Here is a 57,671-nt window from a genome sequence, read left to right as displayed (position 1 = left end):
CTTTACGTTTGAAATAATAATAAATATTCGTTTTGGACACTTTGCTCACTGCAACGATTTCGTCCATGCTGGTTGCTAAGTAGCCTTTTGTCAGGAACAAGTCCGTTGCTACTTGAATCACAAGATCACGATTGGTTAATTTCTTTTGCTTTTTCATAAATAGTACTATACGGTACTAAAAATCGATTGTCAAATCCGAAATGTATATCTTACATTCGAAAGAAGATAATAGCATTATTGGAAACTGATTCATAAGGATGCTGCACATGAGAAGCAAGTCACGCCGTCAAATTGCTTTTGTCGGTTTATTAGGGATTACCCAATTGCATTTACGCAATCCACTCATTATTGTATGGTGGGCTGCAGCCTTTCCGGGCTTTGGTCATTTACTGCTATCCAAGTACTTTCGCGGCTTTATCCTCATTGGATGGGAAATGTTGATTAATACCCAGATGCATTTGAACGAAGCGATCGTTTACACCTTCACAGGTCAATTCGACCGGGCTAATGAGGTGCTGGATATTCGGTGGATGTCACTTTATGCGCCTGTTTATTTATTTGCGATCTACGACAGCTATCGAACCTCCGTGGATTTGAATCATCAATTTATTTTAGCTAAAAGGGAGAACGCCCCGATTGATTGTTTTAAAATGTCCGGTATGGAAATTAACTACCTAGATAAACGCTCGCCATGGCTAGCGATGGTCTGGTCGCTGTTAATGCCGGGAATGGGCCAGCTTTACTCCCATCGGATTATCAATGCTTTTTTTATACTTGTGACCTGGATTTCGCTTTCCTATTTGTCTCATTTACTCGAAGGAATTCACTATTTACTCATGTGGGACTTAACACAGTCGGCTCGTGTAGTGGATATGCATTGGCTTATATTTTTACCTTCTATTTATGGTTTTTCCGTCTACGATGCTTATGTCAATACAGTAGAATATAACAAGCTGTTTGATCACGAGCAGGTTTGCATGCTCCAAGAGGACTATCAGAATCCCCAATTTCCATTTCCTAAATCTTCGCTTCGAGAATGAGGGTTACACCATGCATGTAATAGCATCATTTGAACATTCGATCTATTTGGAGCTGGCGATTACTGCTCTTGAAGAAGCGGGTATTCCCAAGGAACACATTTATGCTGTTTCTTTGCAGGCGAGACCCAACAAACCGAAGATGTTCGATACGATCCATCGCTCCGATGGCGTTAGTTTATTTGATGCTGGGACCGCCCTGGCAACAGCGCTCACGGTAGTTGGCTCAACCTATGGCTTTATTTTAAAAGGAGGGGCCATTCTTTGGGGCCTTATTGGCGCAACTGTGGGTTTTACCATTGGAGTCTTAATTGATATTGCTCATAAAAAAAAGAAGAAAGCCAATCTGCCATCCCGAGATAAAATAACGGAAGTTATTCTGCTGGTCGCTTGCGTTAAAGAGGAAACTAAGCAAATTCAGGCTATCTTCTGGGAGCATCACGCCTTCGGTGTAGCCATATGTGAATGATTTTTACTGCGCAAAAACCACGATAGACCGGTGCCGAGATAACGCCTTCTCAACGCGCGCGGTATAGCACTGCCGCATGTCGGTGGTCAACCCCGAACGGGTTATTTTTGAAATAGTTGGATCAGAGGAGAGGCGATAGCTTACCTCTATTTAGCATGTTTAGTTATGCATTTTTGCTGAGTTAATTGAGATTGTGGAGATATGATAATCATTCGTGAAGTGGCTATGCGTTCTGGGGTGCTAGTAGTGTGTTTGGTTGTCTTGTCTCGTTTGTTTATTTTTTCTGGTTTGATTGGTTTTTCCTCTTGTTTGGTTTTCTTTGTTTATTGTTTGTGTTTGTTAATGGAATGTGGGATTTAAGAAGGCGAGTTGCACAACGTACAACAATTTCCTTGATTTCTTCTGTAAAAGCTAAAGATGTTGTAGGTTTTACAACAATTTTGCCGATTCACAGGCATTTGAGCTACTTTTGGTTGAAATTGCTGTATTTTCTGCAACATTAGCGTGGAAAATGTGAATTAACTTGCAAAATGTTGTACGGCGTACAACACTACCCCTACGAAACAAATTAATACTTAAACAAATAGGCCTTAAGCGGCATAATGTGTTTAACATCAACCTTTGCAGCACTCGCTTTCTCAACGCGCGAGAGTCCTGGGCACCGTTGTAGCACCTCCACATTAGTATGCTAAAGCACTTGGGTACTATTGGTAAATAGTACTATCTGGGAGGGGAGTTATCTCCTATACTAAAAAACAAGAGCAAGACACTAAAGCGTTGCAGCAGCAACCACAGGGGGCTTTTTGAGATGATGGATAATCGGAGACGGAATACGACAGCATTTACTTTTATGGCATGGGCATCATTCATTGGGGCATTCCTGGCGATGTTCATCGGGATTTATACATTGGAAGAATCACTGAGTGTTAAAGGTTACTTCGCCGTATGCGCGTTATTCCTCACGATGTCGGCTTTTGTCTTACAGAAGGTCATTCGTGATAATTTGGAGGATGGCTACGGTTCACGCAAACGAAATACAGCGGCTTTCACCTTCTTGGCATGGAGTTCTTTCGCTCTTGCGCTTCTGGGTATGTTTATTGGCATTATTAATCTAGAGCAGCTGCTTTCTGTCAAAGGTTATTACGCTGTTACGGCCTTGTTCCTGACGATGTCTTCCTTTGTTCTCCAAAAAACGGTGCGTGACAACAATGATGATGAGCTCCTACAACCAGTTGAAAATAAAATCGAAAATAAATTCGAAGAGCTATAGAACACAGCACTTTACCAAGAAGTTTAGTTCATAATTGATGAACTAAACTTTTTTCAATTTTTGCCTATAAGACTAAAAGGATGGCAGGAACACGCATGATGTTGCTATAATGTCGTCAAGGGATTGGTCAATATTAAGATATAGGGGTAAATGAGATGAGATCATGGAGTCGACTTTTACTAAGCATTAACCGCAGCTTCAGGGTAAAACTGATTCTCAGCCTATCCGTCATCATTTTGCTGACCTTTGGCGTTACGGGCTATTTAACTTATCGCTATAACTTGTCACTGTTTGAAGAAGAAATCAGTAAGCAGTTTTCGAGTACGAACGAAGAGGCACTGGCGAAGATGGACCTGAAAGTACAGGAGGTTGTACGGATCTCACAAACGGTCGTATTTAATCCTGAAATCGAAAAGGTCATAACATGGATTAATTCGAGCGAAGATTCCGATCCATATAATCTGTATTACAATAAAAAGCAAATCGAAGAACAGATTTTCCAGATAAAATCGGATGCGCCTTACATTACGGGTATGTACTTATATGACCTCAAAGGGAATCCTTCTTATTTCAGCTATACCACTTCTTCGATTAATATGCCGAATGAGAACGTATTCAGCACAATTCGTTCCAAAATCATCGACACCTATGGGGACCTCGTATGGATTAACATGCCATTGTCATCCTCCGTGGAACCAAGCGGGTTCCGAAACACAATCATTGTGGCTCGATGGATGAAAAATAGCGCTTTGAACACATATGGCGTGCTTGTGATGGCTTTTGACGAATCGTTCTTCTCGGGTTCTCTCAAGGAACTGACGAAGAATGGAGAAGGCGAAGTCTATTTGTTCAACAAGAATAATGAGCTGTTATTTAGCAATTCGCCGGAGAGCTCGATAGATAAACGGGAACGCCTGAAAAATTTGAATCAAACACAGGTTATGGATCAGCATTTGTTCGTTCAAGGACAGTCGAAAGTGACTTCCTTCAAGCTGGTCAGCGGAACTTCGCTTACGGCTATCCAAAGCAAGAATCGAGATTTATTTCAGAAAATCGTATACTCTGGCCTGATCAGCATTCTTCTCACCAGTGTGTTGATCGTACTCTCCACGGGCAATCTGCTGCGGCCGCTCAAGGATTTGCTGCAGGGTCTGCGCAAAGTAAGATCTGGCGATTTCGATACGCGCATTGAGATTCGAACCAAAGATGAGCTGGCTTATATCGGAGAGAGCTTCAACGCAATGGCCGAACAAGTCGGAAGGCTGATCAAGGAAGTGTATTTGACTCAGTTAAGTGAGAAGGAAGCAGAGCTTAAAGCACTGCAGGCCCAATTGAATCCACATTTTCTGCATAATATGTTTAACGAAATTTATTGGAAGCTTTACCTGCAAGACGAGATCGAAACGGCGGCCTTGATCGCGGCCATATCGGAGATGCTCAAGTATTCGTTGATGCCTGTACGGACCCTAACCACTGTGAGGGAAGAACTACAGCAGATCCGTAACTATTTGAAGGTACAGAAGGAGCTCTTTGAAACGGATTTGGAGACGATTATTCAAGCGGATGATGACGTCCTGGACGGTCAGGTTATGCGTTCTCTTCTCCAGCCATTAGTAGAAAATGTGTTTATGCATGCCTTTCGCAACAAAGTGTCGCATAAAGTGCTGTTGATTAAAGCGAGCAGTCGCGATGGCTTTCTTGAGATTGAAGTTACGGATAATGGCTGCGGTATGGACGAAGTGGCCATTTCGCAAATACTGGGCTACCAGGGCTCCTCTTTGCCGCAGCGATCAGATGGGCGAGAGAGTCTCGGGGTTCGCAGTGTTGTAAGGAGAATTGAGCTGGTCTATGGTACGCCTTATCGTTTGGAAATCAATAGTGTGATTGAAAGCGGTACCACCATGCGTCTTGTTTTGCCTTTTGTAAACAACGTCGAGACAGGAGGTTCTGTAGCATGAGAATCGGGAGAGTATTGATTGTGGAAGATCAGCCGAATTTTCGAAAAGGGCTGATGAAGATGTTAGAAGGCAGAGAACTGGGCTGGGAAGTGGTTGGTGAAGCTGGCAATGGGCAGGATGCATTAGCGCTTCTGGATGAACTTAAACCTGATTTAGTGTTGACTGATATCCGAATGCCCATCATGGACGGGATCGAATTTGTAGGGCATTTGCGACAGAACCATCCTGAGATGCTTGTCATTATTTTGACGGGATACAAAAATTTTGAGTATGCACAAGCGGCCGTTCGACATGGTGCGTTAGATTTTCTGACCAAACCATGCACGGAGCAGGATGTTCGTCAGGTGATGAATAAGGCATCCGAGAGGTTCTACGTTAAATATGCACAGCAGCAGAAGCAGCAAATGCAGCTGCGGCTCCAGCAAGATCAGGAGCTTCGAGCGGCTTTATTGGACTTGCCTTATGAGAAGAGTACAGCAGCAAGGCTAACCGTTGGTCTGGCTGGTAGGGAGCTGTGGCTTCTGCAAATGAACAGCGAGGATTTGGCAAATAAAGCGTATGGGAAAAGCGACATGAGCCTGCTGCAGTTCGCGTTCTCCAATATCGTCGAGGAGCTTCTAAGTGTAGCGGGGGTGGAGGCGCAGCTTCTATTGGTGGAGCATGACAGCTTTGTACTGGTTTCGGCACAACATGGTGTCGATGAGAGCTTGCAAGATGCCATTCAAAGCGCTTCTTTCGAGTATTTGAAGATTCGCTTGCATATGATTTCAATGGGGATTGGTCCTTCTGCTAATGAGTTAGCGGATTTGTATAACTTGACCAAAGGGATTGTCTACGTACCTGTTAACAGCCTTCCTGAGAGTGGTAGTGAGACAGGATCCGGGATCATGTTGTCGCTGAACCAAGCGAGGGTTAGAGAAATGGAAGTTCAACTGATGTCTGCCATTCTGGTCGGTCAGGAGGACAGTCTTCAGCTTCTTTTGGATCGGGTGCTGGCAGAGCTGCCTCTTTCGTCGCCAGAGGAGATGCGAATTGGGGCGTTATCACTCTCCATTGCTTTGCTTGGAACGATACAGAAGCAATTTGATCCTGAGGATAATAATGCACTAGCCAGAATCCCTAACGAAATGCCGCAGACGCATTGGACCTCGGAGGATGTCCTTCAATGGACTGCCGAGCAAGTGAAGAACTTCTTGCAGCAATTTAACAACTGGCAGGCGGCCAAAAGTGACAATTTGATCGAAAGAGCCGTCAAGTACATTGAGGAGCACTACAATGAAGAATGCCGATTAACGGATGTGGCGTCGCATATTCATTTAAATCCAAGCTATTTCAGCGTCGTATTTAAGAAAGCTACAGGGGAAAGCTTTACACGCTTCGTTACCCGATTCCGTATGGATAAAGCGGCTTTGCTGCTCCGAAATACCGATATGAAAATATTCGAGATCGCTTCTGCCATCGGGTTTGACGAGCCGAATTATTTTACGAATGTCTTCAAACAGCAGTTCCAAATGTCACCCAAGGAATACAGGAATGGCAGAGCGACATCATAAGTTTAAGAGCTATAGGATGCCACTGTGCCATTGCCATTTCTTCGTCTATGAGTTTTTTTTGTAAAAGGCATTGCGGTCGAAATAAATATGTTGTACTATCGGATTAAGCGCTTAACCTCGACAGATTAAGCGCTTAACCTTTATCGTGAAAGGAAGATGGTCATGAGTACGATTCGACTAACGATGGCACAAGCGCTGCTGCGTTTTCTGGACCAACAGTACGTGTCTGTGGATGGACAAGAGACCAAGTTTGTACGTGGTGTCATGGGGATTTTCGGTCATGGCAATGTGACAGGACTTGGAGAAGCCTTGGAACGGAGCGCAGGCGACCTTACTTATATACAAGGCAAGAATGAACAAGGGATGGTACATGCCGCTGCGGCTTACGCCAAGCAGCAAAACCGTCGGCAAATATATGCCTGCACCACATCGATTGGACCAGGTGCTCTGAATATGGTGACCGCCGCGGCAACAGCGACAGTCAACCGGATTCCGGTGCTGCTGCTGCCAGGAGACAATTTTGCATCAAGACAGCCGGATCCAGTGCTCCAGCAGCTAGAGGTTGTTGGTGATTATACCGTGTCGGCCACCGATCCTTTCAAATCAGTCAGTAAATATTGGGACCGGATTGTTCGCCCAGAGCAGTTGATGAGCGCGGCTATTCAGGCGATGCGAGTCTTAACAGACCCAGCAGAAACGGGAGCGGTTACCCTAGCTTTACCCCAAGATGTGCAAGCAGAGGCGTACGATTATCCGGAAGCCTTTTTCGATAAGAAAGTCCACTATCTAGATAGACGTCCGCCAGCAAGAGAAGCAGTGAATCGCGCTGTAGCCTGCCTGGTAGGTAAACAGCGTCCGTTGATTATTGCAGGCGGCGGAGTCCTTTATGCAGATGCGACGAAGGAATTAATGGAATTTGCAGCTGCTTTTGGGATTCCTGTAGCAGAAACGCAGGCAGGTAAAAGCTCGTTGCCTTGGAACCATCCGCTGAATGTTGGCGCTATTGGTGTTACAGGCGCACTCGCAGCGAATGTGCTGGCGAAGCAAGCGGACCTGATTATCGGCGTAGGGACGCGGTATTCCGACTTTACAACGGCATCTAAATCGGCTTTTGCGAATCCGAAGGTGCAGTTTATTAATATAAATGTCAGTGGATTTGATTCTTCGAAAATGAGCGGGATCAACATTACGGCTGATGCGAAGGAAGCGTTAAGTGCACTGAAAGATGCTTTGACGGCGCAGCACTATGTTAGCGGTTACGAGAACGGTTACATAGGTTCTTTGAAAGCGGAGTGGGATGGCGAGGTTGACCGTTTGTACAATGCGGAATGTGAAGAGGGCTTCGCCCAAACTCGCGCGCTTGGGGTCATTAATCAAACGATTGATCCTTCAGCTGTCATTGTTTGCGCAGCGGGGAGCCTGCCGGGGGATTTACACCGCTTATGGCGATCGTCGGAGCCTAAAACCTATCATATGGAATATGGCTTCTCCTGCATGGGTTATGAAGTTAGCGGTGCTTTCGGGGCTGCTTTGGCTGAGCCGAATCGTGAGGTCTATGCCGTGGTCGGTGATGGAAGCTACCTGATGCTGCACTCCGAGATGATTACAAGCCTCCAAGAGGGCCAGAAATTCACTGTGCTGCTGTTCGATAATCATGGCTTCCAATGCATCCATAATCTGCAAAGGGGTCACGGCAGCGACGGGTTCGGGAATGAGTTTCGATATCGTGAAGCCGCTACGGGCAAGTTGACAGGCGAATATATGCCTATCGATTTCGCAGCGCATGCTCGCAGCTTAGGTGTGAAGACGTACAAAGCAAACACGCCTGAAGAACTAAAGGAAGCGCTGCTGAAAGCGAAGGAAGAAACAGTCACGACGCTGATCGAGATTCCTGTTGTTCCGGGAACGAACACACAGGGTTATGAATCCTGGTGGCAGGTAGGTGTTCCTGAAGTTTCCGAGAGTGAGAAAGTGATTGCAGCGCACGAAGAAATGAAGAAAAACATACAAGCGGCGAAACCCATTTAACGATAAAGGGGAGGGAACATATCCATGAAAGACCTGCCATTTAAGCTAGGTGTTCATCCAATTAATTGGGTGGGAGAAGACGTCAAAGAACATGGCGCGGATACCACATATGAACAAATTTTAGATGATATTCAGGCGTTGGGGCTGAAAGGTACCGAGATGGGCCGCAAATATCCGACGGATATTGAGGTGCTGAAGCAGGAGCTGGATAAGCGAGGGATAAGCCTCGTGTCACAATGGAAATCCGTGCTATTCTCTGATCCTGCTTACAGGGAAGAGGAACTGAAAGCCTACAGGGAGCATGTCCAGTTTCTCAAGGAAATGGGAAGTACGGTCATCAGCACAGCGGAAGTTGGGGGCTCACTCCACTTCGACCCGCGTCGCTCCCCGAACGAGAAGGAAGTGCTGCGTCTAGACGAAGCCGGCTGGCAAAGCTTAGCCGAAGGACTGAACCTTGCGGGAGCAATCGCGCAGGAGTACGGTCTGAAGCTGACGTATCACCACCATGGTGGAACGGTTGTTGAAAGTCCGGAGGAAATCGATAAGCTGATGGAGCTTACGGATCCATCGCTCGTATACCTGCTCTTCGATACTGGTCATGCCTATTATGGCGGGGCGGACCCTCTCACTGTGCTGCGCAAGCACGAGAAGCGGATTGCTTATATCCACTTGAAGGATATTCGGCAAGCCGTGTTAGATGAAGCGCGCGCCGAGAAGGTCGACTTCGTGACTTGTATCCGCAAAGGGGTGTTCACCGTTCCTGGTGACGGCTGTATCGACTTTGCTCCTATATTTGAGGAGCTGCTATCTCAAGGATATGCGGGATGGGCGATGCTTGAAGGCGAGCAGGATCCGGCTGCACACAACCCTTATGAATACGCTAAGCAAGCACTTCAACATATAGAATCCCTCATTCCACAAGAAAGAAGGTAATGATCCTATGACCTATGTTTCCTTTCCACAGTCGAAGCCGCTGGATTTTGTAGCGATTGGTAGACTATGTATAGATTTGAATGCGAATGAAATTAATCGTCCCATGGAAGAGACTATGACCTTTACCAAATATGTAGGGGGTTCTCCCGCTAACATTACGATTGGCATGGCCAGATTGGGCATGAAAACAGCCTTTATTGGCAAAATTGCCAACGATCAAATGGGACGTTTCATCGCTGATTATTTAGAGCGGAACAACATCGAAACAACGAATGTCGTGACTGACAATACCGGCGCGGTTACGGGACTAGCCTTTACAGAAATCAAAAGCCCAACGGAATGCAGCATCCTTATGTATCGTGACAATGTGGCGGACTTGCTGCTGACACCAGCCGAAGTACAAGAATCACTGATTGCAGAATCGAAGGTACTTCTTATCTCTGGTACAGCACTTGCGCAAAGTCCGTCCCGCGAAGCCGTCTTTCAGGCATTGGATTACGCGAAGAAGCATGGGGTCGTCATCATTTTTGATCTAGATTACCGTCCATACACATGGAAAACATCAGAAGAGACAGCCGTTTACTACAATCTGGCGGCCGAGAAATGTGACATTATTCTGGGTACCCGCGAAGAATTCGATATGATGGAACGCTTTGAGAACAATCCTGAGAAAAATGATCAGATCACAGCTGCTAAATGGTTCGACTATTCGGCGAAGATTGTCATTATCAAGCATGGCAAGGAAGGTTCTATCGCTTATACCCCAGATGGTATTGGTCATCGTGCCAAGAGCTTCCCGGCTAAGGTGGTTAAGACGTTTGGTGCCGGCGATTCCTATGCAGCTGGCTTTATTTATGGCATCATGCAAGGTTGGACGATTGAGAAAAGTATGGAATACGGCAGTGCCGCAGCTTGTATCGTGATCTCCAGTCACAGCTGTTCTGATGCGATGCCGACAACTGACCAAGTAAATGACTATATCGAGCGCTGCAACCGCGGTGAAATTACAGCATCTTAACTTATTCGAACCATTAGAGGAGAGTCCACATATGACAACAACTTTGAAAAACTGGATCGGCGGCGAATGGGTCGCTTCAACATCCACACAAACAGAACCGGTTTATAACCCTGCAACAGAAGAAGTTCTAGCTAATATTCCAATTTCGACGAAGGCAGATGTGGATCACGCTGTTCGTACGGCTCAAGAAGCATTCCAGACCTGGAGCCGCACACCTGTACCACGTAGAGCACGTGTATTATTCAAATACCAACAGCTTCTGGTGGAGCATTGGGAAGAGCTGGCTCGGATCGTTACGCAAGAAAATGGCAAAAGCTACAACGAAGCTTACGGAGAAGTGCTTCGGGGCATCGAGTGTGTAGAATTCGCAGCTGGGGCGCCATCGCTAATGATGGGCAAACAGCTTCCAGACATCGCGTCCAATCTTGAATCCGGTATGTACCGTTATCCAATCGGTGTTATCGGTGGTATCACACCATTTAACTTCCCGATGATGGTGCCTTGCTGGATGTTCCCGCTTGCGATTGCTTGCGGAAATACCTTCGTGCTGAAGCCGTCTGAACGCACACCTCATCTTGCAAACCGCTTGGCTGAGTTGTTCCATGAAGCGGGCTTACCAGCTGGCGTTCTCAATATCGTTCATGGCGCGCATGACGTGGTCAATGGGCTTTTGGAACACAAGGAAGTTAAAGCCATTTCGTTCGTTGGCTCCCAACCAGTTGCCGAATATATTTACAAAACAGCCTCTGCAAATGGGAAACGCGTTCAAGCGCTTGCAGGCGCTAAAAACCACTCGATCGTTATGCCGGATGCCGATTTGGACATTGCCGTGAAGGAAATCGTCAATGCAGCCTTCGGTTCTGCTGGCGAGCGCTGTATGGCTTGTTCCGTCGTGGTGGCGGTTGGAGAAGTGGGCGATACGCTTGTGGGCAAGCTGCTTGAAGCCGCTGATCGGATTACGATTGGTAATGGATTGGAAGAAGGCATTTTCTTAGGGCCTGTTATCCGCGGTCAGCATAAAGAAAGAACGTTAAAATACATCGAAATCGGCGAAACCGAAGGAGCTCTTCTTGTCCGCGACGGACGTAAGGACGCTGCTTCTGAGCAACAAGGCTATTTCGTGGGTCCTACGATTTTTGACCAAGTTGAGTGTGGTATGAAAATTTGGGAGGACGAGATTTTTGCTCCAGTTCTCTCCATCGTTAGAGTGGCTACTCTTGAGGAAGCGATCGAGCTTTCCAATCGTTCTGATTTTGCCAATGGCGCATGCCTCTTTACTAAGGATGGCAGCAATGTACGTCAATTCCGTGAAAATATCGATGCTGGTATGCTCGGTATTAACCTAGGCGTTCCCGCACCGATGGCTTTCTTCCCTTTCTCTGGCTGGAAAAAATCGTTCTACGGCGATTTGCATGCGAATGGGACGGACGGCGTGGAGTTCTATACGCGTAAGAAAATGGTCACAGCTCGCTGGTAACAGCGGGTTAGATCTTATCGACAGGAGAGGTGAACTTCATGACGCTCGTTTCAATGAAAGAGATGCTGCAGCAGGCTTTGGAAGGGAAATATGCTGTCGGGCAGTTTAATTTGAATAACTTAGAGTTTACACAAGCGATCTTACAAGCTGCTCAGCAGGAACAAGCGCCTGTTATTCTAGGCGTTAGTGAAGCTTATATCCCTTATATGGGCGGACTGCCCTGTATTGTAGGAATGGTGAAATCACTGATTGAGCACTATGGGGTAACGGTCCCAGTAGCTCTTCATCTAGACCACGGAACCAGCTATGACCTATGTATCCGTGCGATCCATGCCGGTTTTACCTCTGTTATGATCGATGCTTCTCATCATTCGTTAGAGCATAATATCGAGGTCACTCGTCAGGTGACACAGGCTGCGCATGTGCTGGGTGTATCGGTGGAGTCCGAGCTGGGCCGGATTACCGGACGCGAGGATGACTTAGTCGTAGACGAAGCTGAAGGCATGTACGCTGTTGCCGAGGACTGCGTTCGTTTAGTGAGGGAAACGGGAATCGATTGTTTAGCTCCTGCTCTTGGATCGGTTCACGGTCCTTATCGGGGACAGCCAAAGCTCGGTTTCGATCGAATGGCGGAAATTAGAACGCTGACTGGATTGCCGCTTGTACTTCATGGCGGAAGCGGTCTGCCAGATGAAGAGATCCGTCAAGCGATCGCTTGCGGTACAGCCAAAATCAATGTGAATACAGATAATCAAATTGCTTGTACAGCCGCTATTCGTTCGTTCTTGAATGAGCATCCGGAAGCTTACGATCCAAGGAACTATTTAGTGCCTGCACGGGAAGCGATTATCGCCTCCGTTAGAGCAAAAATTCAATTGTTCGGTTCTACAGGTAAAGCGGGAGGGAACGCATGATGAATAAAATTAAAATCGGTATTATTGGTGCTGGCAGAATTGGTAAAATCCACGCAGACAATTTGCTTCGAATACCTCAAGTTGAAATCATTGCTGTGAGTGATTTATTTGCAGGTCCTGAGTTAGAAGCATGGGCTGCTTCACGTCAAATTCAGACGGTTACAAAAGACAGCCATGAGCTTATTGATAACCCTGACATCGACGCCATCTTTATTTGCTCATCCACGGATACGCATGTCCCGCTCATTCAACTGGCTGCACTAGCTGGTAAACATATTTTCTGCGAGAAGCCAATCAGCATGGATATCACCCAAACCGAAGCGGCTATTGCAACGGTTAATCAGGCTGGTGTGAAGTTGCAAATCGGCTTCAATCGCAGATTTGACCACAACTTCAAGCGCGTTCGCGAGGTTGTTCAAGGAGGAACAATTGGCGATCCGCATATCGTGAAAATCACCTCCCGTGATCCGAATCCACCTCACGCTGATTACATCAAGGTGTCGGGCGGCATTTTCATGGATATGATGATCCATGACTTCGACATGGCTCGCTATGTAGCGGGGAGCGAGGTTGAGGAAGTATACGCGCAGGGCAATGTGCTCATTAACCCGGTTTTCGCCGAGCACGGCGATGTCGATACCGCAATTGTAACGCTGAAGTTCCAGAACGGTGCTCTCGGTGTCATCGATAACAGCCGTCAAGCGGTATACGGCTATGACCAACGAGTTGAAGTGTTTGGCTCCAAAGGCAGTGTAGCGGTAGCCAACGATCACCCTAATACAGCCGTAGTTAGTACGGCGGATGCTATTATTAGCGAAAAGCCGCTGCATTTCTTCCTAGAACGCTATCAAGCTGCCTATATGGAAGAAACACAAATTTTCATCGATTGTCTATTGAATGATAAGCCTGTACCTGTGAGTGGCTATGACGGTATGCAGGCGGAGCGGATCGCTTTAGCTGCTAAGCTGTCATCCCGTTTGGGCCGGCCAGTGAAAGTAAGTGAGGCGTTAGATTTGCTTAAACAGACCTCGGTATCTCAATAAGGGAGGGAGACGTTAACATGAACAGGTCCAAACTGATCGTAACGCCTGCCTCCTCCCCGAACGAGGAAGGCAGCCTTTTAACAGTGACTCCGGAATCAGCGGGATGGAAATATGTGGGTTTTGAAGTTGTGCGGCTTGCGGAGGGGCAATCCTTGAGCCGCGAGACAGCTGGGCTGGAAGTTTGTCTTGTCCTGCTCACTGGTAAAGCCGATGTGGTTACTAAGCAAGCGGAGTGGAAAAATATTGGGCAGCGGATGAGCGTGTTTGAGAAAATACCGCCATATTCCGTCTATGTGCCTAACGATGATCGCTACGAGGTTATTGCACTGACAGCGGTTGAGCTTGCTATTTGCTCCGCTCCTGGTGCTGGCAACCATAAGGCACGTCTGATTGCACCTGATCAGGTAGGGGTAGAAACGCGTGGTTATGGCAATATAGAGCGCCAAATTCATAACATTTTGCCAGAGCAGGAGCCAGCGGATAGCTTACTTGTGGTTGAAGTCTTTACACCGAATGGGCACTGGTCGAGCTATCCGCCTCATAAGCACGATCGCGATGCGCTTCCAGACGAATCGTTTCTGGAAGAAACGTATTATTATCGCGTCGATCCGGGGCATGGCTTTGCGGTCCAACGTGTGTACACGGACGACCGATCGCTTGATGAGACGCTGATTGTTAAGAATGGCGAAACCGTGCTCGTTCCGCGTGGCTATCACCCTGTTTCGGCGCCTCCAGGCTATGATGTGTACTACCTGAATGTTATGGCGGGACCTACCCGAACATGGAAGTTTCATAATGATCCGGAACATGCCTGGATCATGACGAAGCCGCGCGAAGCGTAAACCGGTTTGCAAGTTCCCGTCAGCCCCTTCATAATGGAAGAAAAAAAGTATCCTTCAAGAAAAATGGGGTAGTAGGATGAAGGCAACCATCTATGATGTGGCTAGAGAGGCCGGTGTGTCCATTGCGGCGGTCTCGCAGGTCATGAACGGCAAAGGAAAAATAAGCGAAGAACGACGCGGTGAAATCATAAAAATTATGGAGCGGCTCAATTATCAGCCTAGCGTTATCGCGTCAGCGCTGACTGGGAAAAAGACCTATACATTAGGTCTGCTTGTGCCCGATATTTCCAATCCCTTTTTTGCGGAAATTGCTCGAGCTGTAGAGGACCAAGGCCATCATATGGGCTATAGTCTGGTCATTTGCAGCAGCGACAATAAAGATGAACGGGTGGAGCGATATTTGAATTTGCTCCAGCAAAAAAGTGTGGATGCCATGATCATTGGTACGGGGATGGACAATAAAGACATGCTGACTCCATTGATGGAGAGAGCGATCCCTATTGCTATGATTGCTAGGGAAATGCCTGATATCGACGTTCATACTGTCGTGGTGGATGACTTTGTCGGAGGTGCGTTGTCCGCAACGCATCTACTCGATTTGGGTCATCTGCGCATGGCCATCCTGGCTGAGCACTCGAAAGTAAGCAGCAGCCGTGAAAGGGTGCGTGGCTTCAAGAGCAAGCTGGAAGAAGCAGGGGTTCATCTGCCGGAAAACAGCGTACGCAACTGCCACTACGTTGTAGCGGATGGAAAGCGTGAAGCGCTGGAACTGTTGGAACAATCGAACCCTGATCGGCCGACCGCGCTGTTTTGTTGTAACGATTTGCTCGCAATCGGTGCGCTTCAGGCCGCTAAACAGCTTGGCCTGCGCGTGCCAGAGGATCTATCTGTGATCGGTTTCGATAACACAATTCTGGCTTCAGTGACAGATCCGCCGCTTACGACTGTCGCTCAGCCGATCGAGCCGATGGGGAAAATGGTCGTTGATTTGTTGATTCAGGAATTGAAGAAAGAATCGAAAGCCAAGCAACGTGTTGTGATGCGTCCTGAGCTGATTGTTAGGCAATCAACTGCGGCTCCAACGGCATGTGATTAGTATATTTGTAACTTTTTAGGCTGCTTCCCTTTGCGGAGGCAGCTTTTTTTGTATTTTAAGTTGGGCTAGGGGGAGGCTTAAGCTTCGTCCTATTTTGGCATGCATGGTTAGTTGTGGATATTGCTGAGATGAGTGAGATTGTGGGAACATGCCTAATCGATTAGATAAGTGATTATGTTTTCTTGGTGTTATTTGTTGTTTGAGTGAGAATGTGGTTGTATGCATAAGCATTTGTTTCGTTAGGTGGCAATATTATGCTGATGTTTTGCTTCCTGATGTTTAGTTTTTGATGTTTAGTTTTCTAGTGTTTTTGTTTCAGATGATTTGTTTTCTAGTGTTTAGTTTGCTGGTTTCTGGATGAAATGGAGAATTAGCAAGTCAGTCGAGCCCAAGATTCGCGAAGTTGTATAACGTACAACAATTTCCTCGATTTCTTCTGTGAAGGCTTGAGATGTTGTATGCTGTACAACAATTTAGCCTATTTTCGTGCCATAGAGCTACTTTTGGCTAGAGATGTTGTATTTTTTACAACAATCGAGAGGAAAATGCGGATTAGCTTGCTTATTGTTGTACGAAATACAACATTACACAGATCAGCACGCGAATGCGTCTTGCGAGCAGCCTCCGCGAATCTTGGGCACTCGTTGTCTCATCTCATGGCAATGGTCAAACCCAAACGCGCAAAGTCGGCGTAAGTCATTTATTCCGTGTTATCAGATATCCAGATATATCTACTTTGCTACCACTCCCGCCAATAACCACGTTCGAGCTGACAGTGACACAGATCTCATCAGAAGTTCTCTAATAAACTTCGGAATGAGTTATAAAAAAATATATTTAAATTAGATATACTATATTGTAATATATATTTCAAAAGATATATCATTCTGTATGTGGCACTTATAAAATGACTAAGGGAGTGGGCACAACGATGACGAATGTATTTTCGTTAGATAGCACTGCAATCACGAGAATCGAAGAAAAAATGCGATTCAAACGAGGGGTGGCACAAGCCAGGGAGAAAGAGCTTTTTGACATTTTTGAGAAGCCGATGAGTGAAGAAGAAGCATGGGCTCTTAAATTTTTATATGCTTACATGCCGCTGAATGATTTGGCGGATTATGAGGGATGTCTCTTTTTAAACCATGTGCGAACTACTCTTGAAATCCGTGAAGACGTGCGATGGGGAAGACGTGTGCCCGATCACGAGTTTCTGCATTTTGTGCTTCCATACCGAGTAAACAATGAAAACATCGAAGACAGCAGGGGATGGTTCTTCGGACAATTAGTTGATCGGGTCAAGAACCTTTCAATGGAACAGGCCATATTGGAAATCAATCACTGGTGTCATGAGAAAGCGACCTATGTCGGATGCGACCCGCGAACGGTTTCCCCGCTGACGATGGTCCGTAATACGCTGGGAAGGTGTGGAGAACAGTCGACTCTATTGGTGGCAGCACTAAGGAGTTTGTGTATTCCTGCCCGCCAGTGCTATACACCGCGATGGGCGCATTGCGATTCCAATCATGCTTGGGTGGAAGCGTGGGCCGACGGGAAATGGTATTTCCTTGGCGCGTGCGAGCCGGAGCCTCGGCTGAATGAGGGGTGGTTTCGGGGGCCGGCTAAGCGGGCGATGCTCGTCAATACTCGCGTTGCAGCCAACTATCCAGGTCCGGAGGAACTTACATTAGCACATCCTTGGTACTCTGAAATCAATTTATTGAGCCCTTACGCTCCAAGCAAAAAGATTACGATCAGGGTCAAAGACGAGAAGGGAAACCCGGTGCCTGGGGCCACTGTCATTTTCCAAGTGTACAACTATGCTGATTTTTCTCCTATTGCTACTATACCAGCAGACGAGCGAGGGGAAGCTTTCTTAACCGCAGGCCTTGGTGATTTGTTGATTCATTCAGTCTCGGGAAATTTTTGGGGGACGAAAAAGATTAGTGTGAAGGATGCCGATGTGTTCGACATTCAATTGTCCGATAAACTGCCGCAGAATGGGATCAGCGTCTTCGACATGGTTCCTCCACAGGAACTGGCAGATGCAACGGAAGACGCTATCACCGAAGCCGAAAAACAAGAGAACAACCGTCGTATTCAAGAGGGCGCTAGCATCAGGAAGAAATATGAAGCTTCCTTCGTGGATACCCTTCAGGCAGAGGAATTGGCGAAAAAGTTATCTTTGCCCGCGAGCAGGGTCAGGGACATATTGGAGAAAGCGCGTGGTAACAGTCACGAAATCGCTGCTTTTTTACAAGAATATACGCCGAGATACGGCGAATGGACTTTGAGGCTGCTAGAGAGTTTGAACGTTAAGGATTTGACGGATACCTTTGGTTTAACGCTTGCCGACCATCTTATCCAGTCCGCTGTGTTTAAAGAAATGTTTGATGAAGAAACGTTTATGCGTTACGTCCTTTGTCCAAGAGTTCATTTTGAAATGATAAGGCCTTATAGGAAATTCTTTCTGGAAATATTTACGGATTCGGAGCAACGAAGTTTCCGGGATGATCCAGTCAAGCTGGTTGGTTGGCTTTCGGAGCACTTTGAGATTGTGGAAGATTTGAATTATTATCAGGGAATGGCTACACCTATAGGGAGCTTCCGATTGCAAAAAGGTGACCGTTTGAGCCGAGATATTCTTTTCGTAGCGTTGGCACGAAGCTTAGGGATCCCAGCACGTCTTGAACCGAGCGAACGGAGTCCTCAATTTCGGTTTGGCGAGTCTTGGAATGACGTTGTATTTTTACAGCAGGGCGACCCAGAACGGACGGACTTGTCAGATAACAAGGAAATAGGCAGCATCAGGTTCATTGCAAATGCTGCAGCCGATAATGACTTGGAGTATTTCCGTAATTTTTCATTAGCGCGCTTTGAAAATGGCCAGTACAAGACGCTTCAATTTACCGCTGGCAAAAAGGACTTCTATGAGGAGTCGCTTGTTGTGAAGACCGGCAGTTACCGGTTAACGACAGGTACGCGATTGCCGGATGGGACAGCTAGGGTGCAATTCGCGACGTTTACTGTATTACCAGATAGAACTACGGAAATTATACCTGCTCTTACCAAGGAATCCGTTCAAGCGCCTGTACTGGGATCGGTCGATCCAGATTTGTCTTTCTCATTTTTCAATGGTAAAAGAAGTGCGCTAGGCGAATTGGCCGAACGTCGCGGTCTACTCATGGCGTGGATCGATCCGGATAGGGAACCTACAAAGCATCTGATCCGGGAACTCCGAGAGCTTTCTAAGGAGTATGATGATTGGGGTGGCTCCATTTGCCTAGTTGTTGAGGATGATAAAGTGACTGCTGCATTTCAGCCGAACGCTTACGAAGGCTTACCTGCCGAAACAGATTTTGCTAAAGACGTCTCTAGCAAAGGCCTGCAATCCGTGTTGACTGGTATCCAGTCGGAGCTTCAATACAATCTCCCGCTTGTTTTTGTGGTGGACCGAGAGTGCCGCATCCGGTATCTGTCTGCCGGCTATAAGCTGGGTATTGGTAAAGAGGCGCTGCAAGTTGTAAGGCAGTTGGATGAAGAGTCTGTTTGGGCCCGATAAGCACGCTTGATAATTTGGTATATTTAATTTACAATGTTGGTATAGATTTTTATATCAAATTGTCTAAGAGATGCCTGGACAACTGGAAGTGATGTGTTGGAATTGGATAGTAAACCGCTTTATATGAAGATTTTGAGTGATTTGAAAGAAAAGATTAGATCCGGGGAGTATGTGCCTGAGCAGCAGCTTCCGACCGAAGTAGAGCTTGCGACGCAGTACGGCGTCAGCCGGATTACTTCCAAACGCGCCCTGATCGAGTTGGAGCGGGAAGGCATGATCTACCGCAAACGCGGCAGCGGAAGCTACGTGAAATATCCAGAAGATGCCGTTGATACGGGTATTCCAAACGCAACGCACCCCATCATCGCCATGATTTTGCCTTATATGGCTACAAGTGAGCTTGATTATATCAAAGGAGCCCACGATTACTTGGACTCCAAAGGCTATTATTTGAGCATACACAATAGCAACTGGAAAAAAGAAAAAGAAAAAGAGATACTGGCCAAGGTGCCGAAAAGCGGCCTGAGCGGTATCATCGTGTATCCAATTAGCACGATCAGCAACATCGATGTGATCAATGCACTCTATTGGAACGATTATCCGATTGTGACGATCGATCAATATTTCGATAGCTTGCCTATCAGCAGTGTCGTATCCGACAACTTTGAAGGTGGGTATATGACTGCCAAAAGATTGATTGAACTTGGGCACGAACGGATCGCTTTTGTTTCCAGCGTCAGCATTGAATACCGTAGTTCTGTAAGAGACAGGTACCTCGGTTATTGCAAAGCGCTAAAAGACCATAAGATGTCAATCGATTCGGATCTCGTGATAACGGATTTCTATCGTGAGTTGAGTGGGGCAAACGCAAAAGCATTTTACAAATCGTTGATTGCGAAATTGAGGCATATGAAGGTTACCGCTCTTCAGGTTGAGCATGATCATATTGCAGTCGAACTGCTCAAAACGGCTTTGGAAATGGGGATTGGAGTTCCCGAACAGCTATCCATAGCGGGCTTTGACGACCATGAAATAGCCAGGCATGTCGAAGTGCCATTATCTTCGGTCGGCCAAGATTATTACTCCATTGGGCGCCAAGCGGCGGAAATCATCATTCGAAGGATTGAGAACGCCGATACCGAACAATACAAAATTAAGACTCTGGTACGATGGGTTGAACGCGAATCCACGGGGCCACGCCCGAATCCGTATACGACTGATCTGCCAGCCGTACAATTATAAACAGCGAACCTTCCCAGGTGTCATGCCTACCTTCGGGAAGGTTTTATATTTACAGGCCTGAATTTTTAGGGGTTAGGGAGTAAGGTGATGAAGCTTACCTTATTTAGGATTGTTGGCTGCGGACTTTGCAGCGCAAAAGGCAAGCATGCTCAACACCCGGACGGTTATCGTCCAAGCGCTTCTGGAGCATCATGGAGCATAATTGTGATTGTGGATATGCATAATCATTCGGTAAGTGAATATGGTTTCCTGGTATTATGTTTGTTTTTGTTGGGGAAATGGTGAAATAGCAAGGCAAGCGCGCCCTGGATTCGCAAAGTTGTACTTCGTACAACAATTTCCTTCATTTCTCTTGGGGAAGCTAAGGATTGTTGTATGTTGCACAACAATTTGTCCGTTTTAGAGGCTAAAGAGCTACTTTTGGCTAGAATTGTTGTATTTATTGCAACAATCGCGTGGAAAACGCGGAGTAGCTTGCTAAAATTTGCACAAAGTACAACTTCACACGTTCAAGTAAGCAGTACGCCACTTAGGCGAAACTGCTTTGCATCAACCTATATAAACACGCTCAACCAAGGACGGCGTAAGCCCTTGATTGTGCAACGGACAAATTGAGTATAACCAAATTTATATATTTTAACAAAAGATATATTAACTATTTACAAAGATAGGTCATTTCGCTATAATCTTAATAAAGAACGAGGTTAAAGGTATATCTAATTGTGTCGATTCTCCTGAATTAGGAGAATTAAACATTCGTGGAACTATTTTAGTTGGCATACATAACTCGGATGTGCACATTGAGATTCAACTTGTTCTTGTAAAGAGATTGTTTTGTAAGCGTTTTAATTTTTTCAAATCCAAAGGATAGTGAGGGGTTCGAATGAAAGCGTTTAAATTACTTGCAATTCCAGTAGCTCTTACGATGGTCGCGGGTGTAGTTGGTTGTTCTCAGGGTACAGCTAGCAAGACCTCGCCGACACCACAGCCAACTGCACAAACAACAGCGGCGCCGCAAAGTGCGAAACCGGATGAAAAGAAAGCCGATTTGAAAGGTCAGAGCATTAAAATTGGTGCCTGGTATGACGGAGCCGACCCAAGAACAGCGAAAGAAAAAGGCCCAGCAGAAGAAGCACAAATCAAATTAATTGAAGCTGCTGAGAAGAAATATAACTGTAAAATCGAGTTTGTTAAATTCGGGGATTACGACAAATACGTGGAGAATTTCACGACAACTTCGCTTTCTGGACAGCCGTTCGCGGATATCGTGCGTATGGAATTATTCTGGTCGTTCCCACAGCTTGTGAACAAGGGATTTGTTCAGCCGATCGACCAATGGATTAAAGCATCCGACCCGAAATATATCGATTGGATGAGAGTAGGCGGCAGCTACAATGGTCATCAATATGGCTTGGTTGATTCTTCTCCGTCCCCGTATGGCATTTTCTATAATAAAACACTGATTCAGAAGCTGGGTCTGGAAGATCCGTACGAACTACAACAAAAAGGTCAATGGACGTGGGAAAAATTCCGCGAGTTCTCCAAAAAAGCGACGCAGGATACGAATGGTGACGGTAAAACCGATGTATGGGGCATCACTGGCGCTTATGGCAAAGTGAAAGCTTTCGCGGAGCAATTAGTTTACACGAACAAAGGGGCTGTGGATAAAGATGCGAGTGGAGCAATCAAGTTCTCTTTGAACAGTGAAAACGCCATTCAAGCACTGCAATACGCGTCTGATTTGTTCAACGTGGACAAATCAATCGAACAGCCGATTCCAGAAGATGCAAGCAAAGAGTTCGTAGCGGGTAAAGGTGTCATGTACGCGGGCTTCAGCTGGGAACTCGGTGGTTTGAAGGATAATATGAAGGGCCAAGAACTAGGTTACGTTTTCTTCCCGAAAGGTCCGAAAGCCGACAAATATGTGTCCTACACGCCATTCGGCAACATGTGGATGGTATCCAAGTATTCGAAGAATGCGGAAGTTGCTTTACATATTATGGACGAAATCAGCTTGAACGAAGAAGGCAGAAAGCTTTCAGAGCAATCTTGGCAGCAGTCCTACCCGAACAAAGAGTCCATGGATACTCGTAAGCAAATGAGTAATAACATTAATTACATATCTTACTATGGAATTCCTGATGGAGAGAAACTGTTCGAGGGTATTGTGAAGGACATCACCGAAGGTAAAGTATCTCCTGCAACGGCGGTAGACAAAGTGAAGCCGCAATTCGAAGCAAAGATCAGTAAACTGCTCGAGGATAGCAAATAAACACGCATGATGCCATGCCCCTAATTCCATGCAAGCAGGGATTAGGGGCAAGCTTAAAAAAAGGGGGAAAACCCATGCGCCGAGCATTCGCCAAAGTGTTCCTCATATTCGTTTTGTTTTTTGCAACCGGGTTCGTACCGTATCAATGGCTCGGCGGCGGTTCCCGCCAAATCGCTTCAGCGGAAGAGCGTCCAATAAGCGGCACAGCGCTATCGGCTTTGGCAGATACATATAAAAAAGGCAGCTATGCGGAATATTTGGCCAGGTATAAACAATCGACACGCCCGAGCGCTGAAACCGTCATCCCCACCGAACAATTCCGTTCAGCCCAAGGCATGAATGTTTCTGTTCTAGACAATTATCAAGGGGAAAACGGGAAGTCCATTCTGACTTCGGATACGGGGTCTATTGAATGGCAATTTACAGTCGAGCAAGAGGGCATGTACAACATTGGCATCCAGTACTACACAGTAAGCGGGAAAGATTCGGATATAGAAAGAGAATTGCGCATTGACGGTTCGGTCCCTTTTGCCGAGGCCAAAAGCATAACGTTTCAACGAATATGGAAAAACGATAAAAATGAGTTCGAGCGTGACGAGCAGGGCAACGATTTGGTTCCTTCTCAAGTGGAAGAGCCGATGTGGCAGGCATCGTTATTAAAAGATGCGACCGGATTTAATGAAGATCCTTATCTGTTTTATTTTTCAAAAGGCAAGCACTCCATCATGTTTACTTCGGTACGAGAACCGCTCATTATTCATTCACTTAATCTCACAAACTCGGCAACAACGCCCTCGTATGATACGTTGGCGAGCACATATACGCAAAAAGGTTACCAGCTTGCGAAAGATGTGATGCTGCAAGTTCAAGGCGAACGCGCCTTATATAAATCTTCTCCAACACTTTTACCTTATAATGATCGTTCCAGTCCCGCGATAGAGCCGTATCACGTATCTAAATTACGGAACAATGCAATGGGCGGGTGGGCATGGCGGCTTCCTGGTCAATGGATCGAATGGGAAGTGGATGTGCCAGGCGACGGATTGTATCAGATAGCGGTGAAAAATCATCAAAACTATTTGCGCGGGATGGCTTCGCTTCGGACGATGTACATCGACGGCAAAATGCCCTTTCAGGAGCTTCAGCATGTCGGCTTTCCTTTCAATAGTGAATGGCAGACGACGGTGATCGGCCAAGATGCTGAGCATCCATACTTGTTTTATTTCACGAAGGGCAAACACAAAGTCCGGCTCGAGGTAACATTGGGGGATTTGGCCCCGATTCTGAATGCGGTGGAAACGAGCATTTTGGACTTAAATGCGCTGTATCGTAAAATTATTAGCTTTACGGGGACGGTGCCCGACTCGTTCCGGGATTATCAGCTGGAACAAAGAATTCCCGAGATGGCTGGGGAGTTTCGAAAACAAAGCGACTTGTTACATAAAATTACGAAGTTGATTCAAGGACAGAATGGAAAGAACGACGAGCGTACCGCGATGTTGAATACGCTGGCTTATCAGCTCAGTGATATGGCAGACAGACCGGATACGGTGCCATCCCGGATTGATCAGTTCAAAACCAATGTAGGGGGACTCGGGGCGTGGCTGCTTTCGGTGAATGAACAACCGCTGGCCGTTGATTACTTGACGCTAAGCTCGCCGCAAGCCAAACTGCCGAATCCGGAAGCCACAGCGTGGCAGAAATTCAAAAGCAGCTCAGCAGCGTTCTTTGCTTCCTTCTTTGAAAATTACGATCAGTTATCGAATACGAAAGAAGGAGCCGATTCGGTTTCAGTATGGGTAACCTCAGCACGTGACCAAGCGCAGACCATCAAGAAATTGATTGACGAATCCTTTACACCAAAGACAGGAATAAAAATTAATTTGAAGTTGGTATCAGCAGACATTTTGCTGCCTTCTACGGTAGCAGGTAAAGGGCCGGACGTAGCGCTGCAAGCTCCCAACGATTTGCCTGTCAATTATGCAAGCCGCAACGCGATGCAGGATCTATCGGTGTTTCCAGATTTCAACAGCGTGAAATCACGATTTAGCGAAAGCTCGATGGTTCCGTATGAGTTTTCAGGAAGTTATTACGCGCTTCCGGAAACGCAAACCTTCCCAGTCCTCTTCTATAGGAAAGATATTTTGGAGGATGAGCTGAAGATGAAGCCTCCGCAAACGTGGGAGGACGTATACGATTTGCTGCCTACCCTGCAGAAACATAACTTGCAGTTCGGACTTCCGCAAAAACCGCTCAACACCTTCGGTAATGACTTGGAAACCAGGGATATCATCACACTCCCACCGAATCCGGCTTTAGCCATGTTTTTATACCAGCATGATGGACAGTTTTATAAAAACGATGGAGCCTCCAGCGGTCTTGATTCGGAAACGGGGATCAAGGAGTTCAAGCAGTGGACTGATTTTTATGTGAATTATAAAATTCCGATCGCAGCTGATTTCGCCAACCGTTTCCGTACAGGCGAAATGCCTATTGGCATCGCCGACTACACGATGTACAACAAGTTGTCCGTTTTTGCCCCGGAAATTAAAGGATTGTGGGAATTTGCACCCGTTCCTGGTACGAAAAAGCCAGACGGATCCCTTCGTCGCGATGTCGGCAGCGGGGGATCGGGCGTGGTCATGTTCAAACGCACGAAAAATAAAGACGCTGCGTGGAAATTCATGGAATGGTGGACGAGCAAAGAGACGCAAATCGCGTTTGGACGTCAAATGGAAATTCGCATGGGATCTTCGGCTAGGTATCCGACGGCCAACATGGAAGCTTTAGCCGCTCTGCCTTGGCCTTCCAGAGATTTCGACAGGCTGAAGGAGCAGATGAAGTGGGTGAAAGGGATACCCGAGGTTCCGGGCGGTTATTTGACGGGACGTAACATTGATAATGCATTTCGTAGAGTCGTCGTTCAAGGTGACGATCCACGCGAAACGATGGATTATTACGTCCGTTATATCAACGACGAAATTGCTTTAAAACGGAAAGAGTTTAATCTTCCCTACGAGAAATGAGGGGGCGCCATGAAACAACAGCCTGCAGTGAACCCTAGCCTGCCACGTGATACTGGAACATCCGTGATGAAATCCAATTCGGCGTTCCGAGGTAAATTCGGCCGACTGGGTATTGAATTCAAAAAGCATAAGCATGCTTATATTTTAATAGCGCCATATTTTCTTATTTTCCTTACATTTACGGTATTTCCCGTATTAATGTCCGTTTGTTTAAGCTTCACGAGCTTCAATATGCTTGAACCGCCCAAATGGGTGGGCTGGCAAAATTACGCCAGATTGTTCGTACAGGATGACATCTTTTTGATCGCACTCAAAAATACGCTGCTGTTTGCGTTAATTACCGGGCCGATCAGCTATATGGCTTGCTTCCTGTTCGCTTGGCTGATTAACGAGCTGCGGCCTAAGCTGCGCGCTGTTCTCACGCTAATTCTGTACGCTCCTTCGATATCGGGTAATACGTATCTGATCTGGCAAACCTTGTTTGCCAGCGATTCTTACGGATATGCCAATTCATTCCTGATCAAATGGGGGATGATCCTGGAGCCGATCCAGTGGCTGCAGGATCCGAGGTTCGTTCTCGCGATTCTAATCCTCGTACAGCTGTGGCTCAGTTTGGGAACATCCTTTCTAGCCTTTATCGCTGGTCTGCAAAATGTAGATCGCACACTGTATGAAGCCGGTGCCATCGATGGCGTGCGCAACCGTTGGCAGGAGCTATGGTTTATCACACTGCCGGCCATGCGGCCACAGCTGCTGTTCGGTGCTGTTATTCAAATCACGCTCGCCTTCTCCGTGGCCGAAATTTCTATCTACATGATTGGTTTCCCGAGTGTAGATTACGCAGCACATACAATTGTGACCCACTTAGTCGACTATGGTTCGATCCGTTTCGAGATGGGGTACGCCTCCGCGATCGCGACTGTCTTGTTTACTATCATGTTTGCAACAAACTTCTTAACGCGTAAGCTGCTAGGAAAAGTGGGTGAGTGACCAGAATGAAGCTGACATTAAAGATGCCAAAGCGTTTAAACCGTTCTTGGGCGGTTGATATTTTACTGTTCCTGCTGCTTGGCGGCATAGCCTTCTTTATGGCACTGCCGCTGGTTTTTACCATTAGCAATGCGTTTAAACCGATCGATGAAATATTCGTATTTCCACCAAAGCTATTAGTGCGTAATCCTACGTTCAAAAACTTTACAGATCTGGTGAACATTTTTTCCGATTCATGGGTGCCGTTCTCTCGTTATGTGTTCAATACGTTCTTTATTGCCATCGTAGGCACCGTGGGTCATGTCATCATCGCATCCGCTGCTGCTTATCCGTTGGCCAAAATCAAGTTCCCAGGCAGGAACATCCTGTTCAATCTGGTCGTTATGTCGCTTATGTTTACGGCTTATGTCACACAGGTACCCAATTACATGACCATTTCTTGGCTTCATCTCATTAATACCTATTGGGCGATCATCTTGCCGTCCTTCGGCATGACACTCGGATTGTATTTGATGAAACAGTTTATGGAGCAAGTCCCAGACTCTCTTCTGGAAGCAGCGAAAATCGATGGTGCCAGCGAATATCGGATTTTTTGGCAGATCGTCATGCCGATCGTTAAGCCTGCGTGGCTGACGCTGGTCATTTTTTCACTGCAAAATTTGTGGACGAATGGTTCTGTGACGAGCCATAAATATATTTACAGCGAGCAGTTGAAGACCGTTGATTATGTGTTCGGGCAAATAGCTAGCGGTGGATTGGTGCGGACAGGACCGGTGTCAGCCGTTACCCTGCTAATGATGGCCGTGCCTATAACCGTGTTTATCGTGACACAAAGCAACATCATCCAAACCATGTCCACTTCTGGTCTGAAAGAGTAAACAGGGGGGAGCCACTTGAAAAGAATACTTATCATGATGTTCGCCGTTGTGCTTTTCATCGGTATGGCCGCTCCTGTATATGCCGCACCTAACAACGATACGTACAATTACAATTTTTGGGGACAGAGCGTCCCGGCTCCGAGTCCTTATGAGCTGGGGCAGGTTATGTATGGAACAGACTGGAAAACGGGCAATCTGTCGTCACCCCAGGATCTATTCATCGGCAGTGATCGTCGAATCTACATTGCGGATACCGGAAACGATCGAATCGTCGTATTGAATGATCAGTTTCGGGAAGTTCAGGTTATTTCCGGGTTCGAAAATAACGGAAGCAAGGAAACGTTCAACAAGCCGGAAGGCGTGTTCTATAACGGAACCGACGGTCATCTTCTTATCGCAGATACGCAAAACAAAAGACTGGTGGAATTGAACGGTCAGGGAGCGTTGGTACGTGTAATGGGGGAGCCGAAGTCAACACTACTGCGAGAAGGATTCCAATACATGCCAACTAAGCTGGTTGTCGACAAGGCGCAGCGGATCTATGTTATCAGTCGCGGATCCTACGAAGGCATTATGGAATTTGATACCGATGGCGAATTCAATGGGTTTATCGGTACGAATCGCGTGAAGTTCAATCCCGTGGATTTGTTCTGGAAACGGATTTCGACCAAAGCGCAGCGCGAGCAAATGCAGTTGTTCATTCCGCTTGAATTTAATAACTTGGACATTGATGAAGACGGTTTTATTTATACGACCACTTCAGAGGAAAAATCGGATCGCCCGATCAAACGGCTGAATCCGTCTGGTGTGGATATTTTAAGGGATAAAGGGTATTTCCCGCCTAAAGGGGATATCCAAACGCTGGAAGTCGGTAGCGCGCCTGGAAGCTCCATTTTCATCGATATTGCTAAGGATGAAGGCGGCATGTACAGCGCAATGGATTTGAAAAGAGGTCGCATATTCACTTATGACAAAGACGGCAATCTGCTGTACGAATTCGGCGGACTTGGCAGCGAACAGGGGAAATTCCGCACGCCTTCTGCGATTGCGATGCTCGGGGACAAGGTACTGGTGCTCGATAAAGACAACAACCGTTTGTCTGTTTTCCAGCCTACACGTTATGGAAGCCTGATACGTGAAGCAGTAAAATCGCTCTATAACGGAAAAACAGATGCCTCTACCGCTTCATGGCGGCAAGTACTTCAAATGAATGGTAACTTTGAGGTGGCTTACATCGGGATCGGTAAATCGTTATTGAAAAATGGCGACAACCGCGGGGCGATGAGCTATTTCAAATTAGGAAATAACCGAGACTATTATTCCGAAGCTTTCAAACGGTACCGAAAGGAAGTCGTGTTCGCGCATTTTGGCACCATCGTACTAGGCTTTGCGCTTGTCTTTGGTCTTGGTTATACAGCTGTGAAGCTTGCTGGCAGAAGAATGCGTGGTAAGCATTACACGGAAATCGGTGTGTTGAAAAATCCTTTTTATACGATGGTGCATCCGTTTAACGGATTTTGGGAGATGAAGTACGAACAAAAGGGCAGGTTGAAGGTTGTGGTCATCTGCTTACTCCTCCTTGTGCTCTTCACCATTTTGAAACGACAGTATAGCGGGTTTGTTGTCAATATGAACAATCCTCTTGAACTGAACAGTCTCAATGAGCTGAAATTCATCGTTCTTCCGTTTCTGCTCTGGTGTATTGCGAATTGGTCTTTGACCACTTTGATGGATGGGGAAGGCAAGTTTAAAGAAATCGTAATGGCAACAGGCTATGCACTGATGCCGCTCATCCTGATTTACCTCCCGCAGACGCTTTACAGCAATGTGATTACAGGAAGTGAAAGCACGTTTTATTATTTGCTCGATGCGATTGCGTACATCTGGTTCATCTGGCTGCTATTTGTTGGCACCATGACGGTTCATCAATATTCAGCTTCCAAGACGGTGGTCACGATGATTCTGACGCTTGTTGTCATTGGTATCATCATCTTCCTTGGGGTATTGTTCTTCAGCATGCTGCAGCAAATGATCAATTTTATCACATCCATTTACCGCGAACTCTCATTCAGATTTTAGCGGAACACGATAGGTTTACTAAGATTATGTTTACGAAGAAAGTTTTCCTTCGGAAAACGCTAAGGAGGGATGAAGGTGTCCAGCAAGATGAAAATATCCCTTGGCATCCTGAGCGCCGGTTTGGTGGCCTGCAGTCTGATCGTGATCTATTCGCAGGATCAATCCGTAAGCATGGCGGAAGCTCAATCCCAGGTCAAATCAGTTCTTCCAGATAAATCAGGTAAGGGTAATCCCGTAACTGCCGCAAGCGCGGAGGTTCGTGCTGCAGGTGGAACAGTTGCAGTATCATCCAATACAACCGAGGAACAGAGGGCTCTTCAAGCCATGGAGCTAGTGGCCCAGAATGAAATTCTGATGCTCTACGTCAAACGCGAGACGGCCGAGGTTGCTGTCAAGGATAAAAGAGACGGCTATATCTGGTTTTCTAATCCAGTGGATCGAGAGAAAGATCCCAAAGCTTCTCCTTTGTATAAAGCAGAACTATCGTCCCAACTGTTAGTTACCTATTACAACGAAAAAGGGCAGCTTAATACGCTCAACAGCTACGACGATAGCGTAAAAAAGAAGCAATTTAAAATCAGCAGCGTGGACAAAGGCATCAAAATCGTATACCAGCTGGGAAATATTCCGAAAGATTACGGCAATATTCCTAAGGTAATCGGTAAACAGCGGTTTGAGGAACGTATTCTGGGGAAGCTGACGGACAAGGACACTCGTGAGGATGTCGCTTTTAAATTCCGATTGGACGAACAGAAGCAAGTATATGAAGTTCGCAAGCTGCAAGATTTTGTAGCGGAGGAGCTGTCCAAAAAACTAGAGGCAATCGGTTATACGAACGAAGAAGCCGCCAAGGACAATAAGGACAATGGAGCGGGAAGCAGCGCCCAAGAGGAAGGTCCGAGGTTTACGGTTCCGCTTGAGTACACTTTGGACGGAGAGCATCTTGTTGTCAAGACAGCTGGCAAGGAGCTTCAATATACGAATGCTTATCCGATTGCCATGCTGCAGCTGCTCAAATATTTCGGGGCTGCCGATGATAAAAAAGACGGTTACATGCTCGTCCCTGACGGGTCTGGCGCCTTGATTCATCTGAATAACAACAAAAAGAACGCGGAAGCCTACAACCTTCCGGTTTACGGTTCCGATGGCACTTATGACGTTAAAGAAAAGATTCAAACGAACGAGATCACGAGACTGCCCGTCTTCGGCATCAAGCAGAACGATCACGCTATGCTTGGTATGATTGAAGGTGGAGACGCGATGGCCAATATCACGGCAGACATCTCCGGCAGAAACGATTCTTACAACACAGTTGGCGGGAAGTTTAGAGTCATGGATATGGACTTCTATACGCTAACGTCAGGAACCAAAAAGAGCTCCGTACCGATGTTCGGGCAGAAGCCGTTTCAAGGGGATTATCAGATTCGATATGACTTTTTGTCAGGACCTTCATCCAACTACACGGCTATGGCAGGCAAGTATAGGGAGTATTTGGTGAATAAATACGCTCTGAAGAAGCTAGAGCCTGCTAAAGCAAGTCCATTCCTGCTTGAGGTGGAGGGGGCGTTCCAGAAACAAGCGTCTTTTGTCGGTATTCCGTATCAATCAACGGAAGCACTGACCACCTTTGATGAAACGCAATCGATGCTAACAGCTTTGAAAGAAAAAGGAGTCAAGGATATCGGGCTCCGCTATGTGGGTTGGTTTAATGACGGGATTCGACATACGTCTCCATCGAACGTTGAAGTGGTCGGTGAGTTAGGCGGTAAGAAGGGATTCCGCAAGCTGATCGATTATATGTCAAAGGAGAATATCGATCTATTCCCGGATGTAGCTTTTCTTGAAAAATATAAAGGAGCTTCAGACGCAGCTTCCTTTTTAGACAGACAGAAGGCCAAAATTTACAAGTATGACCCTGTGATGTATGTCAAAGATACATCGAAGTTCTCACATTACTTATTATCGCCGTCTGTGCTGGCAAAAACAGTGGACGGATTTGTCTCCGACTACGCGAAGCTTGGCCTTACAGGCTTGTCTCTTAGGGATTTAGGAAATGAAGTGAACTCAGACTTTAGCCCAGATCATCCGATTAACCGGCAGGATGCGCTAAACATTGCCGTTGGCGGTACCGACAAGCTGAAGCAGCAAGCCAACAAGCTAATGGTGAATGGCGGCAATGCCTACAGCTTGCCGTACGCCAACATTATTGTGAATGCTCCGACCAAAAGCAGTCGCCTGAATCTGACCGACGAAGACGTACCCTTTTATCAAATCGCGCTTCATGGTTTTTATGATCTCGCCGGAGAGCCGTTTAATATGCAGAGCGTAACCGATTCACGCGTTTCCCTGCTGAAAGCGTTGGAGACGGGATCGAATATTTATTACCAGTGGTACTACAGCGATTCGTCAGCGGTTAAGGATTCGGATTATAACGAACTATATGCGCTGCATTATGGAGATTGGCTGGATCAAGCGGCCGATTTCTACAAAGAGGCTGGCACTGTGCTGAATGACGTTCGGCCATATGTGATTACCGATCATCGTAAATTGGCAGAAGGTGTGGTTCAAACGACCTTCGAGAATGGGAAGAAGATTATTATCAATTACAACAGCGCTGCGGTACAGGTGAACGATAAACAACTAGAGGCCATGAGCTACTGGGTAGGAGGTGAGTGATTTGCGGAAAAAAAGATTATCGTTGGAACAGACGAAAGCGTGGTACGGCGTTTTGTTCGTATCTCCCCTCATCCTGGGGATGGTCATGCTTTTTCTGCTGCCGCTCATTCAATCGTTCCGATTCAGCTTAAGTTCCATACAAATGGTAGAGGGCGGCTTTGCCGTACTGCCTAAAGGAATTAGCAACTACACCAGCTTATTTACCTCCAATCCGGATTACCCCCGGTTATTGGTGGAGGGTGTCGTCAATATGGTTGTGAATGTGCCGATCATCATTATTTTCAGCTTGTTCGCTGCCGTTCTGTTGAATCAAAAATTTAAAGGGCGCGCCCTGGCGCGCGCGATCTTCTTTTTGCCGGTCATTCTGGCATCAAGCGCACTTGCTAATCTAGATATCAGCAGCTTCGTAGGAGGTTCGGCCCTCAGTGGAAGCGGGAGCGGAGACGGCGCTAATATGCTGCAAAGCTTTGAACTAAAAAAAATGCTGCTGGATTCGGGCATTGCTCCTATCGTAGTCAATTATATCACTGGAGCGGTAGATCGAATTTATGAAATTATCAGTTCTTCTGGTGTGCAAATTTTGATTTTTTTGGCAGGGCTTCAATCGATCTCCCCGTCCTTGTACGAGGCATCCAAAATCGAAGGAGCAACGGGATACGAGATTTTTTGGAAAGTGACGTTTCCGATGATGTCCCCGCTCATATTAACGAACCTGGTCTATTCCATTATTGATTCCTTCAGCAGAAATAAAATCAATACGCTCATTTCACAAACGGCGTTCAAAACCTTCGATTTCGGTTTAAGTGCGGCAATGTCCTGGGTGTACTTCATTGTTGTGGCTATCATCCTTGTCATCTCCACTGCGCTTGTCTCAAGAAAAGTATTCTATTACGACTGATGGAGGGATAGGACTATGAAATCGCAGGCTGTACGTATGGACGGATGGATTAGCAGGCGTAATCCGCTGGAAAAGGCGAAAAATTGGGCATGGCAGATCATACGCGCCGTCTTGGTGCTCGGCTTTTGTTATATTATATTGTTTCCCATATTTTTAAGACTATCGGTTGCCTTTCGTGACAGAATCGACATTTATGATCCAACTGTGCTGTGGATTCCCCGGCATTTTACACTCGAAAATTTAGCGATAGCAATCTCAGCAACAAACTATTTGTCAGCTTTATGGAATACGTTCCTTATCTCGTCTACGACAACGCTGATTCAGGTTTGTTCTTGCGCGTTGGCGGGATACGCTTTTGCGAGATTGAAATTTAAAGGCAGCGGGCTTTTGTTTGGTCTGGTCATTTTCACCATTGTCGTGCCGCCTCAAACGATCATGATTCCGCTCTATTTAACATACCGGTATTTTGATCTTTTCGGATTAGTCGGGCTATTTTCAGGGAAGAGCAGTATCAATCTGATCGACACGTTTTGGCCGTTTCTTATCTCTTCTTCCACAGCGATGGGGCTGAAAAACGGGCTTTATATTTATATTTTCCGTCAGTTTTTCCGGGGTATTCCCAAAGAAATCGAAGAAGCCGCCCTCGCGGACGGAGCGGGAATTTTCAAAACCTTTTACAGGATAATGCTGCCTAACGCCATTCCTGCCGTTGTCACTGTCGTTTTGTTCTCGTTTGTATGGCAGTGGAACGATAGCTATTATGTGTCTCTGTTTTTGAGTAAAGTGAAGGTGCTTTCGACACAGCTGACGGATATGGGGCCAGCTCTGGGCAAAGAGCCGGATCCGGTGTACCAGTCTATGCTGCTCAACACGGGCGTACTGCTGATGATGGGACCTTTGATTGCGTTGTATTTGTTCGTTCAGCGTTATTTCGTGGAAAGCGTAGAGCGAACAGGATTAGTCGGTTAATAAAAATAAAGATACGGATAGGCTGGAGGATAACATATGCAAAAAAATGGATGGCAGCTGAAAGGATTCCATATGCGCTTCGGATCGCATGAGGATGTCGGTAATCTAAAACGAGTGATTGAGGAAGCGTTGGCGCCTATGGGCGTAAATGTTTTGATACTGGAATGCAACACTTCATTTCAGTTCCAATCTCACCCGGAAGTATCGGGTGGCACTTTGACGAAGGAAGATGCGAGGGAACTGTCCAGCTTATGTAAGCGGCACGGCATCCGGTTGATCCCTTTGTTTGATTGTTTGGGGCACCAAGGTTGGGGCGGAGCGAGGAATTCGCTCCTGCGAGCGTATCCGGAGTTCGACGAAACCCCGCATGTGCCGACGGATGCTAAATGGCCAGAGTTTTATTGCCCGAGCTGGTGCCCTTCCCATCCGGACATTAATCCACTCGTGTTCGATCTGATGGATGAGCTGATCGATGCCTTTGAAGCAGATGCGCTGCATGTCGGCATGGACGAAGTGTTCGCGATCGCGGATGACGGGTGCCCACGGTGTCGAGGGAAAAATAAGGCGGAATTGTTTGCGAAAGCGACGAATGATTACTACGAGCATTTGGTCGGCAATCGGAAGGTTCAGATGCTCATGTGGGCGGACCGGTTGATTGACGCCAATGGCATGGGGTATACAGAGTGGGACGGCGACATTTACGGCATTTGGCCGGCTGTGGATCTTATTCCGAAGGATATTATATTATGCGATTGGCACTACGATAAATTGGATGCTTATCCGTCCGTCGGGCATTTGCTCGACAAAGGATTTGAAGTATGGCCCAGCTGTTGGAAAACACCGGAAGCGGCCCTTGATCTGCTCGAGCAGTCCATCCGCCAAGCGGAAGAGTGGGGGGCGATTGATCGCATGCCGGGCATGCTGGTGACCGGCTGGAATGCCAACGGCGACAAGCTGGTGACCGCACTGCTGGGAGATGGTGACTTAGGCGAAGATACGGGTGATATTAAGGGCATTGCAGCTACGCTGAAAACAGTCATGGAGGCGCTCCGACTACGGACATAGCATCTTGAAGCAAAGAGCTGATATTACATAGAAATGGAGACAACGCCATGACACAGTCCAAAACCGTACATATCATTTCGCATACACATTGGGACAGGGAATGGTATTTGCCCTATGAAAAGCATCACGTATTGTTGATCAAGTTAATGGATACGTTAATTCAAACCCTTGAGCAAGATGATGGATACCGCAGCTTTCATCTGGACGGACAAACGATCATATTAGAGGATTATTTGCAGATACGACCGGAAATGAAGGAGACGCTTGAGCAATTGATTCGCAGCGGACGCATTCATATCGGTCCGTGGTATATTTTGCAGGACGAATTTCTTACGAGCAGCGAAGCGAATGTGCGCAATTTGTTAATTGGTCACCGCGATGCGAAAACGTATGGCGTTATCTCGAAGCTGGGTTATTTCCCGGATTCCTTCGGCAATATGGGACAGGCGCCGCAGCTGCTGCGACAAGCAGACATTGAGAACGCTGTGTTCGGACGCGGTGTGAAGCCGACAGGATTTAACAACGAGGTATCAGAAACTAAGGCTTACGAATCTCCATATTCGGAGATGTTTTGGGAAGCGCCTGACGGCTCCAGGGTGCTGGGCATTTTATTTGCCAATTGGTACAGCAATGGGAATGAGATTCCTGTGAATCCAGAAGCGGCAGCCAAGTATTGGGATCGAAAACTGGCGGAAGTATCCAAATATACATCTACACCGCATTGGTTGTTCATGAACGGCTGTGATCATCAGCCTGTGCAGACCGATCTCACGAATGCAATCAGTGTAGCTGAAGAGCTGTACCCTGACATTCGATTCATCCATTCCAATTTTGAAGATTATTTGAGTGATGTGAACCGAACGATTCCTAGTGACCTGTCCGTCATTCGCGGAGAGCTGAGAAGCCAGCATACAGACGGCTGGTCTACGCTCGTAAATACGGCATCTTCCCGCGTTTATATCAAGCAAAAAAATCAAGAAGGCCAGACACTCTTGGAAAAAGTGGCGGAGCCTTTGGCTGCCTTTGCCTATCAAGCAGGATGCCCATATCCCCATCATCTGTTTACCTATGCTTGGAAAACATTGATGCAGAACCATCCGCATGACAGTATTTGCGGGTGCAGTGTCGACGAAGTACATGCCGAAATGATGACGCGTTTTGAGAAAAGCAAGCATGTAGCTGAATCTATCATTCAAGATAGCCTGACTTGGTTGGCGGAACGAGTGGATACGTCATCTTTTGCCGGTTACGGTAAAGAAGTGGCGCCGTTTCTGGTAACGAATACGACGGGGTGGGAACGCAGTGGTACCTTGACCGTGCAGCTGGAATTAAACAGGATCTACTTCCGTGATGGCAGGGATTTCCGGGATATGAGACAGGACTTGAAGGATAAGAGCTTGGACGATTATGTGTTGGTTGATGTGGATGGGAAACCTATTCCTTTTGGATTAGAGGATATGGGGATTCACTTTGGGTACGATTTACCTGACGACAAGTTCAGGCAGCCTTATTTCGCGCGTGCCGTCCGTGTGACCTTCGAAGCAGCTAATGTGCCGGCTTTAGGATACAAAACGTATGCATTGACCCGTGATGCCTCATTAAAGCTGCTTCTTTCGCCGACTTCTTTAATCGTTGGTACATACGCGATGGAAAATGACTATTTGAGTGTCCAAGTCGCTGATGACGGCTCGCTGACGGTAACGGAGAAGCTTGAAGGAACGGTCTACAAGGGCTTGGGCGTTTATGAAAATACGGGAGACATCGGTAATGAGTATATGTACCGCCAAGCTTGTGGAGACACGGCCATAACTACGCGAGGTATACCAGCATCCATTCGTATTCAGGAAGATACGCCTTTCCGAGCTAGCATAGAGATCGTTCACGAGTTGGAAATACCGGTATCTGCTGAGGATTTATTGGATACGGAACGCAAGGAATTGGTCTGGTTTACGCAGCGGAAGTCGGCTCGATCTGACACAAAGATAACTTTGAAAATCACGACCGTCGTATCCTTGGATAAAAACGGAAAGCGTGTTGATATTGCATCAACCTTTAACAATCATGCCAAAGATCACCGTTTGCGAATGCTGTTTCCTACAGGATTGGAAGCAGAAACCCATTTTGCTGATTCCATCTTTGAAGTGCCGGAGCGGAGCAATAAAACGACAGTCGAATGGAAAAATCCGAGCAACTGCCAGCACCAGCAAGCATTCGTAATGGTGGCAGGGGCGCGGCAGGGGCTTACTATCGCCAACCGCGGTTTGAACGAATACGAGATCGTTCGAGAAGATAGCGGCCAAACCATTGCGGTCACACTGCTTCGAGCTGTAGGGGAACTAGGCGACTGGGGATACTTCCCAACGCCAGAAGCACAGTGTCTAGGCGAACACACTGTGCACCTATCCGTTATCCCTTATGCTGTGCCTGTCGAGACGATGGAAGAGGATCCGCTAGTTCATGGCTCCGGTGCCATACAGGCTGCCCATCAATATCAAGTTCCTTGGTCCGTGAGGCAAACTGAGGTACATCATGGAGAACTGCCACCGACTTATGCTTTTGGGGGCTGGGAAGGTTATGCTATGGTATTTTCCGCCATGAAAGTTTCTGAGGAGACAGGGGATATCATTACGCGGTGGTATAACATCTCTGCACAAGAGCGAGCTCTGAAGATAGATCTCTCTGAGAAGTTCCATCATCCTTATAAGAGCGATATTCTTGAACGGCGTTTGGATCGTCTGCAGCATGAGGGATCGGACGGATTGTCCGTATCCGTTCGTCCAGCAGAAATTGTTACGATTAGTTTTGAACAACTATGAAAATTGTAGGAAAAAAGACTGTTTCAAAAGCGGATGCCAAGTCCGTACATGAAATAGTCTTTTTTTTTTAGGTTAGACGGGTAGGCAAGTTGTATAACGTACAACAATTTCCACGATTTCTTCTGTGAAAGCTCGAGATGTTGTACGCTGTACAACAATTTAGCCTATTTCCGTGCCATAGAGCTACTTTTGGCTGGAATTGTTGTATTTTTTACAATAATTGCTTGGAAAACGTGGATTTGCTCGCCTAAAGTTGTACGAAATACAACATTACATGGATTAGCAAGCGAATGTCATACCCAATGAAATTATAGATTCTTCTATAATTTTTTAAGGGTTTTTTTGATCAAAACTTTTATTATAGGTATATTACATTGAAGTAAGGAGTGAAGCAGCCTTGAACGGAAATATCAATGAAGCTCCTAGACTCTCCCTAACGACAAGTGAGCAAAAAGCTTTGCGGCTGAGACGAAGAAGAAGATTAAAGCAAAACATTCCGCTTTTTATCATGCTTATCCCTGTCATTGCTTACTACATTTTGTTCAAATACTGGCCTATGGGCGGACTTGTTATCGCTTTCAAAAACTACAATTTTGCGGATGGGATTTTGGGCAGTCCCTGGGTGGGGCTGAAGTATTTTAAACTTTTGTTTTCTAGCTCCAATACGCTCCAAATCATTTGGAACACGTTTTGGCTTAGTCTTTTGAGTTTAATTTTCGGATTTCCGATTCCAATCTTTCTAGCCATTCTGCTCAATGAAGTAAGAAAATCGTGGTTTAAAAGATGGGTACAAACGATTATCTATTTACCGCATTTTTTCTCTTGGGTCATTGTTTCTGGTATCGTGTTGTCATTATTTGCAACAGATTACGGTTCAATCAATAAGGTGCTCAAGATGTTTAACATTGAACCGATTACCTTCTTATATGAGTCGAAATCTTGGGTTAGTATATTTATCGGATCAGGCGTTTGGAAAGAAATGGGGTTCAGTACCATTATTTATTTGGCCGCACTAACGACCATTGATCCTTCCCTTTATGAATCTGCGGGTATGGATGGGGCAACGAAGTGGAGGCAAATGTGGCACGTAACGCTCCCAGGTATTCGGCACACCATTATTCTACTGCTTATATTAGCGATGGGTAAGGTGATGGAGGTTGGTTTTGACCAAGTGTATAACTTGCAGAACGCCGCGGTATCGGACGTATCGGAAGTTATTAGTACCTACATTTATAAAATAGGCCTAGGTAGTTCACAATTTAGTTTAACGACTGCAATGGGATTCTTCGAATCCATTATTAGTTGTAGTCTCGTGCTGATAGCTAACCGAATCGCTAAAAAGTTTGACCAAGCTTTGTTCTAGAGAAAGGAGGGACCCTCATGAAAGCGACAAAAGGCGAAAAGATTTTCTACGCTACGAACTATGTGGTGCTCGGATTAATTGCCTTAACGTGCATTCTGCCGTTTATTCATATTGTGGCGCTATCGCTCAGCGAACGGTCGGCGGTAGACTCAGGTCATGTTTTCTTCTGGCCGGTAGGACTGCAGTTCACAGCGTATAAAATTTTCTTCATCGCTAGCCCAGCTTTTAATGCTTTTAAAAATAGCATCATCATTACACTTGTCGGTGTCGCACTGAGTTTGTTAGGTACCATATTAGCTGCATACCCGTTGTCCAGATCGTATCTGATTGGCCGTCGCTATCTTGTTCTAGCTATGGTGTTTACGATGCTCTTCTCGGGGGGGTTAATTCCAACTTATCTGGTTATTAAGAACATGCATCTAATCGACTCCTATTGGGCATTATGGCTTAGCGGATTCATTAGTACCTATAATATGTTACTAATGCGAAGCTACTTTGAGAATATTCCTTATGAAGTGCAGGAAGCAGCGCGAATTGACGGATGTAACGATACCTCGCTTCTCATCCGTATCATACTTCCACTATCACTGCCTATGTTGGCTACGTTGGCTCTGTTCTACGGGATTGGCTTTTGGAATTCATTTATGAACGTGCTAATGTACATCAACAAGAGCGATATGCAAAATTTGACCGTCATCGTCCAGGCGATGCTGCAACAAAACGATCTTCTGAATTCTCCTTCTCTCAATAATGAGGAGCAGGCGGCAGTCGCTACGGAGATGGTTAAAGCAGTTGGGGTCGTTGTAATGGTAGTTCCTATGCTGGTGGTTTATCCCTTCCTGCAAAAGTACTTTGTGAAGGGCGTTATGCTTGGATCTGTTAAGGGTTGATGAGAAAGGTGTTCCCGTTTAACAAAACTTCACAATAAAATTATTGGGGGAAAAATGCACATGAAAAACAAGAAACTGTGGGTTGGTATGACAGTAAGTGTTGTAGCATTAGGGGCAACATTGGTTGGTTGCAGCAGCGACAAGAAGGAAACGGCTACACCGGCAGCAACGACCAAAGCGGGTGAGAAAGCAGCAGTTAAACGTAGCGATGTAACCGTAACCATGTATGATCGCGGTGCAGTTCCTGCATCGGAAGGGTCGTATGAAGAAAATCGCTGGACCAAATGGATTAACCAGAATGGACCGGAAAATGCGAAATTCGTACCCATCCTCCGCAGCGATTCAACTAAAAAATTAAACGTATTGTTTGCTTCTGGTTCCGCTCCGGATATTGTTAGCGAGTATAATACACCGTTTCGTGGCAGTCTGTATGATCAAAAGCAGCTGCTGCCCATCGATGACATTTTAAAATACATGCCTGAATATCAAAAATTACTGACCCAATATCCGCAGTTGAAGAAAGCGGGTACAAAACCAGACGGGAAGTTGTATGAAATCGGTAAAGTAAAAGAAGCTACACCTCAACATCTCTTGCTCATTCGTACAGATTGGTTGAAAAAGCTGAATCTATCGATGCCTACAACAACCGAGGAATTATTGGCCGTGGCTAAGGCATTTGCAGAGAAAGATCCTGATGGCAACGGAAAGAAGGATACCTATGGGCTTAACATGAGTACCTATTCGGAACAAGCGATCAATGAGATTTTCGGCGAAGGCTCTTCGAAAGACTTGTTGGCCTGGGGAGTTAAAGATGGCAAAATTATTCGTCAATGGGATAATGAGCTTGCTTCCCTAACCTTCAAAAAGCAGCTCTACGATGAGGGTATTATTGACAAAGATTATATCAATGACAAAGATGGTGCTAAGGCTAAGCAAGACTTTCTAAATGGCAAAATCGGAGTTTACGTGAAGTTTTCAGGCGGTTGGTATGACTTTGCAATGAACGACCTTCCTACGTTAAAGAAAAATGTGGCTGATGCGGATGTGGCTCCGCTAGCTTATCCAAAATCACCACTCGGGACATTCACAGGGGCAATCGATAATCCTGTTCAAATGACGACAGTCATTAACGCCAAGGCGAAAGATCCTGAAGCTGTAGGCCGTTATCTTGACTTTATGATGAAACCGGAAACGGCTTTGAAAGTGATTAATGGTGACGAAGGTACTCACTGGAAGAAAGCGGCGAATGGCTGCCCGCAGGCTATAGATCCGGCAAAGAACAAAAATGAGGTTGGCTACGCATTGGACTACGAAATGTTCTACTCATCGGGACAAGATAAATGTAGTTTTGTTTTGAGCGGCTTTAATCCGGAAGTGCCTCAGCAGAAGGCCGCTATGGACATGTACAAAGAAATCCAGAAGATCTATTTCGATCCGCAAAGAGGATACCCAGGGCTCACGGTAGGGGAACATATGCCGGTGTATAGTGCTGATCTTCAAATGATTAATACAACGATTCTTAAAGAAAAAGGCGACCTCTTTGTTAAGGCCATTATTAGCGGAAGCAAGTACACCCCTGAACAAGCAATTAAAGACTCACAAGCGGCTTGGGATAAAGCAGGCGGTAAGCAGCTCGAAGACTTCATGAACAAATGGTATCAAGAAAATAAAGATAAAGCGTTCCTTGCTAAGGATGTTATGGCAATCGCGAAACAACAAATGGAAACAGTAAAGTAATTCATTCTTGATGAAGGAGCTGGACATGGATATGCGTTTGCCTGCCATGCAGACAACGCTGAGATGTCTAGCTTCATTTATTTTTCGTATCATCGGATCGATGGAATCACATCATGGGGGGAAATAGGAATGAACAAGGTGAAAGTCGCCATCATTGGCTGCGGCGGTATAGCAACAGGTAAGCACTTACCCAGCCTAGCAAAGATAGAGCAGGTCGAAATTGTTGGTTTTTTTGATATCGTGCTTGAACGCGCTCAGCAAGCGTCAGAGAAGTTTGGTGCTCCCGGAGCGAAGGTGTTTGAGAACTATTATGAGCTTCTTGCTGATGCTTCGATTGACGTCGTTCATGTCTGTACCCCAAATGATTCGCATGCGGAGATTTCGATCGCAGCTATGGAAGCAGGCAAGCACGTCATGTGTGAAAAGCCGATGGCCAAAACAGCCGCCGATGCTCGGCGTATGGTTGAAGCTGCCAAGCGTACAGGTAAGAAGCTGACCATTGGCTACAATAATCGCTTCCGAGCGGATAGTCAGTATTTGAAGAAAGTGGTTGAAGACGGTGATCTAGGCGACATTTATTTTGCCAAAGCGCATGCCATTCGCAGGCGTGGGGTTCCAACTTGGGGTGTATTTCTGGATGAAGACAAACAAGGCGGAGGCCCGCTGATCGACATCGGTACACATGCTCTCGATTTAACGCTGTGGATGATGAATAACTACGAACCTAAGGTGGTGCTTGGCACCGCTTATCATAAGCTTTCCCGGAAAGAAAATGCCGCTAATTCCTGGGGTCCTTGGGATCCTGAGAAATTCAAAGTGGAGGACTCCGCCTTTGCCATGATCGTGATGAAAAACGGCGCGACTGTGATGGTGGAGGCGAGTTGGGCCTTAAATACATTGGATACGAAGGAAGCAAAGTGCACGCTTTGCGGTACAGAAGGCGGAGCCGACATGCAGGATGGCTTACGCATAAATGGTGAAAACCACAGTCGTTTATACGTCAATCAGTTGCAATTCGATGCCAAAGGTGCAGACTTCTACGAGGGTAAAAAAGAGAGCATGTCGGATAAAGAAATCCGTACATGGATTGATGCTGTAATGAACGATAAGCAGCCTATTGTAACGCCAGAGCAATCGTGTGTGGTTTCTGAAATTCTTGAAGCCATTTACGAATCCAATAGAACGGGAAAAGCGGTCTATTTTGACTAAAATAACCCGAAATGAGGCCATTCTTTCATGATTAGAGTAGCGATGTTGAGCTTTTGGCATGTTCATGCAAAAGATTATGCACGTCTAGCTGCCGAGCACCCGGGCACCGAAATCGTGGCTGTATGGGATGAAGTTCCTGAACGAGGAAGGCAAAAGGCAGAGGAGCATGGTGTTAACTTTTATGCCGATTTGCATGCGCTTTTGGCCAATCCGGATATCGATGCCGTTATTGTGGATACACCGACGAATCGACACCGAGACGTGAGCATCGCAGCAGCCGAAGCGGGTAAGCATATCTTTACAGAAAAAGTTATAGCTACCACGACGAAGGAATGTAATGAGATATTGGCTGCGGTTGATGCGGCTGGGGTCAAGCTAACGGTTTCTCTACCTCGTCTGTATACGGGATTTACGCAAGCTGCATACAACTTCATTCAGGAAGGGCTGCTTGGTACTGTATCGACGGTTCGTATACGGCTTGCTCATAACGGCGCATTGCGAACAGAGAAAAATCCGAATGGTTCACTCCCATCCCATTTCTTCAACTTAGAGGAGTGCGGGGGAGGGGCATTGATGGACCTTGGCTGCCATCCGATGTACTTGACACGCCTATTTCTGGGCTTACCGGAAAGTGTTAGTGCCAGCTTCGGTTACATCACGGATCGAGAGGTAGAGGATAGTGCGGTAGCGACTTTACGTTATCCCAATGGGGCAATAGGCATTGTTGAAGCGGGATTTGTTAATAACTACTCACAATTTGATATTGAGGTGCAAGGAACGGAAGGCAGCCTCATGTATTCGAGATCGGATGATAAACTGTTAGTGCGAAGCCACAAGCTTGAAGGTGAAGCAGCAACAGGGTGGCAAGAGGTCACGAATCTGCCTGCGAATCTCCCTTCTCCCTTCGAACAATGGGTGTCACATATTCGAAATGGAACGATTGCTTCTGAAAATATACAATTAGCTCTTGATTTGACCCGTTTAATGGAAGCTTCGACTTTATCGGCACGCTCAGGTGCTGTATGTAGGCTGAGTGAACTGGCGGAATAAAGAGGCTTCCTTGTGGAAAGGCCAGATCATTCCCTGCAAAGAAATAAGGGTAATCTGGCTTTTCTTCATTTGAGGGAAATGATGACAACGAAGCTCTAAGGAGGAACAGACATGCTGGACAAAGGGGAATACTCATTTTCTACCTGCTGGAATATTAAGAAGCATACGATTGGAAGGAACATGATAGAGGAGATCAAAGAGCTCGGCTTTCACAATGTTGAACTGAATTATAACGTGACGGAAGAGATGATGAAGACGATTGAGCCGATGATCGATAAAGGGGAAATTGGCGTATCCAGTGTCCACAATGTGTTTCCTTTCATCAATGATAAGGATTACGATACGGACTCGGTCATGCTGGGTTTCGATGATGAGGTGAAGCGCAAGCGATCCGTGGAACTGTTGATCCGGTCTATGGACTATGCGAACCGCTATGGAGCGAAGGCCGTTGTCGTACATCCAGGTGAAGTGCCTTTTGAATATAACATTGATTCGGATTTGAAAAAGCTGTACAGGGATCACGGAAAGGATTCACCGGAATATCAAAAGCTTTGGAAGGACATGTCCGAAAGACGGGAGCGGTTGAGCCCGCTCTACACCAAGCGGATTCAAGACAGTCTGGAGGAAGTAAGCGAGCATGCAGCCAAACAAGGATGGTCAGTAGCCATTGGCATCGAAACACGCTCAAGGTCCTATCAGATGCCGACCTTGATGGAGGCGAAAACCATTTGCGATAACCTGAAAGGCAGTTCGGTTTACTTATGGTACGACATCGGTCACGCCATGATGATGGATCGGATGGGCTTGTACGATAATCTCAAGGAGCTGCAGGAAGTGAAACGCTATATTTATGGCGTACACATCCATGAAACGCTAGAGCTTTCCGATCACTGGTGTCCTTATGTACACAGCAAGGATCTGCAATATTTTGATCATTTTTTGGAGGCAATTGATTTTGCCAAAGTCAAGGTATATGAACTGAAGGCTGTTTGCCGGCCAGATGAGATTGATGAAAGCCACAGGCTTATTACAAATAAAATTGCAGCTATGAAAGGTTAAAAGGTGATCAGCATGGACGCTACTTATAAACAGTTAGTACACATTTATGACGAACATACAGCAGCTACGCTGCAGCGGCAGGTGCTTGATCCTACATCCAAATATTACGGCGGCATCATCGACGAAACGGGCATTGCGCGTGTTAATCATCTCAGCACGCCAAACGTTTTGGCTGTATGGGCTTCGGCTATCGTTAATCCAGATTCACGTTACTATCACGATGAGACACTTTTGGCCGCTTTCGACAAAGCAGCAGATTTTATTTTGAACCGTCAACATGCTGACGGAACGATCTCGTTAGGTTCAACTAATTATAATTCCCCTCCAGATACAGCCTTTGTCGTAGGCGGAATTACACAAATTTATCAACTGCTTGAGTCGCATGACTGGGCGGCTGTGAAGCCTGCCTCAGCCAAGCTGAAGCTCTTTCTGGAGCGTACGATCCCTGCTATGCTGACAGGCGGATGTCATACACCGAACCATCGCTGGGTTATTACTGCGGCACTTTCGCTGCTGTATGAGATTTTCCAAATGCCTGAGCTGGTAGCAAGAGCGGATGAATGGTTGGCAGAAGGTATGGATATCACACATGACGGCGAATGGACGGAGCGCAGCAATGGCATCTATAATGCCGTCAGCGATATTGCTTTATACCACACGGGGCGTGTGCTAAACCGTCCAGAATTATTAGAATGTGTGCGTCGCAATCTGCGCATGATGGTGTATTTAATCCATCCATCTGGTGAGGTGGTAACCGATTATTCAGGACGCCAGGATTTCGGACAGACGTTTGATATGGCGCCTTACTTCCTGATTTATCGCTTAATGGCTGCGCATGATAAAGATCCTTTGTTCGCTGCGATGTCGGACTATGCAGGTACCTTTATAAAGCGTGCGGAAGCGGTAAATAACAATGCGCTCTTGGGTTTATTGCTGTATCCCGAAGCAGGTATTTCCGATTTGGAGCGCACTCCGCTTCCTGATCGTTATGTCCAAGTAATCAATGAGCACCATCCAATCAATGAGCATTTAACGCAGATCGATGGCGTGGGTCACCATATGAAAATTGAACACAGCAGCATGCACTTAGCCTTCGGCGCTCCGCTTGTGCGCATTCGAGAGGTTGATCAGAGCGTGACGATTATGCCGCAAACGCCGTCATTCTTCTCCCTTCGCCATGGAAAAGTAAGGCTGCTGGGCATTAAGTTGTCTACATCTTTCTCACCTGGGATTGTGAAGTTCGCACATCTAACTGTGGAGGAAGGCGTTTATAAGCTAGGAACCGTATTGGAAAAAGGATATAACGGACCGATCCCGCGTCAATTTCTGCCGGAGTCCGCAGAGAGATCGACACTCAGTCCTTGGTACTTGCTTCCTCATCAGCATCGGCCGATGACACATCTGCAAACTCTAGAGTTTCAAGCAGAAATTACACAAGGAGACGGGGAATGGACGATTCGTATCCTTTCCGATGAGCGAGAAGATGTATTCACGCAGTTATCCTTTATTTTTGGAGATGAGGGTACGGTTAGCGGCAGTGATCTCGCCCAAGCCGAGGCAGGAAAATATTTCTTGGAAAATGGATCTATGAAATATGCGGTGGATGAAGATGCGATTGAGATTTCAACAGGCGCCTACGAGCATTTGCTGCCTGTGCTTCGTGAAGACCAACATCCGACCGGCTGCAAATACGTCCATGTGAACCTGGTGACGCCGTTCGACCGAACATTTACGGTTCGTCTACTGTAGAAAGGAAGGCCGATATGACGACTTATTTTAATGAACAAGAGAGTATAAAGTCTCGCTTAGGAGACGACGATAATCGAACATTGAAGGTGCTTGCGGACCGCTACATTGGGGCTAATCCGCCCGTTCCATTTGCTTTCCGGGCCTTTTACAGATCTGGCGTTTTGCAAAACGAGGATGGGATGTTTGATTTGAATTTGGGGCGGAGATTTCCCGAAGCAAGACCTGGCCAATTTTCGTATGCGTTTGGATTAGTATGGAGTGATGGTGAACGAAACCTGGATGTGTTGTTCCACTGTTTGGGGCCGATTGAGTTCTATTTCAATGATGAACGTACCTATCGTTCCAACGTAATAGATGAAATTAAGCCAGATGCTAGCGTTAAGCTTAATCTGAACTTTGTGAAAGGCTGGAACCGACTTTTTATCAAAGGTAAGCATACGGCTGCGGGTTTTGGCTGCTTGTTCGGATCTGATGAAGCCAAGGTACGGATTCTGAATGTGCTTACTCCGTTTGCCGAAAGGCAAGGACAGGCGGGATGGGTGTACTCTGAACCGACTGACACTGATGTATTCGAGGGTAGTCCACTGCCAAATGGTTTGGCGTCAGAGAAGGCGTACGGGCTGCGCTGGCTGCCGACCTGTGAGTGGAGTGAGAGTGAGCTTGTGAAGCTTGTTTGCGAGCGTTTATTCGGCTTACAACCTGGTAAGCAAGTGTACGCGTGGACGAAGCTGAACAAAGTAAGCTCAGGTGAAGAATCATGTCTGCTGAAGGGCCATACGGCAGGTCCGTTGACCGTTTGGCTGGATGGGAAGCAAGTATTGGAGCTCGCGGAAGAAGGCAGCTTTCAGGTGGAAGTGCCGCTATCTTTTGGCAAACATGATCTGTTAATCCGCAGTATTTGTGGAAGTCATGCTTGGGGTTACACACTTCATGCCTATGTTAAGGGAGAGGTTGTCCCTTTAAGCGCTCCTCATAAGGTTCACGGTTCAGCTGAGCCGTGGTTCTATGTGGGACCACTGGATTCCAGCATTGAGTTAGCATATGAGGAATTAATAAGAACCGATCGCATTTATGCAAAAAGTTCAGAGTCAGACGCTGCAGGTGACAAGACGTACTGGCAGTTAGACCGTCCAGACGCCTGGATACGTCCTTATTATGAGAATGCCATGCTTAGCAATAAGTGGACCGTCGGCAACGTCACGAATTATGCCCGCTGGGATTATCCGCTTGGCGTTACCATTTATGGGCTGCTGCAAGCAGGTCGGTTGCTGGAGCGGTCTGATATTATTGGGTATGCCCTCGATCATGTTCAAAGCTGCACAGACATGTTCGAATACTCCTTATGGGATCGAGAGAAGTACGGGTTCCCGGCGATCAATCAACAGTTAGTCATGATGAAAATGCTGGATAACTGCGGTTCCTTTGGTTCCGCAATGTTAGAAGCTTATCAGGAAGACAAGGATCCGGGCTTCTTGCCGATAGCGCAGCGAATTGCCGACTTCATACTCGTGAGGTTGGAACGTAAGGAAGATGGTGCATTCTATCGGATATGTCAGGATGAATATTCGGAAAATACGATGTGGGCCGATGACCTCTACATGAGTACGCCGTTTCTGTGCCGTTATGCTGGGATAACCGGCAGCAGCGAGGCACTGGATGAAGCGGCGAAGCAATTTCTGTTATTCCGCAAGTATTTATACATGCCGGATCAGCGCATCATGTCGCATGTCTTTGATTTCAAATACGGCATGGCTACCGGCATTCCTTGGGGTCGTGGGAATGGTTGGACACTCTTCTCGCTGACAGAGGTGCTGGAGGTTCTGCCCGAAGAGCATGAAGCTCGCCCGGAGTTAGTGCATTTCTTTAACGAGCTGTGCGCGGGATATGCTGATCTGCAAGCTGAAAGCGGGCTGTGGCATCAGGTGCTGAACGATCCCGACGCTTATCAGGAAGCCTCGTGTACCGCGATGTTCGCTTATGCTTTTGCGAGAGGCGTGCGATTCGGCTGGCTGGAGCAGCCTGATCGGTTCATCAACGCTTCGCTGAAAGCATGGGACGGTTTGACCCGTCTGGCCATCGACGCTCAGGGCAACGTGCATGGCGTTTGCAGCGGCTCGCGGTATGCTTTTACCGCTGATTATTATAAAAAAGACCTGCTCACCGTAACCAATGACAACCACGGGGTTGGCATTATGATGCTGGCTGGCACAGAAGTCGTGAAGCTGAAGCGATGGCTGTCGCATCCGGAGGAGCCGGCCACCAGTTAGCGATGGAAAACATCGTTACAGAAAGAATAGGAGTTATCCACACAAGCCATCAGACAAACAAAAAAAATCCCGCTCACGCCTAACGGCTGGAGCGGGATTTTCGACAATTAAGTATTAATCAGGTATTGGTTAACCGTCGCTTTAATCAATTCCAAACGACCGGATTGATTCACGATAGTGCTGTTGTTCTCAAGCGCATAAGCTTCAAGCGTCTTGAAATCCGCTTTGCCGGACACAATGTCGGCGCCGATGCCGGATTTGAAGGAAGCATAGCGCGTGTCGAGGATGTTATCGAATACGCGGTCTTCGATCAATTTGGCAGCGACTTCTAAGCCGCGAGCGAAGGCGTCCATACCTGCGATGTGGGCGTAGACGACATCGATAGGCTCGAAGGAAGTACGGCGAACCTTGGCGTCGAAGTTCACGCCGCCGCGGCCGATGCCGCCTTCGTTCAAGAGGATTTCGTACATCGCGAGTGTCGTCGAGTACAAGTCAGTCGGGAACTCGTCGGTATCCCAGCCGAGCAGCAGATCGCCTTGGTTCGCATCGATGGAACCAAGAACACCGTTGATGCGCGCGACACGAAGCTCGTGCTCAAAGGTATGACCAGCAAGCGTGGCATGGTTCGCTTCCAGGTTTAATTTGAAATACGGTAGCAAGTCGTATTTTTGCAAGAAAGAAAGCGTTGTAGCCGCATCGAAGTCGTATTGGTGCTTGGAAGGCTCTTTTGGCTTAGGCTCGATCAGGAATTGACCGTCGTAGCCGATTTCTTTGGCATAATCAACCGCCATGTGCAGGAAGCGAGCAAGGTTATCAAGCTCCAGGCCGAGGTCCGTGTTAAGCAGAGTCTCGTAGCCTTCGCGTCCGCCCCAGAAAACGTAGTTTTCAGAGCCGAGCTCTTTGGCATGATCTAATGCTTTTTTCACTTGGGCAGCAGCGTAAGCAAATACGTCCGCATTATTCGTCGTAGCTGCGCCGTGAACAAAGCGCGGGTTAGTGAACATATTAGCTGTGTTCCAGAGCAGCTTCTTGCCGCTGGATGTCATTTTATCTTTGATCAGGGCAACGATCTCGTCGAGGTTCTTGTTCGTTTCTTGCAGCGTGCTGCCCTCAGGCGCGATATCGCGGTCATGGAAAGCGAAGTAGTCGACATCCAAAATGTTCAGCAGCTCAAAGCAAGCGTCAACGCGAGCTTTGGCCAGCTCAAGGCCGGAGTATTGATCCCAAGCGCGGATCGCTGTGCCACTGCCGAATGGATCGGAGCCATTGGCGGAAAAAGAATGCCAGTAAGCGATTGCAAAACGCAAGTGTTCACGCATGGTTTTGCCTAAAATAACTTGATCGGGATTATAAAATTTAAAAGAAAGCGGGTTCGTCGATGTGCGGCCTTCGTACTTAATCGGTTGAATGTTGTCAAAGTAGCTCATGAATTCAGCCTCCATAAATTAAGGAATAAATGCTTATGCAGTCATCATAGCACCAAATGAATAGTTTGTAAATTCATTAAACAAACTTAGTTAATGCATGAAAATGTCTTTCATGTTAAAATCAGTTCATTAGAAAAGAGCGACAAGCAATTAGAGCAATATGGGGGCAAACATGAAGCAAACAGGCGATTTGAATCTTGTGAAAAAAATAAATAAATCTATCGTACTACACCATATTCGCACGAATTCTCCAATATCCCGCGCACGGATTGCAGAAATTACAGGGCTGACCAAGGCGACGGTGTCGAGTCTTGTGAACGAATTGATCGAGAGCAGTGTCGTCGAAGAGATTGGCGTTGGTGAATCAAGCGGCGGGCGCAAGCCGATGATGCTGCTTTTTAATGGAACGGCTGGCTATGCTATCGGGGTTGACCTAGGGGTTACTGATATTCTCGCGGTGCTGACGGATTTAAGCGGTAAGATCATCCGCGAAGTAAGATTGCAGCATGACAATGCTTCTGTAGAAAAGGTCGTCCAGCTGTTGAAAACGACCGTCCGCGGACTGATCGAAAGCGCGCCGGAGAGCGTCTACGGGATTATAGGAATCGGCATCGGTGTGCCGGGTATTTGTGATGAGAGCGGCAATCTGCTTTTCGCGCCGAATCTGGGCTGGGAGAACGTGCCTTTGCAGCAGCAAATCGAGGAAACGTTCAACATTCCCGTTGTTATTGATAACGAAGCGAACGCAGGAGCTGTGGGGGAGAAACAGTTCGGAGCCGGTAAAGACACGGCGAATCTGGTGTATGTGTCGATCGGCATCGGGATCGGTGCCGGGATCATCATTAAGGGCGAGCTGTACCGCGGAGCGACCGGCTTCTCTGGTGAGATCGGGCACATCTCGATCCAGCACGACGGGCCAAAGTGCAGCTGCGGCAGCTTAGGCTGTTGGGAGCTGTATGCGTCGGAACACGCGCTCCTCACGCAGGCGCGCCGCGAGCTTAACGATGACGCTGTGGATCTGGAGGCTTTGCTGATCAAAGCCGAAGCCGGAGATCCGACGGTGATCGCACTTTTTGAGCGCCTTGGTTATTATCTCGGTGTAGGCGTAGTTAATATTATCAACGGATACAATCCCGAATATATTATTCTCGGCGGCCGCTTAGCAAGTGCCGAGAGATGGCTGATGAAACCGCTGCTGGCCCTGCTCGAGAAGCGTTCCCTGCCGCATCCGCGCAAGCAGCTGAAAGTGGCGTTCAGCGAGTTGAGCGATCGGTCGACAGTTCTCGGGGCGGCATCTTTTGCAGTGGCCACATTTTTCGTGGAGACAACGGTTTCGGTTGATCGGAACTAAGCTAGTAGTAATTCCTGCCATTTGGTTGACCGAAGGAAGGTCACTTTTGTACAATGAGAAAAGTGCTAAAAATTCGAGATCAAAGGACGGGAACCAACGATGTTTCTACGTTCACTAGTTATGTGCTGCTACCTCATGGGAGCATATTGGGCTTCCTACCATTTCCCATCCATGAAGATGGTGTTTTATCCGACACTTGGGGCATTCTGCTTTCTTTTTATGCACCGGGTGGACCAAATTAAGGACATTGGGCGCATCACGATGGGTGCCATCATAGCAGTGACTCTCGGCAGCAGCATGTATGCGATAAGCCACGGCGCCATATCATTTTTCATAACAGCTATACTTACCATCTTTCTTATTCAGTGGTTCAAATGGAACGCGGCACCGATTCTGTCCGTTTCGTTCATTCCCTATTTTGCACATTCCGTCTCATTCTGGGCACTGCCTGCAGCTGTCCTCGTTTCTCTCTTAGGGCTGGTGGGATCGATTTGGCTCATTGGCAAGGTTGAGCAATTGAATTGGGTCGCCAGATTGTCACTGGTACTTTCACCGCTTCGCACGAAGCTGGAGCCGTTAAAAAAAGAGATGTAGCTGGTTAGCAGCTAGGAACCATAAACAAAAAGCGATCAGCAGTGAATGCTGTCGCTTTTTTTCATAATGAAGGAGAATGGAAATGAAACTGCACAAAGGAGAAATCCTATTCCGCCAAGGAGACACGGGTCCACTGTACCAACTCCAAACCGGTCTTTTGAAAATAGTCCGTGCTCATGAGGACGGGAATGCGACACTCGTAAATATTATTGTGCCAGGAGAGACGATTCCACATCATTCGCTCATTAGTCCAAGTCCTTACTACGGTACTGCGATTGCGCTTGTCACTTGTGACATTGAGGTGCTTCCTGCTGCGCAGTGGTACGAGGAGCTGGAGCGCAGCCCGGAGCATTTCCGCACGATTGCGCGACAATTACAGGATAAACTGCGCATGATGCAGCAGCGAATTGATCAACTGACAGCAGTGACTCCCGCGGCCAAGCTGATGAAGCTCGAAAGCTGGTTTGGGCACTACCTGGGAACGTTGAAGCTGACAGACGTGCTTACGCAGGAGGAAATCGGTCAGTTCATCGGGCTTCGCCGGGAGACCGTGAATCGTCTACTGAGGGAGAACCTTAAACTGTAAAAAAGAATTCCAATCGCCCATCCGTTTACAAAGTACCCGCAGGACCAAAAAATTCATAGTGGCGGTCCGTATCAGGTACATCCCATTCGCGGAGCGCTTGGTTCACTGCTTTCATAAACGGTACGGGTCCGCAGAAATAAAAGCTAGCTTCCACAGTCGGTACAATGCTTTGGAGCCATGGCAAATCGATATATCCTGTTTTTTGAAAAGCTTGCTCAACTGCATCGGCTTCCGTCGGTTGCTCATAGCACCAGGCAACAGTCACTTGCGGATGCTGCATGGCGAGTTCTTCAACTTCCCTGCGCAGCGCGTGATGCTGACCGTTCTGAGCCGCATGGATAAAAGTAACCTGACGATTCGGCGACGTGGTTGCAAGGGTATGAAGCATGCTGACCATTGGTGTCAGCCCAACACCGCCGCTGATAAGTACGACAGGCCGAGCATCCTTTTGATCCAGTGTAAAATCGCCAGCAGGCGCGGACAACCACAGCACATCGCCTTCTTGCACCTGGTTGTGCAGATAGACCGAAGCTTTGCCTGCAGGAACAGCAGGATTGTGATCCTCGCGCTTTACAGAGATCCGATAGTAAGGCTGACCGGGTGCATGCGAGAGGCTGTACTGCCGAATATGGGTATGTTCTTCCTCAGGAATCTGAATTCGGATACTCACATACTGCCCCGGTTCAAATGCTGCGAGTGCGCGTCCATCTTGGGGTGTCAGGTAGAAGGAAGTGATAACGTCGCTTTCTTTGTTTTTGCGTACGATTCTGAACGGTCTGAAATCCTTCCAACCACCGGGTTGTTGCTCAGACGTATCATACATCTCGGCTTCAATACTGATAAAAGCATCCGCAATAACCCCATAGGCTTCAGCCCAGGCTTGAAGAATTTCGTCGGTTGCAGCATCGCCCAGCACTTCTTTGATGGCTGCAAGCAGATGTTGGCCTACAATCGGATAATGCTCCGCCTTGACGCCCAGGCTGCGATGCTTATGGGCAATTTGTTTCACAGCAGGCAAAATGGCCTCGAGCCGATCAATATGCAGGGCTGCCGCATACACGGCGTTGGCTAGAGCGGTTTGCTGCCGGCCTTGTTTTTGATTCGCATGATTGAATATATTCAGCAGCTCGGGATGAGCTGTGAACAACCGCTCATAGAAACGTTTGGTTATCGTTACACCGTGAACTTCCAGTACGGGGACTGTGGATTTAATAACTCGGATGGATTGCTCGCTTAACATAAAGGATCGCCTCACTTCACAAAGATTAACTTGATGCCTTAAGTATAACGAACAAGACGAGGGAGCCTGTGTGATTATAATCACAGGGAATAGCAACAATCAGTGTCATAGGCATGATGCTGAATCCGAGGTATACTGGATAAAATAAACAAATACAGGAGTACATATCGATGCCTGATTGGTCTTATCACGCGATATTTCGTCCGTTGTTATTTCGACTGCCGGGGCGCATTGCCCGGAACTTGACCCTTCATGCCATAGGTGGATTAAGCCGTGTCCCAGGTGGAACATTCGTGATCAAAACAATGGGTCATATGGAGCTGTCGCCGATCCTCGAGGATGAACTGGCGGGGGTGCCGATTCAGTGTCCTATCGGCTTAAGCGGCACGCTTGATCCGCACGGGACCGCGCACAAGGCGCTGGCCCAGTTCGGGTTCGGCTTCATCGAGATCGGACCTGTGACGGTCCGAGAAGTGCGCTGCGATGCGCCGATCGAGCGCGACGCATTGTGTGAGGCCATCGTGTACCCCGATGGCTATGTCAATGACGGCGCGGACGCGATCGTCCAGCGCCTGCGCAAGGGCACGGGGCATCGCCTGCCGCACTTCGTGCGGCTGCGGCCGATGCCGGGCAGCTCGCCGCGCGAGGCGCTTCGAGAGCAGCAGGAGCTGCTCGAGAAGCTGGCGCCGTACGCGGCGGGGTTCTACATCGATGGCCTCGCCGAAGGCTGGCCACCGGATGAAGCCATAGCGTACCTCCGCGAGGTACGCCAACTCGCACTAGCAGCGGCCCCGGGGAAGCCGCTGCTGCTCTACCTGCCGCAGCCAACTCCCATTGGGATGCTGCGTGAACTCACCGACACCGCCGAGAGCTTCAGCGGTGTCGTCGTCGGCGAAGCGCTGCGCGAGTCGGGCACCCGCCGAGAACGCGTCGGCGGCGATGCGGAGGCGCTCACCGCGCAGCTGAGCCAGGTCAGGCTGCTCCGCGAGTCGCTTGGCGAGCGGAGCACGATTGTCGCGGCTGGCGGCGTTCATCAGCCGCAGGATGCTCTAGAGCTGTTGGCAGCCGGAGCGAATAGTGTCCAGCTGCATAGCGGGCTGGTGTACGCGGGGCCAGGGCTGCCCAAGCGAATCAATGAAGCGATCATTCATGAGCGCATCAAGCAAACAGCTGAGCCCCAGCCACCTTCGTTTTGGGCCAACTGGGGCTGGATGAGCCTGTTGGGTATCGGCATGATGATTGGTGGTGTACTCGCATGGCTTATTGCGTCCACAAGCGTCCTCTTGCCTTACGACGAAACTTTTCTTGGCGTGAGCCGAAGTGTCATAAATCGATTTAATGGGCATATTATACATTTCATGTCCCATGACCGCATTACTTTAGCCGGAACGATGATTTCGATCGGTATCTTTTATTATCAACTGGCTCGTCATGGCTTGCGTTGCGGGCTTCACTGGGCGCGAACTGCGGTAGTTACTTCGTGTACAGTGGGGTTCAGCAGCTTTTTCCTTTATCTCGGCTATGGCTATTTTGATCCTCTTCATGCCACAGCTGCTGCCGTGTTGCTGCCGATGCTGCTGCTGACCTTGCGCGGATTGAAAGATCATCCCTCCCGTAAGAAGCCAGGCGTGCTGAATGACTCTGTTTGGCTCAGATCGCAGTGGGGGCAATGCTGCTTCGTTGTACTCGGATTTGGTTTAGCAATCGGCGGCTTGACGATATCTTTCGTCGGGATCACTACCGTGTTCGTACCGACAGATTTAGCCTATCTCGGCCTGACAGTCCAGCAGCTTTCTGCTTGGAACGATCACATCATTCCGCTCATTGCTCATGACCGAGCAGGATTCGGCGGAGCGCTCTTTTCACTAGCGGTAGCGATTACAGCCTCCGCTTTATGGGGGGTTAACCAAGGCGAGAGCTGGTTGTGGTGGACGTTTCTCTGGGGCGGTCTTCCCGGATTTGCGGCCGGTCTTCTGGTGCATGTTCACATTGGCTATATGGACTTCATTCATTTGTTGCCTGTTTATATAGCTGTTCTGCTGTATGTGGTTGGATTGTATCTGATGTATCCGTTTTTGGTTGGCAGAGCGGGCGGGGAGAAGCATTAATTTCACGTAACGAAAAATATTAACATAAAGGCAGGTGGGTCGATGGAGAAACTAGCCATTATTTCAGATATCCATGGTAATATGCCTGCATTCGAAGCGGTTATGAAGGATATTCAGCATCGACATGTTACAGAGATCATTTGTCTAGGGGATTTAGTAGGGAAGGGACCGCATTCGGATCTCGCTGTTGATCACGTACGTGAAGTTTGCGATGCGGTCATTATGGGAAACTGGGATGATTTCATCGGTAATCCTACCGAAGATCCGGTTTTACTTTGGCAGCAAACTAGGCTTGGACGCGAACGGTTGACTTATTTGAAAGGGCTGCCTTTTTGCTATGAGTTCTGGATGAGCGGGAAGTTCGTGAGGTTATTCCATGCTTCGCCAAGAAGCGTATATGAACGTATTCAGCCATGGGACCAGATGGAAAGCCGTATGTCGATGTTTGAGTCATCGGACTTGTGCGGGGAGCCTTTGCAAGCTGACGTAGCAGGCTATGGTGATGTTCACAACGCCTATTTGCAGATTCTTAAGGGTAAAATGCTTTTCAATACAGGAAGCGTAGGGAATCCGCTGGATTTAACACAAGCTTCCTATGTCCTACTTGAGGGGAATTACCACAGCAAACAGCCCGCGGCGTTCAATTTACAACACGTGAGAGTGCCTTACGACATTGAACTCGCCGTACAGCACGCGAAGGATGAGCGGATGCCGGATTCAGAGGCCTATATCTTGGAATTGCGGACGGGTCAATATCGCGGGAAAAAGACGAAAGAGTAAAAAAAAGAGGCTGACTCAAAAGGTTAAAACCTTGGGAGCGGCCTCTTTTTTGTTCCGATACGGAGCGAAATCTAACAGGAATTCCTCCCGTTAATTTGACGTTAATTGTTCTAAACGGTCATCTAACTGGAAAACCTCCCTCTAATTTTT

43 protein-coding genes and 1 pseudogene (1 of these 44 running past the window's edge) are annotated in these 57,671 nt (G+C 47.2%); 40 read left to right on the top strand and 4 right to left on the bottom strand.

All coding sequences use genetic code 11. The annotated features are described in order from the left end of the window. A protein-coding gene (locus GC098_RS00220) for a TetR/AcrR family transcriptional regulator (protein WP_171639859.1) crosses the window boundary here: on the bottom strand, positions 1 to 157 show its 5' portion. 425 nt of this gene lie to the left of the window's left edge; 157 of the gene's 582 nt are visible here — the first part of the coding sequence; it begins with the start codon at positions 155 to 157; its stop codon lies beyond the left edge, outside the window. Between the two features lie 109 nt (positions 158 to 266). Between GC098_RS00220 and GC098_RS39485 the strand changes: the two genes are divergently transcribed. The 35 genes and pseudogenes from GC098_RS39485 (at position 267) to GC098_RS00055 (ending at position 49,435) form a co-directional block, all read left to right on the top strand. Beyond that, entirely contained in the window at positions 267 to 1,040 is a 774-nt protein-coding gene (locus GC098_RS39485; RefSeq protein WP_246358336.1) for a hypothetical protein, read from the top strand. Positions 1,041 to 1,050: 10 nt separating this feature from the next. Then, positions 1,051 to 1,506, top strand: coding sequence for a hypothetical protein (locus GC098_RS39480; RefSeq protein WP_216625098.1), 456 nt, complete (start codon positions 1,051 to 1,053; stop codon positions 1,504 to 1,506). A gap of 811 nt (positions 1,507 to 2,317) precedes the next feature. Beyond that, positions 2,318 to 2,518, top strand: a pseudogene (locus tag GC098_RS40690) (YiaA/YiaB family inner membrane protein); the annotation flags it as partial. Next, the gene (locus GC098_RS00210; RefSeq protein ID WP_281366886.1) at positions 2,510 to 2,776 is read left to right on the top strand and encodes a YiaA/YiaB family inner membrane protein; all 267 of its coding nucleotides are present in this window, start codon (positions 2,510 to 2,512) and stop codon (positions 2,774 to 2,776) included. The pseudogene GC098_RS40690 and the gene GC098_RS00210, both read left to right, overlap by 9 nt. A 155-nt stretch (positions 2,777 to 2,931) precedes the next feature. Next, complete coding sequence (locus tag GC098_RS00205) at positions 2,932 to 4,734, top strand: sensor histidine kinase (RefSeq protein WP_171639857.1); 1,803 nt, start codon at positions 2,932 to 2,934, stop codon at positions 4,732 to 4,734. Next, the gene (locus GC098_RS00200) at positions 4,731 to 6,287 is read left to right on the top strand and encodes a response regulator transcription factor (protein ID WP_171639855.1); all 1,557 of its coding nucleotides are present in this window, start codon (positions 4,731 to 4,733) and stop codon (positions 6,285 to 6,287) included. Before GC098_RS00205 ends, GC098_RS00200 begins: the two co-directional genes overlap by 4 nt. A 162-nt stretch (positions 6,288 to 6,449) precedes the next feature. Beyond that, positions 6,450 to 8,315: a 3D-(3,5/4)-trihydroxycyclohexane-1,2-dione acylhydrolase (decyclizing) gene (iolD, locus tag GC098_RS00195; RefSeq protein WP_171639853.1), complete on the top strand. Its 1,866-nt coding sequence runs from the start codon at positions 6,450 to 6,452 to the stop codon at positions 8,313 to 8,315. 24 nt (positions 8,316 to 8,339) lie between these two features. After that, positions 8,340 to 9,248: a myo-inosose-2 dehydratase gene (gene iolE / locus GC098_RS00190; protein ID WP_171639851.1), complete on the top strand. Its 909-nt coding sequence runs from the start codon at positions 8,340 to 8,342 to the stop codon at positions 9,246 to 9,248. 7 nt (positions 9,249 to 9,255) lie between these two features. Then, on the top strand, positions 9,256 to 10,266 hold the full coding sequence (gene iolC / locus GC098_RS00185; protein ID WP_171639849.1) for a 5-dehydro-2-deoxygluconokinase: 1,011 nt from the start codon (positions 9,256 to 9,258) through the stop codon (positions 10,264 to 10,266). Between the two features lie 31 nt (positions 10,267 to 10,297). Beyond that, complete coding sequence (locus GC098_RS00180; RefSeq protein WP_171639847.1) at positions 10,298 to 11,743, top strand: CoA-acylating methylmalonate-semialdehyde dehydrogenase; 1,446 nt, start codon at positions 10,298 to 10,300, stop codon at positions 11,741 to 11,743. Positions 11,744 to 11,781: 38 nt separating this feature from the next. After that, entirely contained in the window at positions 11,782 to 12,657 is an 876-nt protein-coding gene (gene fba, locus GC098_RS00175; RefSeq protein ID WP_171639845.1) for a class II fructose-1,6-bisphosphate aldolase, read from the top strand. Further along, positions 12,657 to 13,700 carry an inositol 2-dehydrogenase gene (gene iolG / locus GC098_RS00170; protein WP_171639844.1) on the top strand — a complete coding sequence of 348 codons (1,044 nt, stop codon included), beginning with the start codon at positions 12,657 to 12,659 and terminating at the stop codon, positions 13,698 to 13,700. Before fba ends, iolG begins: the two co-directional genes overlap by 1 nt. Positions 13,701 to 13,717: 17 nt before the next feature. Then, positions 13,718 to 14,542, top strand: a complete 825-nt coding sequence (iolB, locus tag GC098_RS00165) for a 5-deoxy-glucuronate isomerase (RefSeq protein ID WP_171639842.1) — start codon at positions 13,718 to 13,720, stop codon at positions 14,540 to 14,542. A 76-nt stretch (positions 14,543 to 14,618) separates the two neighbouring features. Further along, positions 14,619 to 15,638 (top strand): LacI family DNA-binding transcriptional regulator, encoded by a 1,020-nt coding sequence (locus tag GC098_RS00160; RefSeq protein ID WP_171639840.1) that lies wholly within the window; start codon positions 14,619 to 14,621, stop codon positions 15,636 to 15,638. Positions 15,639 to 16,569: 931 nt separating this feature from the next. Continuing rightward, a complete protein-coding gene (locus GC098_RS00155; RefSeq protein WP_171639838.1) occupies positions 16,570 to 19,200 on the top strand; it encodes a transglutaminase domain-containing protein in 2,631 nt (876 codons plus the stop codon). Positions 19,201 to 19,293: 93 nt separating this feature from the next. Beyond that, positions 19,294 to 20,442 (top strand): GntR family transcriptional regulator, encoded by a 1,149-nt coding sequence (locus tag GC098_RS00150; protein WP_312879965.1) that lies wholly within the window; start codon positions 19,294 to 19,296, stop codon positions 20,440 to 20,442. Positions 20,443 to 20,529: 87 nt separating this feature from the next. Then, positions 20,530 to 20,727 carry a hypothetical protein gene (locus GC098_RS00145; protein ID WP_171639836.1) on the top strand — a complete coding sequence of 66 codons (198 nt, stop codon included), beginning with the start codon at positions 20,530 to 20,532 and terminating at the stop codon, positions 20,725 to 20,727. A gap of 598 nt (positions 20,728 to 21,325) precedes the next feature. Continuing rightward, positions 21,326 to 22,714: an ABC transporter substrate-binding protein gene (locus tag GC098_RS00140; RefSeq protein WP_171639834.1), complete on the top strand. Its 1,389-nt coding sequence runs from the start codon at positions 21,326 to 21,328 to the stop codon at positions 22,712 to 22,714. Positions 22,715 to 22,788: 74 nt separating this feature from the next. After that, the gene (locus GC098_RS00135; protein ID WP_171639832.1) at positions 22,789 to 25,740 is read left to right on the top strand and encodes an extracellular solute-binding protein; all 2,952 of its coding nucleotides are present in this window, start codon (positions 22,789 to 22,791) and stop codon (positions 25,738 to 25,740) included. 66 nt (positions 25,741 to 25,806) lie between these two features. Beyond that, a complete protein-coding gene (locus tag GC098_RS00130) occupies positions 25,807 to 26,730 on the top strand; it encodes a carbohydrate ABC transporter permease (RefSeq protein ID WP_246358345.1) in 924 nt (307 codons plus the stop codon). Between the two features lie 5 nt (positions 26,731 to 26,735). Beyond that, on the top strand, positions 26,736 to 27,608 hold the full coding sequence (locus tag GC098_RS00125) for a carbohydrate ABC transporter permease (RefSeq protein WP_171639828.1): 873 nt from the start codon (positions 26,736 to 26,738) through the stop codon (positions 27,606 to 27,608). 15 nt (positions 27,609 to 27,623) lie between these two features. After that, positions 27,624 to 29,687, top strand: coding sequence for a YIP1 family protein (locus tag GC098_RS00120; RefSeq protein WP_171639826.1), 2,064 nt, complete (start codon positions 27,624 to 27,626; stop codon positions 29,685 to 29,687). A 75-nt stretch (positions 29,688 to 29,762) separates the two neighbouring features. Beyond that, entirely contained in the window at positions 29,763 to 32,363 is a 2,601-nt protein-coding gene (locus GC098_RS00115) for a DUF5696 domain-containing protein (protein ID WP_171639824.1), read from the top strand. Between the two features lies 1 nt (position 32,364). After that, entirely contained in the window at positions 32,365 to 33,261 is an 897-nt protein-coding gene (locus tag GC098_RS00110) for a carbohydrate ABC transporter permease (protein WP_171639822.1), read from the top strand. Between the two features lie 15 nt (positions 33,262 to 33,276). Further along, positions 33,277 to 34,230, top strand: a complete 954-nt coding sequence (locus GC098_RS00105) for a carbohydrate ABC transporter permease (RefSeq protein ID WP_171639820.1) — start codon at positions 33,277 to 33,279, stop codon at positions 34,228 to 34,230. Positions 34,231 to 34,266: 36 nt separating this feature from the next. Then, complete coding sequence (locus tag GC098_RS00100) at positions 34,267 to 35,295, top strand: family 20 glycosylhydrolase (RefSeq protein WP_171639818.1); 1,029 nt, start codon at positions 34,267 to 34,269, stop codon at positions 35,293 to 35,295. A 47-nt stretch (positions 35,296 to 35,342) separates the two neighbouring features. Beyond that, positions 35,343 to 38,111 carry an alpha-mannosidase gene (locus GC098_RS00095; protein WP_171639816.1) on the top strand — a complete coding sequence of 923 codons (2,769 nt, stop codon included), beginning with the start codon at positions 35,343 to 35,345 and terminating at the stop codon, positions 38,109 to 38,111. Between the two features lie 397 nt (positions 38,112 to 38,508). Then, entirely contained in the window at positions 38,509 to 39,474 is a 966-nt protein-coding gene (locus GC098_RS00090; RefSeq protein WP_376773704.1) for an ABC transporter permease, read from the top strand. Between the two features lie 17 nt (positions 39,475 to 39,491). Then, positions 39,492 to 40,364, top strand: coding sequence for a carbohydrate ABC transporter permease (locus GC098_RS00085; protein WP_171639814.1), 873 nt, complete (start codon positions 39,492 to 39,494; stop codon positions 40,362 to 40,364). Between the two features lie 60 nt (positions 40,365 to 40,424). Beyond that, positions 40,425 to 42,101: a type 2 periplasmic-binding domain-containing protein gene (locus tag GC098_RS00080; protein ID WP_171639812.1), complete on the top strand. Its 1,677-nt coding sequence runs from the start codon at positions 40,425 to 40,427 to the stop codon at positions 42,099 to 42,101. A gap of 129 nt (positions 42,102 to 42,230) precedes the next feature. Beyond that, entirely contained in the window at positions 42,231 to 43,310 is a 1,080-nt protein-coding gene (locus GC098_RS00075; protein WP_171639803.1) for a Gfo/Idh/MocA family protein, read from the top strand. A 27-nt stretch (positions 43,311 to 43,337) separates the two neighbouring features. Further along, positions 43,338 to 44,360 carry a Gfo/Idh/MocA family protein gene (locus GC098_RS00070; protein ID WP_171639801.1) on the top strand — a complete coding sequence of 341 codons (1,023 nt, stop codon included), beginning with the start codon at positions 43,338 to 43,340 and terminating at the stop codon, positions 44,358 to 44,360. A 111-nt stretch (positions 44,361 to 44,471) separates the two neighbouring features. Beyond that, the gene (locus GC098_RS00065) at positions 44,472 to 45,419 is read left to right on the top strand and encodes a sugar phosphate isomerase/epimerase family protein (RefSeq protein ID WP_171639799.1); all 948 of its coding nucleotides are present in this window, start codon (positions 44,472 to 44,474) and stop codon (positions 45,417 to 45,419) included. A gap of 12 nt (positions 45,420 to 45,431) precedes the next feature. After that, positions 45,432 to 47,168, top strand: coding sequence for a hypothetical protein (locus GC098_RS00060; RefSeq protein WP_171639797.1), 1,737 nt, complete (start codon positions 45,432 to 45,434; stop codon positions 47,166 to 47,168). Between the two features lie 14 nt (positions 47,169 to 47,182). Further along, positions 47,183 to 49,435, top strand: coding sequence for a glycoside hydrolase family 88/105 protein (locus GC098_RS00055; protein ID WP_171639795.1), 2,253 nt, complete (start codon positions 47,183 to 47,185; stop codon positions 49,433 to 49,435). Between the two features lie 107 nt (positions 49,436 to 49,542). Here the strand turns inward: GC098_RS00055 and xylA are convergent, their stop codons facing one another. Further along, positions 49,543 to 50,862 (bottom strand): xylose isomerase, encoded by a 1,320-nt coding sequence (gene xylA / locus GC098_RS00050; protein ID WP_171639793.1) that lies wholly within the window; start codon positions 50,860 to 50,862, stop codon positions 49,543 to 49,545. A gap of 172 nt (positions 50,863 to 51,034) precedes the next feature. Between xylA and GC098_RS00045 the strand changes: the two genes are divergently transcribed. The 3 genes from GC098_RS00045 to GC098_RS00035 all read left to right on the top strand — a co-directional run bounded on the left by GC098_RS00045 (position 51,035) and on the right by GC098_RS00035 (position 53,393). Then, entirely contained in the window at positions 51,035 to 52,213 is a 1,179-nt protein-coding gene (locus tag GC098_RS00045; protein ID WP_171639791.1) for an ROK family transcriptional regulator, read from the top strand. Between the two features lie 135 nt (positions 52,214 to 52,348). Next, positions 52,349 to 52,807: a hypothetical protein gene (locus GC098_RS00040; protein WP_171639789.1), complete on the top strand. Its 459-nt coding sequence runs from the start codon at positions 52,349 to 52,351 to the stop codon at positions 52,805 to 52,807. An 82-nt stretch (positions 52,808 to 52,889) separates the two neighbouring features. Beyond that, positions 52,890 to 53,393: a Crp/Fnr family transcriptional regulator gene (locus GC098_RS00035; protein WP_171639787.1), complete on the top strand. Its 504-nt coding sequence runs from the start codon at positions 52,890 to 52,892 to the stop codon at positions 53,391 to 53,393. Between the two features lie 25 nt (positions 53,394 to 53,418). Here the strand turns inward: GC098_RS00035 and hmpA are convergent, their stop codons facing one another. Together hmpA and GC098_RS39700 are read right to left on the bottom strand one after the other, a co-directional pair. After that, on the bottom strand, positions 53,419 to 54,633 hold the full coding sequence (gene hmpA / locus GC098_RS00030; RefSeq protein WP_171639785.1) for an NO-inducible flavohemoprotein: 1,215 nt from the start codon (positions 54,631 to 54,633) through the stop codon (positions 53,419 to 53,421). 377 nt (positions 54,634 to 55,010) lie between these two features. After that, positions 55,011 to 55,406, bottom strand: coding sequence for a hypothetical protein (locus tag GC098_RS39700; RefSeq protein ID WP_246358335.1), 396 nt, complete (start codon positions 55,404 to 55,406; stop codon positions 55,011 to 55,013). 66 nt (positions 55,407 to 55,472) lie between these two features. On the opposite strand from GC098_RS39700, the gene GC098_RS00025 reads away from it, so the two are divergent. Next, positions 55,473 to 56,741, top strand: coding sequence for a hypothetical protein (locus tag GC098_RS00025; protein ID WP_246358334.1), 1,269 nt, complete (start codon positions 55,473 to 55,475; stop codon positions 56,739 to 56,741). 42 nt (positions 56,742 to 56,783) lie between these two features. Further along, positions 56,784 to 57,521 carry a metallophosphoesterase family protein gene (locus tag GC098_RS00020; RefSeq protein WP_171639781.1) on the top strand — a complete coding sequence of 246 codons (738 nt, stop codon included), beginning with the start codon at positions 56,784 to 56,786 and terminating at the stop codon, positions 57,519 to 57,521. Positions 57,522 to 57,671 lie beyond the last annotated feature (150 nt).

The sequence above is a fragment of the Paenibacillus phytorum genome (assembly GCF_013141715.1).
GTDB lineage: Bacteria > Bacillota > Bacilli > Paenibacillales > NBRC-103111 > Paenibacillus_E > Paenibacillus_E phytorum.
This window is presented reverse-complemented; position numbering and strand designations above follow the sequence as displayed.

Excerpts from the sequence above, each read along its gene's own strand:
- GC098_RS39485 (WP_246358336.1), top strand. The coding sequence starts at position 267 with ATGAGAAGCAAGTCACGCCGTCAAATTGCTTTTGTCGGTTTATTAGGG.
- GC098_RS39480 (WP_216625098.1), top strand. The coding sequence starts at position 1,051 with ATGCATGTAATAGCATCATTTGAACATTCGATCTATTTGGAGCTGGCG.
- GC098_RS00205 (WP_171639857.1), top strand. The coding sequence starts at position 2,932 with ATGAGATCATGGAGTCGACTTTTACTAAGCATTAACCGCAGCTTCAGG.
- GC098_RS00200 (WP_171639855.1), top strand. The coding sequence starts at position 4,731 with ATGAGAATCGGGAGAGTATTGATTGTGGAAGATCAGCCGAATTTTCGA.
- iolD (WP_171639853.1), top strand. The coding sequence starts at position 6,450 with ATGAGTACGATTCGACTAACGATGGCACAAGCGCTGCTGCGTTTTCTG.
- iolE (WP_171639851.1), top strand. The coding sequence starts at position 8,340 with ATGAAAGACCTGCCATTTAAGCTAGGTGTTCATCCAATTAATTGGGTG.
- iolC (WP_171639849.1), top strand. The coding sequence starts at position 9,256 with ATGACCTATGTTTCCTTTCCACAGTCGAAGCCGCTGGATTTTGTAGCG.
- GC098_RS00180 (WP_171639847.1), top strand. The coding sequence starts at position 10,298 with ATGACAACAACTTTGAAAAACTGGATCGGCGGCGAATGGGTCGCTTCA.
- fba (WP_171639845.1), top strand. The coding sequence starts at position 11,782 with ATGACGCTCGTTTCAATGAAAGAGATGCTGCAGCAGGCTTTGGAAGGG.
- iolG (WP_171639844.1), top strand. The coding sequence starts at position 12,657 with ATGAATAAAATTAAAATCGGTATTATTGGTGCTGGCAGAATTGGTAAA.
- iolB (WP_171639842.1), top strand. The coding sequence starts at position 13,718 with ATGAACAGGTCCAAACTGATCGTAACGCCTGCCTCCTCCCCGAACGAG.
- GC098_RS00160 (WP_171639840.1), top strand. The coding sequence starts at position 14,619 with ATGAAGGCAACCATCTATGATGTGGCTAGAGAGGCCGGTGTGTCCATT.
- GC098_RS00155 (WP_171639838.1), top strand. The coding sequence starts at position 16,570 with ATGACGAATGTATTTTCGTTAGATAGCACTGCAATCACGAGAATCGAA.
- GC098_RS00145 (WP_171639836.1), top strand. The coding sequence starts at position 20,530 with ATGAAGCTTACCTTATTTAGGATTGTTGGCTGCGGACTTTGCAGCGCA.
- GC098_RS00140 (WP_171639834.1), top strand. The coding sequence starts at position 21,326 with ATGAAAGCGTTTAAATTACTTGCAATTCCAGTAGCTCTTACGATGGTC.
- GC098_RS00135 (WP_171639832.1), top strand. The coding sequence starts at position 22,789 with ATGCGCCGAGCATTCGCCAAAGTGTTCCTCATATTCGTTTTGTTTTTT.
- GC098_RS00130 (WP_246358345.1), top strand. The coding sequence starts at position 25,807 with ATGAAATCCAATTCGGCGTTCCGAGGTAAATTCGGCCGACTGGGTATT.
- GC098_RS00125 (WP_171639828.1), top strand. The coding sequence starts at position 26,736 with ATGAAGCTGACATTAAAGATGCCAAAGCGTTTAAACCGTTCTTGGGCG.
- GC098_RS00105 (WP_171639820.1), top strand. The coding sequence starts at position 33,277 with ATGAAATCGCAGGCTGTACGTATGGACGGATGGATTAGCAGGCGTAAT.
- GC098_RS00100 (WP_171639818.1), top strand. The coding sequence starts at position 34,267 with ATGCAAAAAAATGGATGGCAGCTGAAAGGATTCCATATGCGCTTCGGA.
- GC098_RS00095 (WP_171639816.1), top strand. The coding sequence starts at position 35,343 with ATGACACAGTCCAAAACCGTACATATCATTTCGCATACACATTGGGAC.
- GC098_RS00085 (WP_171639814.1), top strand. The coding sequence starts at position 39,492 with ATGAAAGCGACAAAAGGCGAAAAGATTTTCTACGCTACGAACTATGTG.
- GC098_RS00080 (WP_171639812.1), top strand. The coding sequence starts at position 40,425 with ATGAAAAACAAGAAACTGTGGGTTGGTATGACAGTAAGTGTTGTAGCA.
- GC098_RS00075 (WP_171639803.1), top strand. The coding sequence starts at position 42,231 with ATGAACAAGGTGAAAGTCGCCATCATTGGCTGCGGCGGTATAGCAACA.
- GC098_RS00070 (WP_171639801.1), top strand. The coding sequence starts at position 43,338 with ATGATTAGAGTAGCGATGTTGAGCTTTTGGCATGTTCATGCAAAAGAT.
- GC098_RS00065 (WP_171639799.1), top strand. The coding sequence starts at position 44,472 with ATGCTGGACAAAGGGGAATACTCATTTTCTACCTGCTGGAATATTAAG.
- GC098_RS00060 (WP_171639797.1), top strand. The coding sequence starts at position 45,432 with ATGGACGCTACTTATAAACAGTTAGTACACATTTATGACGAACATACA.
- GC098_RS00055 (WP_171639795.1), top strand. The coding sequence starts at position 47,183 with ATGACGACTTATTTTAATGAACAAGAGAGTATAAAGTCTCGCTTAGGA.
- xylA (WP_171639793.1), bottom strand. The coding sequence starts at position 50,862 with ATGAGCTACTTTGACAACATTCAACCGATTAAGTACGAAGGCCGCACA.
- GC098_RS00045 (WP_171639791.1), top strand. The coding sequence starts at position 51,035 with ATGAAGCAAACAGGCGATTTGAATCTTGTGAAAAAAATAAATAAATCT.
- GC098_RS00040 (WP_171639789.1), top strand. The coding sequence starts at position 52,349 with ATGGGAGCATATTGGGCTTCCTACCATTTCCCATCCATGAAGATGGTG.
- GC098_RS00035 (WP_171639787.1), top strand. The coding sequence starts at position 52,890 with ATGAAACTGCACAAAGGAGAAATCCTATTCCGCCAAGGAGACACGGGT.
- hmpA (WP_171639785.1), bottom strand. The coding sequence starts at position 54,633 with ATGTTAAGCGAGCAATCCATCCGAGTTATTAAATCCACAGTCCCCGTA.
- GC098_RS00025 (WP_246358334.1), top strand. The coding sequence starts at position 55,473 with ATGCTGCGTGAACTCACCGACACCGCCGAGAGCTTCAGCGGTGTCGTC.
- GC098_RS00020 (WP_171639781.1), top strand. The coding sequence starts at position 56,784 with ATGGAGAAACTAGCCATTATTTCAGATATCCATGGTAATATGCCTGCA.